This is a genomic window from Burkholderia sp. RF2-non_BP3 (genome assembly GCF_001522185.1).
GTDB classification, from domain to species: Bacteria; Pseudomonadota; Gammaproteobacteria; order Burkholderiales; family Burkholderiaceae; genus Burkholderia; species Burkholderia diffusa.
Genome location: NZ_LOSU01000076.1, coordinates 1 through 56201, shown reverse-complemented (window position 1 = coordinate 56201; position 56201 = coordinate 1). Strand labels below are relative to the sequence as shown.

The 56201-nt window shown below is 64.5% G+C and carries 55 protein-coding genes and 1 tRNA gene; 38 read left to right on the top strand and 18 right to left on the bottom strand.

The window, feature by feature from the left end:
* Positions 1–152: 152 nt before the first annotated feature.
* From WS45_RS32110 to WS45_RS32080, 7 genes are all read right to left on the bottom strand, one after another.
* Positions 153–689: a diacylglycerol kinase gene (locus WS45_RS32110; RefSeq protein WP_059533240.1), complete on the bottom strand. Its 537-nt coding sequence runs from the start codon at positions 687–689 to the stop codon at positions 153–155.
* Positions 686–1720 (bottom strand): glycosyltransferase family 4 protein, encoded by a 1035-nt coding sequence (locus WS45_RS32105; RefSeq protein ID WP_059533238.1) that lies wholly within the window; start codon positions 1718–1720, stop codon positions 686–688. Before WS45_RS32105 ends, WS45_RS32110 begins: the two co-directional genes overlap by 4 nt.
* A 30-nt stretch (positions 1721–1750) precedes the next feature.
* Positions 1751–2689 carry a UDP-2,3-diacylglucosamine diphosphatase gene (locus tag WS45_RS32100; protein ID WP_059533236.1) on the bottom strand — a complete coding sequence of 313 codons (939 nt, stop codon included), beginning with the start codon at positions 2687–2689 and terminating at the stop codon, positions 1751–1753.
* Between the two features lie 294 nt (positions 2690–2983).
* Entirely contained in the window at positions 2984–3424 is a 441-nt protein-coding gene (locus WS45_RS32095) for an RDD family protein (RefSeq protein ID WP_373559454.1), read from the bottom strand.
* A gap of 78 nt (positions 3425–3502) precedes the next feature.
* The gene (locus WS45_RS32090) at positions 3503–4264 is read right to left on the bottom strand and encodes a DUF3106 domain-containing protein (protein WP_059703399.1); all 762 of its coding nucleotides are present in this window, start codon (positions 4262–4264) and stop codon (positions 3503–3505) included.
* A gap of 26 nt (positions 4265–4290) precedes the next feature.
* Positions 4291–4716, bottom strand: a complete 426-nt coding sequence (locus WS45_RS32085; protein WP_059533231.1) for a DUF3619 family protein — start codon at positions 4714–4716, stop codon at positions 4291–4293.
* A complete protein-coding gene (locus WS45_RS32080) occupies positions 4713–5276 on the bottom strand; it encodes an RNA polymerase sigma factor (protein ID WP_059468121.1) in 564 nt (187 codons plus the stop codon). The genes WS45_RS32085 and WS45_RS32080 overlap by 4 nt, the downstream gene beginning before the upstream one ends.
* 352 nt (positions 5277–5628) lie before the next feature.
* Here WS45_RS32080 and WS45_RS32075 point away from each other — a divergent pair, with 352 nt between their 5' ends.
* The 7 genes from WS45_RS32075 to WS45_RS32045 all read left to right on the top strand — a co-directional run bounded on the left by WS45_RS32075 (position 5629) and on the right by WS45_RS32045 (position 15516).
* A complete protein-coding gene (locus WS45_RS32075) occupies positions 5629–7392 on the top strand; it encodes an acetolactate synthase 3 catalytic subunit (RefSeq protein ID WP_059689386.1) in 1764 nt (587 codons plus the stop codon).
* Between the two features lie 111 nt (positions 7393–7503).
* Entirely contained in the window at positions 7504–7995 is a 492-nt protein-coding gene (gene ilvN, locus WS45_RS32070) for an acetolactate synthase small subunit (protein WP_034207977.1), read from the top strand.
* A 95-nt stretch (positions 7996–8090) separates the two neighbouring features.
* Positions 8091–9107 carry a ketol-acid reductoisomerase gene (ilvC, locus tag WS45_RS32065; RefSeq protein ID WP_059533228.1) on the top strand — a complete coding sequence of 339 codons (1017 nt, stop codon included), beginning with the start codon at positions 8091–8093 and terminating at the stop codon, positions 9105–9107.
* 1179 nt (positions 9108–10286) lie between these two features.
* On the top strand, positions 10287–11999 hold the full coding sequence (gene ltrA, locus WS45_RS32060; RefSeq protein WP_059703496.1) for a group II intron reverse transcriptase/maturase: 1713 nt from the start codon (positions 10287–10289) through the stop codon (positions 11997–11999).
* A gap of 116 nt (positions 12000–12115) precedes the next feature.
* Positions 12116–12760: a phosphatidylserine decarboxylase gene (locus WS45_RS32055; protein WP_059468119.1), complete on the top strand. Its 645-nt coding sequence runs from the start codon at positions 12116–12118 to the stop codon at positions 12758–12760.
* A 15-nt stretch (positions 12761–12775) separates the two neighbouring features.
* Positions 12776–13648 carry a CDP-diacylglycerol--serine O-phosphatidyltransferase gene (gene pssA, locus WS45_RS32050; protein ID WP_059533226.1) on the top strand — a complete coding sequence of 291 codons (873 nt, stop codon included), beginning with the start codon at positions 12776–12778 and terminating at the stop codon, positions 13646–13648.
* Positions 13649–13971: 323 nt separating this feature from the next.
* A complete protein-coding gene (locus WS45_RS32045) occupies positions 13972–15516 on the top strand; it encodes a 2-isopropylmalate synthase (RefSeq protein ID WP_059533224.1) in 1545 nt (514 codons plus the stop codon).
* A gap of 80 nt (positions 15517–15596) precedes the next feature.
* Here the strand turns inward: WS45_RS32045 and WS45_RS32040 are convergent, their stop codons facing one another.
* The 3 genes from WS45_RS32040 to WS45_RS32030 all read right to left on the bottom strand — a co-directional run bounded on the left by WS45_RS32040 (position 15597) and on the right by WS45_RS32030 (position 18723).
* Positions 15597–17147, bottom strand: coding sequence for a SulP family inorganic anion transporter (locus WS45_RS32040; protein ID WP_059703397.1), 1551 nt, complete (start codon positions 17145–17147; stop codon positions 15597–15599).
* Positions 17148–17183: 36 nt separating this feature from the next.
* Entirely contained in the window at positions 17184–17825 is a 642-nt protein-coding gene (locus tag WS45_RS32035) for a carbonic anhydrase (RefSeq protein WP_059703395.1), read from the bottom strand.
* 385 nt (positions 17826–18210) lie between these two features.
* Positions 18211–18723, bottom strand: a complete 513-nt coding sequence (locus tag WS45_RS32030; RefSeq protein WP_059533217.1) for a hypothetical protein — start codon at positions 18721–18723, stop codon at positions 18211–18213.
* A gap of 190 nt (positions 18724–18913) precedes the next feature.
* Here WS45_RS32030 and WS45_RS32025 point away from each other — a divergent pair, with 190 nt between their 5' ends.
* The 28 genes from WS45_RS32025 to WS45_RS31890 all read left to right on the top strand — a co-directional run bounded on the left by WS45_RS32025 (position 18914) and on the right by WS45_RS31890 (position 45615).
* The gene (locus tag WS45_RS32025) at positions 18914–20173 is read left to right on the top strand and encodes a branched-chain amino acid ABC transporter substrate-binding protein (protein ID WP_059703494.1); all 1260 of its coding nucleotides are present in this window, start codon (positions 18914–18916) and stop codon (positions 20171–20173) included.
* Between the two features lie 119 nt (positions 20174–20292).
* Complete coding sequence (rpsO, locus tag WS45_RS32020) at positions 20293–20562, top strand: 30S ribosomal protein S15 (RefSeq protein WP_006398792.1); 270 nt, start codon at positions 20293–20295, stop codon at positions 20560–20562.
* Positions 20563–20852: 290 nt separating this feature from the next.
* Complete coding sequence (pnp, locus tag WS45_RS32015) at positions 20853–23000, top strand: polyribonucleotide nucleotidyltransferase (RefSeq protein WP_059533215.1); 2148 nt, start codon at positions 20853–20855, stop codon at positions 22998–23000.
* 140 nt (positions 23001–23140) lie between these two features.
* Entirely contained in the window at positions 23141–24160 is a 1020-nt protein-coding gene (locus WS45_RS32010) for an NAD(P)H-quinone oxidoreductase (RefSeq protein ID WP_059703394.1), read from the top strand.
* 141 nt (positions 24161–24301) lie between these two features.
* Entirely contained in the window at positions 24302–25057 is a 756-nt protein-coding gene (gene tpiA, locus WS45_RS32005; RefSeq protein ID WP_059689382.1) for a triose-phosphate isomerase, read from the top strand.
* A 72-nt stretch (positions 25058–25129) separates the two neighbouring features.
* The gene (gene secG / locus WS45_RS32000) at positions 25130–25507 is read left to right on the top strand and encodes a preprotein translocase subunit SecG (protein ID WP_059533209.1); all 378 of its coding nucleotides are present in this window, start codon (positions 25130–25132) and stop codon (positions 25505–25507) included.
* 111 nt (positions 25508–25618) lie between these two features.
* Positions 25619–25703, top strand: a tRNA-Leu gene (locus tag WS45_RS31995).
* Positions 25704–25857: 154 nt separating this feature from the next.
* Positions 25858–26217: an NADH-quinone oxidoreductase subunit A gene (locus WS45_RS31990; protein ID WP_006398798.1), complete on the top strand. Its 360-nt coding sequence runs from the start codon at positions 25858–25860 to the stop codon at positions 26215–26217.
* A 62-nt stretch (positions 26218–26279) separates the two neighbouring features.
* Complete coding sequence (locus WS45_RS31985; protein WP_006398799.1) at positions 26280–26759, top strand: NuoB/complex I 20 kDa subunit family protein; 480 nt, start codon at positions 26280–26282, stop codon at positions 26757–26759.
* Positions 26760–26780: 21 nt separating this feature from the next.
* The gene (locus WS45_RS31980) at positions 26781–27383 is read left to right on the top strand and encodes an NADH-quinone oxidoreductase subunit C (protein ID WP_059502607.1); all 603 of its coding nucleotides are present in this window, start codon (positions 26781–26783) and stop codon (positions 27381–27383) included.
* Positions 27384–27392: 9 nt separating this feature from the next.
* Positions 27393–28646, top strand: coding sequence for an NADH-quinone oxidoreductase subunit D (locus WS45_RS31975; protein WP_012364320.1), 1254 nt, complete (start codon positions 27393–27395; stop codon positions 28644–28646).
* Between the two features lie 168 nt (positions 28647–28814).
* Entirely contained in the window at positions 28815–29300 is a 486-nt protein-coding gene (nuoE, locus tag WS45_RS31970; RefSeq protein WP_006478266.1) for an NADH-quinone oxidoreductase subunit NuoE, read from the top strand.
* Positions 29297–30607, top strand: a complete 1311-nt coding sequence (gene nuoF, locus WS45_RS31965) for an NADH-quinone oxidoreductase subunit NuoF (RefSeq protein WP_006756904.1) — start codon at positions 29297–29299, stop codon at positions 30605–30607. The genes nuoE and nuoF overlap by 4 nt, the downstream gene beginning before the upstream one ends.
* Positions 30608–30691: 84 nt before the next feature.
* Positions 30692–33022, top strand: coding sequence for an NADH-quinone oxidoreductase subunit NuoG (gene nuoG / locus WS45_RS31960; protein WP_059703391.1), 2331 nt, complete (start codon positions 30692–30694; stop codon positions 33020–33022).
* Complete coding sequence (gene nuoH, locus WS45_RS31955) at positions 33023–34090, top strand: NADH-quinone oxidoreductase subunit NuoH (protein ID WP_059533202.1); 1068 nt, start codon at positions 33023–33025, stop codon at positions 34088–34090. It begins immediately after the preceding gene.
* A gap of 15 nt (positions 34091–34105) precedes the next feature.
* The gene (gene nuoI / locus WS45_RS31950; RefSeq protein ID WP_011885529.1) at positions 34106–34594 is read left to right on the top strand and encodes an NADH-quinone oxidoreductase subunit NuoI; all 489 of its coding nucleotides are present in this window, start codon (positions 34106–34108) and stop codon (positions 34592–34594) included.
* Between the two features lie 114 nt (positions 34595–34708).
* Positions 34709–35359, top strand: coding sequence for an NADH-quinone oxidoreductase subunit J (locus WS45_RS31945; RefSeq protein ID WP_059533200.1), 651 nt, complete (start codon positions 34709–34711; stop codon positions 35357–35359).
* Between the two features lie 18 nt (positions 35360–35377).
* Complete coding sequence (nuoK, locus tag WS45_RS31940) at positions 35378–35683, top strand: NADH-quinone oxidoreductase subunit NuoK (protein WP_004185739.1); 306 nt, start codon at positions 35378–35380, stop codon at positions 35681–35683.
* Between the two features lie 17 nt (positions 35684–35700).
* On the top strand, positions 35701–37755 hold the full coding sequence (nuoL, locus tag WS45_RS31935; protein ID WP_059533198.1) for an NADH-quinone oxidoreductase subunit L: 2055 nt from the start codon (positions 35701–35703) through the stop codon (positions 37753–37755).
* A gap of 18 nt (positions 37756–37773) precedes the next feature.
* Complete coding sequence (locus WS45_RS31930; RefSeq protein WP_059533196.1) at positions 37774–39264, top strand: NADH-quinone oxidoreductase subunit M; 1491 nt, start codon at positions 37774–37776, stop codon at positions 39262–39264.
* A 36-nt stretch (positions 39265–39300) separates the two neighbouring features.
* Positions 39301–40755, top strand: a complete 1455-nt coding sequence (nuoN, locus tag WS45_RS31925; protein WP_175910931.1) for an NADH-quinone oxidoreductase subunit NuoN — start codon at positions 39301–39303, stop codon at positions 40753–40755.
* Positions 40755–41051 carry a DUF2818 family protein gene (locus WS45_RS31920; protein ID WP_059533192.1) on the top strand — a complete coding sequence of 99 codons (297 nt, stop codon included), beginning with the start codon at positions 40755–40757 and terminating at the stop codon, positions 41049–41051. The genes nuoN and WS45_RS31920 overlap by 1 nt, the downstream gene beginning before the upstream one ends.
* Positions 41052–41092: 41 nt before the next feature.
* A complete protein-coding gene (locus WS45_RS31915) occupies positions 41093–41683 on the top strand; it encodes an NUDIX domain-containing protein (RefSeq protein WP_059533190.1) in 591 nt (196 codons plus the stop codon).
* Positions 41684–41819: 136 nt separating this feature from the next.
* Positions 41820–42242, top strand: coding sequence for a DUF1178 family protein (locus WS45_RS31910; protein WP_006750470.1), 423 nt, complete (start codon positions 41820–41822; stop codon positions 42240–42242).
* 54 nt (positions 42243–42296) lie between these two features.
* On the top strand, positions 42297–43493 hold the full coding sequence (locus WS45_RS31905) for an acyl-CoA dehydrogenase family protein (RefSeq protein ID WP_059703389.1): 1197 nt from the start codon (positions 42297–42299) through the stop codon (positions 43491–43493).
* 19 nt (positions 43494–43512) lie between these two features.
* Positions 43513–44646: an acyl-CoA dehydrogenase family protein gene (locus tag WS45_RS31900; protein ID WP_059703387.1), complete on the top strand. Its 1134-nt coding sequence runs from the start codon at positions 43513–43515 to the stop codon at positions 44644–44646.
* 34 nt (positions 44647–44680) lie between these two features.
* Positions 44681–45142, top strand: a complete 462-nt coding sequence (locus WS45_RS31895) for a MaoC family dehydratase (protein WP_059533186.1) — start codon at positions 44681–44683, stop codon at positions 45140–45142.
* Positions 45139–45615: a MaoC family dehydratase gene (locus WS45_RS31890; protein WP_059703385.1), complete on the top strand. Its 477-nt coding sequence runs from the start codon at positions 45139–45141 to the stop codon at positions 45613–45615. The genes WS45_RS31895 and WS45_RS31890 overlap by 4 nt, the downstream gene beginning before the upstream one ends.
* Positions 45616–45666: 51 nt before the next feature.
* Here the strand turns inward: WS45_RS31890 and WS45_RS31885 are convergent, their stop codons facing one another.
* Together WS45_RS31885 and WS45_RS31880 are read right to left on the bottom strand one after the other, a co-directional pair.
* Positions 45667–46359 (bottom strand): glutathione binding-like protein, encoded by a 693-nt coding sequence (locus WS45_RS31885; protein ID WP_059703492.1) that lies wholly within the window; start codon positions 46357–46359, stop codon positions 45667–45669.
* A gap of 150 nt (positions 46360–46509) precedes the next feature.
* A complete protein-coding gene (locus WS45_RS31880; protein ID WP_059703383.1) occupies positions 46510–47301 on the bottom strand; it encodes an oxepin-CoA hydrolase, alternative type in 792 nt (263 codons plus the stop codon).
* 210 nt (positions 47302–47511) lie between these two features.
* Between WS45_RS31880 and WS45_RS31875 the strand changes: the two genes are divergently transcribed.
* Positions 47512–48168, top strand: coding sequence for a glutathione S-transferase family protein (locus WS45_RS31875; protein ID WP_059533180.1), 657 nt, complete (start codon positions 47512–47514; stop codon positions 48166–48168).
* Positions 48169–48215: 47 nt separating this feature from the next.
* Here the strand turns inward: WS45_RS31875 and WS45_RS31870 are convergent, their stop codons facing one another.
* The gene (locus WS45_RS31870; RefSeq protein WP_059533177.1) at positions 48216–49388 is read right to left on the bottom strand and encodes a pyridoxal phosphate-dependent aminotransferase; all 1173 of its coding nucleotides are present in this window, start codon (positions 49386–49388) and stop codon (positions 48216–48218) included.
* Between the two features lie 33 nt (positions 49389–49421).
* Entirely contained in the window at positions 49422–49919 is a 498-nt protein-coding gene (locus WS45_RS31865) for a putative toxin-antitoxin system toxin component, PIN family (protein ID WP_059533175.1), read from the bottom strand.
* 57 nt (positions 49920–49976) lie between these two features.
* On the opposite strand from WS45_RS31865, the gene yaaA reads away from it, so the two are divergent.
* Together yaaA and WS45_RS31855 are read left to right on the top strand one after the other, a co-directional pair.
* Entirely contained in the window at positions 49977–50759 is a 783-nt protein-coding gene (yaaA, locus tag WS45_RS31860; RefSeq protein WP_059703381.1) for a peroxide stress protein YaaA, read from the top strand.
* A gap of 88 nt (positions 50760–50847) precedes the next feature.
* Positions 50848–52002: a M14 family metallopeptidase gene (locus tag WS45_RS31855; RefSeq protein ID WP_059703378.1), complete on the top strand. Its 1155-nt coding sequence runs from the start codon at positions 50848–50850 to the stop codon at positions 52000–52002.
* Between the two features lie 82 nt (positions 52003–52084).
* Here WS45_RS31855 and WS45_RS31850 read toward each other — a convergent pair whose 3' ends face one another.
* The 4 genes from WS45_RS31850 to WS45_RS31835 form a co-directional block, all read right to left on the bottom strand.
* The gene (locus tag WS45_RS31850; protein WP_059533169.1) at positions 52085–52738 is read right to left on the bottom strand and encodes a BspC domain-containing protein; all 654 of its coding nucleotides are present in this window, start codon (positions 52736–52738) and stop codon (positions 52085–52087) included.
* A 135-nt stretch (positions 52739–52873) separates the two neighbouring features.
* Positions 52874–53548 (bottom strand): energy-coupling factor ABC transporter permease, encoded by a 675-nt coding sequence (locus WS45_RS31845; RefSeq protein ID WP_059533167.1) that lies wholly within the window; start codon positions 53546–53548, stop codon positions 52874–52876.
* Positions 53549–53623: 75 nt separating this feature from the next.
* Positions 53624–54460, bottom strand: a complete 837-nt coding sequence (locus tag WS45_RS31840) for a response regulator transcription factor (RefSeq protein ID WP_059689368.1) — start codon at positions 54458–54460, stop codon at positions 53624–53626.
* A 209-nt stretch (positions 54461–54669) separates the two neighbouring features.
* Positions 54670–55887 carry a DUF2863 family protein gene (locus WS45_RS31835; RefSeq protein ID WP_059533163.1) on the bottom strand — a complete coding sequence of 406 codons (1218 nt, stop codon included), beginning with the start codon at positions 55885–55887 and terminating at the stop codon, positions 54670–54672.
* Positions 55888–56201 lie beyond the last annotated feature (314 nt).

The following is a 56201-nucleotide window of genomic DNA, read 5'->3' as shown; positions in this document are numbered from 1 at the left end:
ATCGATGCTGCGAGATTCGTCCGGCGCGGGTTGCTGTTCTAAGTCTGGCGGACGATTATAAACCGCGCTTTCCTTACAACGGGCGCATTTCGTGATCGCGATGCGTTCGGCGCATGGTGCAGCGCCGCACGCAGGCGGTGCCGCAGGTGCCGTCAGAAGCCGAGCCAGCGTGCGATCACCGGGCCGAGCACGAAGCCCCATGTCGTCACGCACGCGAACAGCGCGACCGTGACCGCCGCGCTGCCGAGATCCTTCGCGCGCTTCGACAGTTCGTGCCGCTCGAGCGAGATGCGATCGATCGCGGCCTCGACGCTCGAGTTCAGCAGCTCGACGATCAGCACGAGCAGCACCGACGCGATCAGCAGCGCGCGCGATGCGGCGGGGACCGGCGAGAACGCACCGATCGGCAGCATCAGCGCGGCGAGCGTGAGCTCCTGGCGAAACGCGCTCTCCTCGCGGATCGCGACGCGAAACCCGTTCAGCGAATGCTTGAGCGCGTACCACGCACGCGTGATGCCGCGGTGGCGCTTGTACGGATTCGGCGGCAGCGGCGCGAGCCGATCGTCGGGGCCGAGCGGTTCGTGCGTGTGCACGTCCGCGTCGGCGTGCGGCTCTTCTTCGTCGAACGGACGATGCGGTTGCGCCGTCGCGGCAGGGGGCGGGGTCTTGTCGTTCAGGTCTCGTTTCAAACGGCGGCACCTTCGGCGGGCGAGTACGCAGTCTTCGGCAGCGGTTTCAGATGCGACGCGAACTGCTCGGACGCCGCGCGCCACGAGAAGCGCTCGGCCCATGCGCGGGCAGTCTCGCGTTCGATCTTGAGCGCCTCGAGGCAGGCTTCCTGCAGGTCTTCGTGCATCGCGCCGGCATCGCCCCCGCCGAGCACGTCGATCGGGCCCGTGACCGGGTATGCGGCGACCGGCGTGCCACACGCCAGGGCCTCCAGCAGCACGAGGCCGAACGTGTCGGTGCGACTCGGGAACACGAACACGTCGGCCGCAGCATACACCTTGGCGAGCTCGGCTTGCGACAGGACGCCGAGATAGTTCGCTTCCGGATAGCGCGATTTCAGTTCGGCGAGCGCGGGACCTTCGCCCGCGACCCACTTCGAGCCGGGCAGGTCGAGGCGCAGGAACGCCTCGACGTTCTTCTCGATCGCGACGCGGCCGACGTACAGGAAGATCGGCCGCGCGGTATTGAGCACCTTCGACTCCATCGGCCGGAAGATGTCGAGGTCGACGCCGCGCGTCCACAGCACGACGTTCGTGAAGCCGAACTTCTCGAGGTCCTGCTTCACGACCGGGGTCGGCGCCATCACCGCGAGCGACGGCCCGTGGAACCAGTGCAGGAACTTGTAGGTCGCCGACAGCGGAATGCCGAAGCGCGCCTGCACGTATTCCGGAAAGCGCGTGTGATACGCGGTCGTGTACGGCAGCTTGCGCGCGCGCGCATAGCGTCGCGCGGCGAGGCCGAGCGGGCCTTCGGTCGCGATGTGCAGCGCATCGGGGGCGAACGCATCGATCCGGGCGCGCAGCTTGCGGTACGGCAGGATCGACAGGCGGATCTCGGGGTAGGTCGGGCAGGGCACCGTGCGGAATTCCAGCGGCGTCAGCATTTCGACCCGGTGGCCGAGCGCGGTGAGTTCGCGGGAGGTGCTCTTCAGCGTGCGCACGACGCCGTTGACCTGCGGCTCCCACGCGTCGGTGACGATCATGATCTTCATCGCGGCATGTGTCCTGTAAGTGGAGTTGTGTCAGGCGGTGGCCTTGGCCTTGCGCGACGGGGCTGCGGACGGCGCGGCGCGCATCGCCGTCCAGTAAATGATCTTCAGCTCGCCTTCCATCGTTTCGACGAGTGCGGACAGGCTCTCGACCCAGTCGCCGTCGTTGCAGTACAGCACGCCGTCGATGTCGCGGATCTCCGCCTTGTGGATGTGCCCGCACACGACGCCGTCGCAGCCGCGGCGGCGCGCCTCGTCGGTCATCACGGTCTCGAACTGCGAGATGAAGTTCACGGCGTTCTTCACCTGATGCTTCAGGTACTGCGACAGCGACCAGTACTGGAAGCCCAGCCGGCTGCGAATCCGGTTGAACCAGCGGTTCAGCACGAGGATCAGCGTGTAGAGCGTGTCGCCGAGATACGCGAGCCATTTCGCGTGCTGGATCACGCCGTCGAACAGGTCGCCGTGGACGATCCACAGGCGCTTGCCCGCGAGCGTCGTGTGAAATGCCTCGCCGCGCACCTGGATGTCGCCGAACGCGAGGTCGCAGAACTGCCGCGCGCCTTCGTCGTGGTTGCCAGGGATGTAGACCACCTGCGTGCCCTTGCGCGCCTTGCGCAGGACCTTCTGCACGACGTCGTTGTGCGCCTGCGGCCAGTACCAGCCCTTCTTCAACTGCCAGCCGTCGATGATGTCGCCGACGAGGTACAGGTATTCCGAATCGTTGTGGCGCAGGAAGTCGAGCAGGTACGGCGCCTGGCAGCCGCTCGAGCCGAGATGGATGTCGGACAGCCAGATCGTGCGGTAGCGATGGGTGGACGGCTCGGGGTCGTCGTGCTGCCTGGCGTGCGCGGCCGTCGGCTCATGCGACGAAAGGGCATCGGTTGCGGCCGAGCCGGACAGGAAGGCGGTGACGGCGCGGGCGCCGAGCGGTTGACGGAACAGGGAGGTCGCGGACGTTTTCTGGCCCATGCATGACTCGCGCCGGTTGACATTACCGGCATTGCGCCATGCGGGCGTGACCATGCCGTGACAGTCACGAGACGTTCTTATTACTGTCGTTCCGGCGTGTTTAGCAGTGAATGCGGCGGCGTTGCGTAATCTGCCGAACCGACCGTCCCGCGGCGATTGGGCAAGCCGTGAGCGGTGGCCGTAATTGCGCCTTCGAGGGGTTTCGTCTGATGGATGCGCCGACGCGCGGAACGGGTCGCGGTCCCGCGGACCGCGCGGCGCGTCACCGCGTCACCGCGTCACCGCGTCACCGCGTCAGCGCGGAATCGCGACGACGCGCGTGCGGGCGATGCGGTCGTGCGGGAACTGGCGCTCGGCGTGCAGGCGGGCGGCGGCGGCCCATGCGACGATCCACGCGGCCGCCAGTGCGAGCGTGACGGGCACCGACAGGCCGAGGAGCGGATGCAGCGCGAGCGGGGGCAGGAACCACAGCCACCCGAGCGCGTAGCGGACGAGCGCATGGCCGGCGCTCAGCGGACGGCCGGTCGACGATTCGAGCCGCAGCCGCCAGGTCTTCATCGGCAGCGTCTGGCCACCATGGGTCCAGAACCAGACGAAGTACGCGCCGACGACGAGCGCGATCCACGCGGCGAGGAGATTGTGATGAACGAGGCCGTTGCGCTGCTGCGTCGCGAGGCTGAATGCGAGGCCGGCGAAGAACACGATGCCGAACAGCAGCACGGCTTCGTACAGCATCGCGGCGAGGCGTCGCCGCACGGACGGCGCGGCGACGACGGCCTGGGCCTGGGGTGCGGGGGCGCTCGCCACGTCGGGTCAGGAACCCTTGAACATCGACGGCGCGTCGGCCGGCGAGACGGGCGTGACCGTCGCAGGCGCGGGTGCGGTGCCTGGCATGGATGATGCCGCGACGGGCGGCGTGCCGCCGCCGGACGTCGCGGGCGCCGATGCCGCCGCGGCGTTGCTCGCCGGATGCTCGTGCGAATTGACGAGGCGGCGCACATCGCGGTCGGCGACCGTCGGCGGCGCACTGACGACGCTCGGCCGGCGACGGCGCTCGGTCGCGGCGAGGCGCTCCTTCTGTTCTTCGGGAAGTTGCTGGTAGGCCTTCCACGCACGCTCGCGCGCCTGCGCGGACAGCTCCTTCGCGCTCTGGTAATTCTCGCGCGCGACGCGGCGCTGCTCGGGCGTCATCCGCGCCCACTCGGACATCCTGTCCTGCAGGTGCTTCTGCTCATCGGGCGTCAATTTCGCGAAACGTGACGCGATCTTCAGCCATTTGCGCTTGCGTGCATCGCTGAAGCCGTCCCATTGATCGGCGAACGGCGCGAGCGCCGCGCGTTGCGCCGGTGTCAGGCGCGCCCACGACAGCGGGCCGTTGGCGGCCGGCAGCGGCAGGGGCAGCGGGGCGAGTTCGGTGGTCAGCCCGGCGGCGGCAGAAGTCGGCGCGGGCGCGCTGCTGGCCGCGGCGGAGACCGTCGCGGCGGGCGGGTTGAATCGGGAATAGGTGGCGACGTAGGAAACGGCGATCGCGATCACGCATCCGAAAAATACGGCCAGGCCGCGTTTCTGACTCACCCGTGCGATCCCCTCGTTATTCTCTGTTAGCGTGCGTGCGAAAGATACGCGTTGAACCCGTGATCGAGATACGCGTTGAGCGGCAGGTCGTCGCTGAGCATCGCCGCGTCGATGTCGGCGAGTTCGGCGGTGCGCTGCATGTCTTCCCAGTACGCGATGCCGACGAGCCCCGCGAGCAGCAGCGCGAGCGGCCAGGCGCGCAGCAGGCGGCGCGCGAACGACGTCTGCGGGCGACTCGCGGGCGGCGTGCCGTATGCGGCGGCGGCACCGGCGAAGGCGGGCACGAACACCGGCGCGGTCGCGGCTTCCGGCTTCTTGCGCGCGAGCGCGGCCCGGCGCGCGACGGCCAGACGGTCGGCGGTCGCGGCAGGCAGCGCCGCGGCACGTTCGTCCAGCGCGCGGCGGACCTTCAGCGCGAATTCGTGTTCTCGATTTACGGGAGCGGAGCTCATAGCGTGATTCCTTTGGCCTTGAGCGCTTGCGCCAGGGTGTGGGTGGCTCGCGAGCAGTGCGTCTTGACGCTGCCTTCGGAGCACCCCATTGCGGCGGCAGTCTCGGCGACATCCATATCTTCCCAATAACGCATCAGGAACGCTTCCCGTTGACGCGTTGGAAGTTTCTGGATTTCTTCGTCGATCAGGGCCAGAACCTGCTCCCGCTCGAGGCGGTGCTCGGTGCTCTCGACGCCCGCGTTGTCGTCCGCGGACTCGAGCGTTTCCAACGGATCGAAGTCCTCGTCGTCCGTATTGTTGAGCGACGAGAAGAGCGTCACCCAGGTATTGCGGACCTTCTGCCGGCGGAACCAGTCGTGGATCGCGTTCTGCAGGATCCGCTGGAACAGCAGCGGCAGCTCGGCCGCCGGCCGGTCGCCGTACTTCTCCGCCAGCTTGATCATCGCGTCCTGCACGATGTCGAGCGACGCATCGTCGTCGCGCACGGCGTACGCAGCCTGCTTGAACGCGCGCCTTTCGACGCCCGCCAGAAAGTCGGCGAGTTCCTTGTCTGATGCCATTCCGTAAAGGTATGCGCTGCGGACTGCGGCGTGTGAAAGGTCGAAAAATTTCGTAAAACCCGCGGATGCTAACAAATTTTCGCGCGACTTGGCACCGTCGACGGCTCGGTACGTTGCGCGCGAGCAGCGTCCGCGGGCCGCCGGGCGGGGCGCATGATGCGCTGCGGGATATTTTACTTGACGACCCAATCATGACCCGCTATCGTCAGCGATTCGCAACATGAAGTGATGGTCTCATTTGAGGCTGGCCCAAGAAGCCCGCCCTTCAAACTGGACGCGCCGCTTGAACCCGAGCCACAAGCCCGGCAGAGAGCACCCGATCAATTTTTTGCCGAAAATTCGAAAGGTCAAAATGAACATGCCCAGCGCGGAATTCTCCACGTCGGAACCCCTTTCCCCTCCCGATAGCGACTCCATCGGCGCCACCGTGCTCATGAAGGCACTGGCCGACGAGAACGTCGAATTCATCTGGGGCTATCCCGGCGGCTCGGTACTCTACATCTACGACGAGCTCTACAAGCAGGACAAGATTCAGCACGTGCTGGTACGCCACGAACAGGCGGCCGTGCACGCAGCCGATGCGTATGCGCGTTCCACCGGCAACGTCGGCGTCTGTCTCGTGACGTCCGGCCCCGGTGTCACCAATGCGGTGACCGGCATTGCAACGGCCTACATGGATTCGATCCCGATGGTCGTGATCAGCGGCCAGGTGCCGACTGCCGCGATCGGCCAGGACGCGTTCCAGGAATGCGACACGGTCGGCATCACGCGTCCGTGCGTGAAGCACAACTTCCTCGTGAAGGACGTGCGCGACCTCGCGGAAACCGTCAAGAAGGCGTTCTACATCGCCCGCACCGGCCGTCCGGGCCCGGTGCTGATCGACATCCCGAAGGACATCTCGAAGACGCCGTGCCAGTACGAGCCGGTCAAGAGCGTGTCGCTGCGCTCGTACAACCCCGTCACGAAGGGCCATTCGGGCCAGATCCGCAAGGCCGTGTCGCTGCTGCTGTCGGCGAAGCGTCCCTATATCTATACGGGCGGCGGCATCATCCTCGCCGACGCCGCGCGCGAACTGAACCAGTTCGCCGACCTGCTCGGCTACCCGGTCACGAACACGCTGATGGGCCTCGGCGGCTATCGCGCGTCGGACAAGAAATTCCTCGGCATGCTCGGCATGCACGGCACGTACGAAGCGAACATGGCGATGCAGCACTGCGACGTGCTGATCGCGATCGGTGCCCGCTTCGACGACCGCGTGATCGGCGACCCGGCGCACTTCGCGTCGCGTCCGCGCAAGATCATCCACATCGACATCGACCCGTCGTCGATCTCGAAGCGCGTGAAGGTCGACATCCCGATCGTCGGCGACGTGAAGGAAGTGCTGAAGGAGCTGATCGAGCAACTGCAGACGGCCGAGCACGGCCCCGACACCGAGGCGCTCGCGCAATGGTGGAAGGACATCGAGGGCTGGCGTTCGAAGGACTGCCTGAAGTTCGACCGCGACAGCGAGATCATCAAGCCGCAGTACGTGGTCGAGAAAGCCTGGGAGCTGACGGACGGCAACGCGTTCGTGTGCTCGGACGTCGGCCAGCACCAGATGTGGGCCGCGCAGTTCTACCGTTTCAACAAGCCGCGTCGCTGGATCAATTCCGGCGGCCTCGGCACGATGGGCTTCGGCCTGCCGGCAGCGATGGGCGTCAAGATGGCGCACCCGGACGACGACGTGCTGTGCATCACGGGCGAAGGCTCGATCCAGATGTGCATCCAGGAACTGTCGACCTGCCTGCAGTACGACACGCCCGTGAAGATCATTTCGCTGAACAACCGCTATCTCGGCATGGTCCGCCAGTGGCAGCAGATCGAATACAGCAAGCGCTATTCGCATTCGTACATGGATGCGCTGCCCGATTTCGTGAAGCTCGCCGAAGCGTACGGCCATGTCGGCATGCGGATCGAAAAGACCTCGGATGTGGAGCCGGCGCTGAAGGAAGCGCTGCGCCTGAAGGACCGCACCGTGTTTCTCGACTTCCAGACCGATCCGACCGAAAACGTCTGGCCGATGGTACAGGCCGGCAAGGGCATCACCGAGATGCTGCTCGGATCGGAAGATCTGTAACGGCGCGACGCGCGCCGGGGCCGGAGCGGCCGCCTTCACGAAGGGCGGTGCGGCACCGGGCGGCGCGCGGCGCGAGTGAATCGACACGGACACATTCTGGAAGAAGCGAACATGAGACACATCATTTCCGTCCTGCTGGAAAACGAACCGGGCGCGCTGTCGCGCGTGGTCGGTCTGTTTTCCGCACGCGGCTACAACATCGAAACCTTGACGGTGGCGCCGACCGAAGACCAATCGCTGTCGCGGCTGACCATCGTTTCCATTGGCTCGGACGACGTGATCGAACAGATCACGAAGCATCTGAACCGCCTGATCGAGGTGGTGAAAGTGGTGGACCTGACCGACGGTGCACACATCGAACGCGAGCTGATGCTGATCAAGGTACGTGCAGTGGGCAAGGAGCGCGAAGAAATGAAGCGGATGTCGGATATTTTCCGCGGCCGCATCATCGACGTGACCGAAAAGACCTACACGATCGAATTGACGGGCGCGAGCGACAAGCTCGACGCATTCATCCAGGGGCTGGACGCGACCGCGATCCTAGAGACCGTGCGTACCGGCAGCTCCGGCATCGGACGCGGCGAGCGCATCCTGAAGGTGTGATGCCGGACAGGCACGCCGGGTGCGCCGTCATGTCCCGGCCCGCAGTACTCCATCTGAACGAATTGTTGAATTTTTGAATTGGCGAAGGAACCATCATGAACGTTTTCTACGATAAAGACGCTGACCTCTCCCTCATCAAGGGCAAGCAAGTCACGATCATCGGCTACGGCTCGCAAGGCCATGCGCACGCACTGAACCTGAAGGACAGCGGCGTGAACGTGACGGTCGGCCTTCGCAAGGGCGGCGCGTCGTGGAGCAAGGCCGAAAACGCAGGCCTGTCGGTCAAGGAAGTCGCGGAAGCGGTGAAGGGCGCGGACGTCGTCATGATGCTGCTGCCGGACGAGCAGATCGCCGACGTGTACGCGAAGGAAGTGCACGCGAACATCAAGCAGGGCGCCGCACTGGCATTCGCACACGGCTTCAACGTCCACTACGGCCAGGTGATCCCGCGCGCCGACCTCGACGTGATCATGATCGCGCCGAAGGCTCCGGGCCACACCGTGCGCGGCACGTACTCGCAAGGTGGCGGCGTGCCGCACCTGATCGCGGTTGCGCAGAACAAGTCGGGCGCGGCACGCGACATCGCGCTGTCGTACGCGGCAGCGAACGGCGGCGGCCGTGCCGGCATCATCGAGACGAACTTCCGTGAAGAAACCGAAACCGACCTGTTCGGCGAGCAGGCCGTGCTGTGCGGCGGTACCGTCGAGCTGATCAAGGCAGGTTTCGAGACGCTGGTCGAAGCCGGCTACGCGCCGGAAATGGCGTACTTCGAGTGCCTGCACGAGCTGAAGCTGATCGTCGACCTGATCTACGAAGGCGGCATCGCGAACATGAACTACTCGATCTCGAACAACGCCGAATACGGCGAGTACGTGACGGGCCCGCGCGTCGTCACGGAAGAGACGAAGAAGGCGATGAAGCAGTGCCTGACCGACATCCAGACGGGCGAGTACGCGAAGAGCTTCATTCTCGAGAACAAGGCAGGTGCGCCGACGCTGCAGTCGCGCCGCCGCCTGACGGCCGAGCACCAGATCGAGCAGGTCGGCTCGAAGCTGCGCGCGATGATGCCGTGGATTGCGAAGAACAAGCTCGTCGACCAGACGAAGAACTAAGCACCGCGTGCTGTTCCGGCCCTTCGAGTGGAGGGTCGGTATCAAAAAGCCGTCCGAAGGCAGCAGTGCCCCGGGCGGCTTTTGCTATCCTACGGGCTTTGGTGCGACACGCACGCTCGTGTCCGGGCAGTCCCAACGTAAGGGACATCGACTAGCGGTGTTAAGGAGGCGTCAGTACGAGCCTTACCAGCCGCGAAAAGTGCAATGTGGGCCTCACGAAGCCCGGCAGTCTTTGCACTTTTGGTAACGAGACGAACCCGGTATGGGTATGCCGGGTATCGCCATAGGCGATGTCCGGTGTGCTGAACTACGCCGGACTTCGCATTGCATTGACCTGATTACCGTCAGGTTCCGCCCAGTCAGCGGCTTCATCTCCGCTGACCAAGCGGATTGGAGTATGCAAATCCCGCGCCTTCGGGCTACGGATTCGTTGCGCGATACGAGCGATAGCTCGGTGTGTCATTGTTCGGCCTCACCAGCAGTAAGGGTGAGTGAAGGGAACCTGCTGTACGACCAGCAGTAGCCTAGGAAGACATGCGTCACTGGTAACGGTGGGGTGTGAAGCTCTTCTGACAATGTAGCCTCCGGAAGTTTCGGGCATGCATGAGTCGCGAGACACGTGCGTGGAGACTCCCAGCAGCGATGGGGTCAAGGAGCTAGGCTGACCGACATGGTTAACGTAAGTGAACTGCTGATAAACCTCGTAAGTAGTGGAAGTGCCTAAGCTGCTGTCAGGCATGAACCAAAAGGTGTGCGGTCGGATAACCCGTTCAAAGCTCGGGTTACGTCGTCGCTGGACCGCCGGGGGAGAGGCAGAACCTAAATCGGTCGTGTGACATGCCGGGAACGTGGTAAGCCCGTATTGCTGCCAACGCGTGAGCGCTGGCAGGCGAACCGTGAGGAACGCTGTTGGCAGTGCGGGTATGGGAGGACGGAGAAAGCGAACGCCGGGCTGTAATGGTCCGGACAGAGGTTGAAACATCACCTCACGCGAAAGCGGGCAGACTTCCGTCTGGTCTACCGTCGCAAGACGGCTGACTAACCCTCAAGCTGAAATTGTGATTGCTGGTGGCTTCTTAGCCATCAGTGTTGTTCTTTTCCCTTGTGGGAGCAAAACGCTCCCGCAAGGGGCGTGTTGCTTTCCGCGAAGGGATTCACTTCTTTGAGCAGGAGAGCAGCATGAAAGTATCTGCCCGTGAGGGTGGGTCTGCGCTCTCCCACGCGCCGGACCACTGGCACGACGTCGATTGGCGTCGCGTGGAACGGAACGTGAGAGGGATGCAGATTCGAATTGCGAAGGCAACGCGGGAAGGTGACTGGCGCAGGGTGAAAGCCCTGCAACGGATGCTGACCCGCACGTTGTCCGCAAAGTTGTACGCGGTACGACGTGTTACGCAAAACCAAGGTGCGCGAACGGCTGGAGTCGACCGCGAACTATGGGACACGCCTGAGAGCCGATGGGAAGCTGTCGGCAAGCTGAAGCGGCGCGGATACAAGCCTCTGCCATTACGGAGAGTCTTTATCCCCAAGGCCAATGGGAAGTTACGCCCTCTGGGCATACCGACCATGCGGGACAGGGCGATGCAAGCCCTGTACTTGCTGGCTTTGGAGCCGGTGTCGGAATCGACGAGCGACCCGAACTCATATGGGTTTCGGGCCAACCGCTCAACGACCGACGCTATGTCGCAGTTGTTTGTCTCGCTGTCTCAGAAGGCTTCGGCCCAATGGGTCTTGGAGGCGGACATCAAGGGCTGCTTCGACTACATCAACCATGACTGGCTGGTGAACCATGCCCCGATGGACAAGGAGATCCTCCGCAAGTGGTTGAAGGCTGGCCTGATTTACAAGGGGCAGCTACAGGCAACCGAGGCCGGTACGCCACAGGGAGGCATCATTTCCCCGACGCTGGCCAACGTGACGCTGAACGGGCTGGAGCGTGAACTGATTGAGCACTTGCGTGCGAGATTCGGGATCGCGAAAGCCAAGAAGTTGAAAGTAAATGCGGTGCGATACGCAGACGACTTCGTGATCACCGGTGACTCGCAAGAGATACTGGCGAGCGAGGTCAAGCCTTGGGTTGAAGCATTCCTTGCGCAGCGAGGTCTGCAACTTTCCGAGGAAAAGACGCGCATCGTGCACATTGACGAAGGCTTCGATTTCCTTGGGTGGAATTTCCGGAAGTACTCGGGAACGCTACTCATCAAACCGAGCAAGAAGAACGTGCAGACGTTCTATCGCAAGGTTGCGGAAACGATCGGCGGCAACAAAGCGGCAAAGCAGTCGGACTTGATTCGATTGCTGAGTCCGATGCTACGAGGGTGGGCGCAGTATCACCGCCCCGTGGTGGCAAAGCAGGCGTACAGCCGCATGGAGTCTTTGGTCTTTCAGAGGCTCTGGCGGTGGGCGAGGAGGCGGCACCCGAAGAAGAGGGCTGACTGGGTGAGAAAGAAATATTTCCACACGGTTGGAACTCGACACTGGGTATTCGCTGTCCGAGCGGTTCGCGAAGACGGTAGTCAGGGGCTGAATGAGCTGTACCACCTCAGTGGTACGGAAATCAAACGGCACAAGAAGATCAAGGGCGGCTACAACCCCTTTGATCCGGAGTGGGAGCAGTACGGCGAGCTATTGCGGCAGGGGCGGATGGGAGACACCATGCGCTACCGAAAACAATGGGCGAGCCTGTACATGTCGCAGGGCGGGTTGTGTGCTCACTGTGGCTGTGCCCTGTCGGACGAGACGGGATGGCATGACCATCATCTGGAATACCGGATGAATGGCGGCACCGATGCTCTGTCCAACCGGGTTTTGCTTCACCCCGACTGTCACCGGCAGGTGCACGCCGGTAAAATTGCGGTAACTAAGCCGGTCCGACCCCAGGTCGGACTTTGATCTACATGTAGGCTCGAGCCGTATGCGGGGAAACTCGCACGTACGGTTCCTAGGGGGCCCCTTCTCCGCAAGGAGAGGGGGCTACCCTACCAATTCACCGAACACCGAACGAACCCATGAACTATCCTCATCCGATCATCGCGCGCGAAGGCTGGCCGTTCATCGCGATTGCAGCCGTCATCGCGTTGTTGATCCACGCCGTCGGGGGCTTCGGCTTCGCATGGCCGTTCTGGCTGCTGCTCGTCTTCGTCGTCCAGTTCTTCCGCGATCCGCAGCGCCCGATCCCGGCGCAGCCGAACGCGGTGCTGTGCCCGGCGGACGGCCGCATCGTCGCGGTCGAGACCACCCAGGATCCGTACGCGAATCGCGAAGCGCTGAAGATCAGCGTGTTCATGAATGTCTTCAACGTTCATTCGCAGCGTTCGCCGGTCGACGGCGCGGTCACCAAGGTCGAATACTTCCCCGGCGCGTTCCTGAACGCGGCGATCGACAAGGCGTCGACCGAGAACGAGCGCAATGCGGTCGTGATCCAGACGGCGAGCGGCAAGACCGTCACCGCCGTGCAGATCGCCGGCCTCGTCGCCCGCCGGATCCTCTGCTACGTGCGTGCCGGCGAGCCGCTGTCGCGCGGTCAGCGCTACGGGTTCATCCGCTTCGGTTCGCGCGTCGACGTGTACCTGCCGCTCGGCAGCCGCGCGAAGGTGTCGATCGGCGAGAAGGTCTACGCGTCGTCGACGATCCTCGCCGAGCTCGAACAGTAAGCGGCGGGACGCACGATGGCCGCATTCAAACCGCGTCGTCCGCGCAACGGCTCCGGCCAGGCGCCACGCCCGTTCCGCCGCAACAAGGTGATGGCGCAGGACCCGGCGCCCATCGAGAGCCGCCGCGCCGCGCGCCAGCGGTTCCTGAAGACGCGCGGCATCTACCTGCTGCCGAACGCGTTCACGACCGCCGCGCTGTTCTGCGGCTTCTTCGCGGTCGTGCAGGCGATGAACGTGCGCTTCGAGATCGCCGCGATCGCGATCTTCGTCGCGATGGTGCTCGACGGGATGGACGGGCGCGTCGCGCGGATGACGCATACGCAAAGCGCGTTCGGCGAACAGTTCGACAGCCTGTCGGACATGGTGTCATTCGGCGTCGCGCCGGCGCTCGTGATGTACGAGTGGGTGCTGAAGGATCTCGGCCGCTGGGGCTGGCTTGCGGCGTTCGTCTACTGTTCGGGCGCCGCGCTGCGTCTCGCGCGCTTCAACACGAACATCGGCGTCGTCGACAAGCGCTTCTTCCAGGGACTGCCGAGCCCGGCCGCGGCCGCGCTGATCGCCGGTTTCGTCTGGCTCGCGACCGACAACCGCGTGCCGATGAAGCTCGGCTGGCTGCCGTGGGTCGCGTTCGCACTGACGATCTACGCAGGCGTGACCATGGTGTCGAACGCGCCGTTCTACAGCGGCAAGGCGCTGGACGTGCGGCACCGCGTGCCGTTTGCGGCGATCCTGCTGGTCGTCGTCGCGTTCGTGCTCGTGTCGTCCGATCCGCCGTTGATGCTGTTCTGCCTGTTCGTGCTGTACGGGCTGTCCGGCTACGTGTTTTGGGCCTACATGGCCGTGCGCGGACGGGCGAACCCCGCGCGCTCGTCGCAGCGCGATCACTGACGCGCAACCTGCCCGGCAACGGCGGCCTTGGATGTGATTCCGGGCCCCCGTTTTCATTTGCCCCTTTTTCGCACGGCGCGGCCCGGCATCCCGGGTGCAGTCCGATTGCGCACCCAGCGGAATGCCGCTATAGTCTTCGGCATGACTGCATTTTCCCGCCTCTCCCTCCTTCTAGCCGGTGCGCCGCTACGCGCGCTAGCTTTGGCGCGCCTGCCGCGCTGACCGTTCTCGCCCTCCGTCAAGCCTCGTCTGTTGTTGAGCGTCGCCAGCGGTGGCGCGATCTCATTACGTTTGATTCCCGTATAAAGAGCCCTGGAGCCCCCATGACAGACAAGCTGATCATTTTTGATACGACGTTGCGTGACGGTGAACAATCGCCCGGCGCGTCGATGACGAAGGAAGAGAAAGTCCGCATCGCGAAGCATCTCGAGCGGATGAAGGTCGACGTGATCGAGGCCGGCTTCGCGGCCAGCTCGAACGGCGACTTCGACGCGATCCACACGATCGCCGGCCTGGTGAAGGACAGCACGATCTGCTCGCTGGCGCGTGCCAACGACAAGGACATCCAGCGTGCGGCCGACGCACTGAAGCCGGCCAACAGCTCGCGGATCCACACGTTCATCGCGACGTCCCCGCTGCACATGGAGAAGAAGCTGCGGATGACGCCGGACCAGGTGTTCGAGCAGGCGCGCCTCGCGGTGCGCTTCGCGCGCAAATTCACCGACAACGTCGAATTCTCGCCGGAAGACGGCAGCCGTTCGGATCTCGACTTCCTGTGCCGCGTGCTGGAGGCCGTGATCGCCGAGGGGGCGACGACGATCAACATCGCCGACACGGTCGGCTACGGCGTGCCGGAGCTCTACGGCAACCTCGTGAAGACGCTGCGCGAACGCATTCCGAACTCGGACAAGGCGATTTTCTCCGTGCACTGCCACAACGACCTCGGGATGGCGGTGGCGAACTCGCTCGCCGGCGTGAAGATCGGTGGTGCGCGGCAGGTCGAGTGCACGATCAACGGTCTCGGCGAGCGCGCGGGCAACACGTCGCTCGAGGAAATCGTGATGGCCGTGAAGACCCGCAAGGACTACTTCGGCCTCGACGTCGGCATCGACACGACGCAGATCGTGCCGACGTCGAAGCTCGTGTCGCAGATCACCGGTTTCGTCGTGCAGCCGAACAAGGCCGTGGTCGGCGCGAACGCATTCGCGCACGCGTCGGGCATCCACCAGGACGGCGTGCTGAAGGCGCGCGACACCTACGAGATCATGCGCGCGGAAGACGTGGGCTGGACCGCGAACAAGATCGTGCTCGGCAAGCTGTCGGGCCGCAACGCGTTCAAGCAGCGCCTGCAGGAACTTGGCGTGTCGCTCGACAGCGAAGCCGAACTGAACGCCGCGTTCATGCGCTTCAAGGACCTCGCCGATCGCAAGGCCGAGATCTTCGACGAAGACATCATCGCGATCGTCTCCGAAGAATCGGCGCTCGCGCAGGAGCAGGAGCACTTCAAGTTCGTGTCGCTGTCGCAGCGTTCGGAGACGGGCGAGCAGCCGCAGGCGAAGATCGTGTTCGCGGTCGAAGGCAAGGAAGTGACCGGCGAGGCGCGCGGCAACGGGCCGGTCGACGCGACGTTCAACGCGATCGAGGGCGAAGTCGGCAGCGGCTCCGAACTGCTGCTGTATTCGGTGAACGCGATCACGACCGGCACGCAGGCGCAGGGCGAAGTGACCGTCCGGCTGTCGAAGAGCGGGCGGATCGTCAACGGCGTCGGCACCGATCCGGACATCGTCGCGGCGTCCGCGAAGGCGTACATTTCGGCGCTGAACAAGCTGCATTCGAAGGACGACAAGGTCAACCCGCAGCGCTCGTAAGCGCTGCGCGTCGAGCGCTCGACGCATACGAAACGCCCCGTGCGGCCTTGCGCCGCCCGGGGCGTTTTTTCATGCGTCGCTTATTCGGCCGCCGGCGCGCGGAACAGCCAGCGGCGCGCGGCCGCGCGAGGCGCCGGGCTGCGGCGGCGGAATTCGACCGCGATCCCGCGCCGCGGCGCATCGGCGACGAACGTGTCGAGCAGTTCGAGCACGTCGTGATCGATGTAGTCGGCGCGTGTCGCGTCGATGATCACGGCCGCGCGGTCGGGAATGTGCCGCAGATGATGCTTGACCTGCACCTTGCCGAGGAACGACACGTCCTTGCGGAACGACAGCAGGAAGTGGTCGTCGTGCTGCGCGAGCGTCACGGGGCTTTTCAGGTTCGCGACCGCGACCGCCAGCACGCTGCACGCGAGGCCGACGGCAATGCCGAACAGCAGGTCGACCGCCAGCACGCCCGCGATCGTCGCGGCGAACGGCACGAACGCGGCCGGGCCCTGCTTCAGCACCGAGCGGAACAGCGCCGGTTTCGCGAGCTTGAAGCCGGTGTGGATCAGGATCGCCGCGAGGCTCGCGAGCGGGATCAGGTTGATCAGCCCGGTGAGCGCGAACACGCTGGCAAGCAGCAGGATACCGTGCACGATCGCCGACATCCGGCTTTGCGCACCCGCGTTCACGTTCACCGAACTGCGCACGATCACCGACGTGATCGGCAGCCCGCCGAACGCACCGGCGACGAGATTGCCGACGCCCTGGGCCTTCAATTCGCGGTCCGGCTGCGTCGGGCGGCGCTTCGGGTCGATCTGTTCGACCGCCTCGAGGCTCAGCAGCGTCTCGAGGCTCGCGACGACCGCGAGCGTGATCGCGACGCGCCACACGTCCGGATTGACGAGCTGCGCGAAGTTCGGGCCGAGCTCGGCGTGCTTCAGCGATGCCGCGAGCGCCGCGAACGATTCGAGCTCCGGCAGCGTGACGCGATGCGCGGCGCCCGGCGCGACCGACGGCGCAACGACGCCGAGCACCAGCGTCGCGCCGATGCCGAACACGACGACCGCGAGCGGCGCGGGCACCGAGCGCACCCGGCCGAAGCGCTTGAACGCCGGTGTGTCCCAGGCGATCAGCAGCGCGAGCGAGACAAGTGCGATGACCGTCGCGGCCCAGGCGGTCGGCAGGCTCGCCCATGACGCAAACGATTGCGCGGCCGGCCCGCCGATGCCGAATGCGAACGGAATCTGCTTCACGATCAGCAGCAGGCCGATCGCCGCGAGCATGCCCTTGATGACGGGCGACGGCACGTACGCGGCGAAGCGGCCGGCGCGGAGCATGCCGAAGCCGAACTGCAGCACGCCGGACAACAGCACCGCGAGCAGGAACGCGGAAAAGCTGCCGAGTTGCGCGATCCCTTCGACGACGATCACGACGAGGCCGGCGGCCGGTCCGCTGACCGACAGCGACGAGCCGCTCAACAGCGCGACGATGATGCCGCCGACGATGCCGGACACGAGCCCGGCGAACGGCTCGACGCCGGACGCATTGGCGATGCCGAGACACAACGGCAGCGCGACGAGGAAAACGACGATGCCGGCGACGATGTCGCGCGGCAGGGTGGACAGGCGCTCGTTCAGTTTCATGGTTGGGGTGATTTCATTGGCGTAGGGGGAGGCGGATCAGCCGAGCGCGGCGGCCATGGCGGCATGCTCCGGGTCGGCTTCGGCCGGTGGTGCCGTGTAGCCGGAGTCGAGTTCCTTCAGGCGGCCGTCCGCGAGTGAAAAGATCCAGCCGTGAACGAGGGGCGGCCGCTGCCGGCCATGCACGATCGGCGACGCGCGCAGCAGCCGCACTTGTTCGAGCACGTTGAGCTCGGCCAGGCGGTCGGCCGCCGCCGTGTCGTCGAGTCCGTCGAGCGTGTCGCGATGGCGCCGTGCGAGCGCGCACAGCGGCGCGATTCGGCGCGCGACGTGCGGCAGGTCGGCGGGCGGCGGCAGCAGCGACGCGCGCACGCCGCCGCATCCGTAGTGGCCGCACACGATCACGTGGTCGACTTCGAGCACGCGCACGGCGTACTCGAGCACGCTCGCCGAATTGTCGTCGTCGGGATGGAACAGGTTCGCGATGTTGCGATGGACGAACAGCTCGCCGGGCACGCAGTGCGTGATGGTTTCGGCGGGCACCCGGCTGTCGGCGCAGCCGATCCACAGCACCCGAGGGTTCTGGCCGCGCGCGAGCGCATCGAAGAAGCCGGGCGTGTGTTCGTGCGTTTCGCGGGCCCAGGCGATGTTGGCAACCAGCATGCTCTTGGGGCGATTCATGAGGACTCCTTTGTGATAAGGGCAAGCAGATACCGGACGAAGTGGAGCAATATGATGCTTTCTAGATTGAAAGGTTCAATTTCGTCCGATATTAGGGGTATGCCCTAACGTCCGGTGCCAATGATACAAATTGTTTCAACTGGATCTGGGGAGGTGCATCGAATGCACCAATCCAACGCATGACATGTATCGTGCATGCCTGTTTCCCGCTGGCGCCCATGGCACGGGGCTTCGCATAATGCGGTCAGCACAGCTTCGGTCGGAAAGGATTGCCGCGTCGAATTGGAAATTAATCGAATATGACGGAAAAAATGAAATGGCCACTCACGCAATAATTCGTGAATGGCCATTGTGAAAATTGCGCGTAAATGCGCAATCGATCCGATCAGAACAGGTTGCGACGGTCGGGGTCGTGCAGCGGGTCCGGCGTTTTTTGCGTGGTGCGCAGAATGCCTTGCGGGTCGAAGTAGAAGCTGTACATCATGTACCAGACGTTGTCTTCGAGATAGCGGTAGGTCCACACCTCGCGCTTCATCAGTGGGAAGTAGGACGTTTCGACCGGGCGGCCGAAATTGACGAGCACGTCGGTCTTGGTCCACTTGCCGATTTCCGCGCGATAGAATTCGCTCGGCTGCAGCACCTGACGGACGTTGACGATCCGGTGGGCCGCGTCGACGTCGGCCGCGACGGTGATTTCGCCCATCGGCTGGGTCGGCCACATCAGACGCTTGCCGCCGCCGGGCAGATCGTAGATCTCGCGCGGCGGGCCCATGCGCGCGACGATCGCCGACTCGTCCTGGCCGGCCTGATATTGCTGCCACGGCTGTGCACAACCGGCAAGCAGCGCCGCCGCGCAGGCGACCAGCGCCGGCAGGCGCACGGGAAGGCGAATGGGCATGGGATTCTCCAGGGCTTTCTAACTGTTCAGTTGTATCACGGACGGCGCGCGCCGGCGCATCATGCCGAAAAAATCGGTGCGGATCGCGGCAGGCGCGTCGTCGGGGCGTCGCCTCGCGCCGCGCTTGCGGCCGGCAGTGCCCGCGGCCTATGATCCGCGCTTCTCGGACAGATTGAAGGGCAGGGAGCCGATGCAGCTGTGGAAACGATGCGCGCTCGCGTTGAGCGCGGGGTGGACGCTGGCGTCGTGCGCGTTCGCGGCAGGCGAGCCGGTGCGGATCGCGCTGATAGAAGGAATGTCGGGCCCGTTTGCGAACGCGGGCACGGCGGTCGAGCGCAACCTCCGCTTCGGCATCGAACAGGTCAATGCGGCGGGCGGCGTGAAACTGCGCGATGGCGCGCACCCGCTCGAACTCGTCGTGCTCGACAGCAAGGGCAGCCCGGAGGAGGCGCTCGTGCAGTTGCGCGCGGCGGCGGACCGGCACATCGGCTTCGTTGCGCAGGGCAACAGCTCGGCAGTCGCTGCCGCGCTCGTCGCGGCGCTCGACAAGCTGAACACGCGCAATCCGGACAGCCGGATGCTGTTCCTCAACTATTCGGCCGACGATCCGGCGCTGACCGGTGCGCGCTGCAGCTTCTGGCATTTCCGCTTCGACGCGCACGCGGGGATGCGGATGGCCGCGCTGGCCGACGTGATGGCGCGCGACCGCGCGCTGCGCAAGGTCTACCTGCTGAACCAGGACTACAGCTTCGGTCACGACGTCAGCGGTCTGGCCCGGCAGGCGCTGGCCGAGCGGCGTCCCGACGTGACGATTGCCGGCGACGAATTCCATCCGATCGGCCGCATCAAGGATTTCTCGCCTTATATCGCGAAGATCCGGGCGAGCGGTGCGGACGCGGTCGTGACCGGCAACTGGGGCAACGACCTCACGCTGCTCGTGAAGGCGGCACGCGAGCAGGGGCTGAACGCGAAGTTCTATACGTTCTACGGCAATAGCCTGGGCGCGCCCGCCGCGCTGGGCGATGCGGGCGTCGGGCGGGTAGTGGCCGTTGCAGACTGGCATCCGAACGCAGGCGGCGCGAAGTCGGACGCGTTTTACCGCGCGTTCCGGACCCGTTTTCCCGCCGCTCAGGATGACTACCCGGTGCGACGCATGAGCCTGATGATCGAGATGCTCGCGGCGGCGATGACTCGGGCCGGCTCGACCGACCCCGTGGCGGTGGCGCGTGCGCTGGAGGGGCTGTCGTTCGACGACGGCTTCCACGCGTCCACGATGCGCGCGCAGGATCATCAGTTGATCCAGCCCCTTTACGTGATGGAAATGGACAAGGCCGGCGCGCCCGGCGTGCGCTTCGACAACGAGGGCTCGGGGTATGGCTTCCGGACGATCCTCGCGGTGCCTGCGCAGCGCACCCAGGCGCCGTCGACCTGCTCGATGACGCGCCCGTGACAGGGGGCGGTAGGAACGGCGTGCAGTTGTGCTACAATGCCCGCCGGTTGTAAGTCACGGCACGGCCATTCTTCCGTGTCCGCCTGTTCAGTTGGCAAGTAGGAAACAAAGGAAATCACATGTCTGTTGCAGATATCAAGAAGTCGGAAGTCGTTGCTCAGTTCGCCCGCGGTACCAACGACACGGGCTCGCCCGAAGTCCAGGTCGCACTGCTGACCGCACGTATCGTCGAACTGACGGGTCACTTCAAGACCCACGCGAAGGATCACCACAGCCGCCGCGGCCTGCTGCGCATGGTGAGCCGCCGCCGCAAGCTGCTCGACTACCTCAAGGGCAAGGATGCCGACCGTTACCGCGCACTGATCGAGAAGCTGGGTCTGCGTAAGTAATCGAGGCGATTGCCGCCAGCAAGATGCCTGTGTCAGTCCGCTGATACAGGCATTTTGTTTTTGCGCGGTGCGTAGCGTCACGCGCACCGCGGGTTGTCCGGCACGTGAGTGCCGGCTGCCGGAACGGCTGATACCGGGGTCGGGATTTGTGTCATTCCAGCGCGCCGCTCGACGAGCGCCGCGCTGGAATGGCATAAAAAACACACCTTGCTCCGGGTGATTCGGTCGGGACGCCGCCGCACGGGATGGCCCGGGCGGCGAATGAAATGAATGAATTCAAAGGAGCAACCATGTCCATGTTCAACAAGGTCGTGAAGGAATTCCAGTGGGGCCAGCACAAGGTGCGCCTCGAAACCGGTGAAGTCGCTCGCCAGGCGAGCGGTGCCGTGATCGTCGACGTGGAAGACACCGTCGTGCTGGCAACCGTCGTCGGCGCGAAGTCGGCGAAGCCGGGCCAGGATTTCTTCCCGCTGACCGTCGACTACCTCGAAAAGACCTACTCGGCCGGCAAGATCCCGGGCGGCTTCTTCCGTCGCGAAGGCCGTCCGTCGGAACACGAGACGCTGACGTCGCGCCTGATCGACCGTCCGCTGCGCCCGCTGTTCCCGGAAGGCTTCTACAACGAAGTGCAGGTCGTGATCCACGTACTGTCCGTGAACCCGGAAATCCCGGCGGACATTCCCGCGCTGATCGGTGCATCGGCTGCGCTCGCCGTGTCGGGCCTGCCGTTCAACGGTCCGGTCGGTGCCGCGCGCGTCGCGTACATCGACAACGCATACGTGCTGAACCCGACGCGTGACCAGATCAAGGCATCGAGCCTCGACCTCGTCGTCGCCGGTACGGAGCGTGCGGTGCTGATGGTCGAATCGGAAGCCGACCAGCTGCCGGAAGACGTGATGCTGGGCGCGGTCGTGTTCGGCCACGAGCAGATGCAGACGGCGATCGATGCGATCCACGAACTCGTGCGCGAAGGTGGCAAGCCCGAGTGGGACTGGCAGCCGGCACCGAAGAACGAGGCTCTGATCGCGCGCGTGACGGAACTGGCGCACGGCGACCTGCTCGCCGCTTACCAGCTGCGCGACAAGCAAGCGCGTTCGACGAAGCTGAAGGAAGTCTACGCGGCGACCTCGGCGAAGCTCGAGGAAGACGCGCTGGCGGCCGGCACGGTCGCGGCCGACAAGGCTACCGTCGGCAACATCCTGTTCGACATCGAAGCGAAGATCGTCCGTTCGCAGATCCTGAACGGCGAGCCGCGCATCGACGGTCGCGACACGCGCACCGTGCGTCCGATCGAGATCCGTACCGGCGTGCTGCCGCGCACCCACGGTTCGGCGCTGTTCACGCGTGGCGAAACGCAGGCGCTCGTCGTCGCGACGCTCGGCACGAAGGGTGACGAGCAGATCATCGACGCGCTCGAAGGCGAATACCGCGAGCGCTTCATGCTCCACTACAACATGCCCCCGTTCGCGACCGGCGAAACGGGTCGCGTCGGCTCGCCGAAGCGTCGTGAAATCGGCCACGGCCGTCTCGCGAAGCGCGCGCTGGTCAAGTGCCTGCCGAGCGCCGACGAATTCGGCTACTCGATTCGCGTCGTGTCGGAAATCACCGAATCGAACGGTTCGTCGTCGATGGCGTCGGTGTGCGGCGGCTGCCTCGCGCTGATGGACGCCGGCGTGCCGATGAAGGCGCACGTCGCGGGTATCGCGATGGGCCTGATCCTCGAAGGCAACAAGTTCGCGGTGCTGACCGACATCCTCGGCGACGAGGATCACCTCGGCGACATGGACTTCAAGGTAGCCGGCACGGAGCAAGGCGTGACGGCGCTGCAGATGGACATCAAGATCCAGGGCATCACGAAGGAAATCATGCAGGTCGCGCTCGCGCAGGCGAAGGAAGGCCGCATGCACATCCTCGGCAAGATGACGTCGGCGGTCTCGGGTGCGAACACGCAACTGTCGGAATTCGCGCCGCGCATGATCACGATCAAGATCAACCCGGAAAAGATCCGCGACGTGATCGGCAAGGGCGGTTCGGTGATCCGTGCGCTGACGGAAGAAACCGGCACGACCATCGACATCTCGGATGACGGCGTCGTGACGATCGCGAGCACGAACAGCGAAGGCATGGCCGAAGCGAAGAAGCGCATCGAGCAAATCACGGCCGAGATCGAAGTCGGCCAGGTGTACGAAGGCACGGTGCTCAAGCTGCTCGATTTCGGCGCGATCGTGAACCTGCTGCCGGGCAAGGACGGCCTGCTGCACATCTCGGAAATCGTCAACGAGCGCGTGAAGGACATCAACGACTACCTGAAGGAAGGTCAGCAGGTGAAGGTCAAGGTGATCCAGACGGACGAGAAGGGTCGCGTGCGTCTGTCGGCGAAGGCGCTGCTGAACGAAGCAGCGGCAGCGTCGCAGTCGGATACGCCGCCGCAGCAGTAAGCGGACAGGCGTGAGAACGGCCGGCAGTGCGAAAGCGTGCCGGCCGTTTTTTCTGTAGCATCGTTGTGCGGCGCAGCAGCGCCGGCGAGGCGCCCGTGCCGCGCACGGGTGCGCCCCCGATTGATCCTGGAGCGACCACCATGAAAGCCATCGAAATCACCGAATTCGGCGCCCCCGACGTGCTGAAGCTGGCGGAGCGTGCGCGCCCCGAACCGAAGCGCGGCGAAGTGTTGATCAAGGTGACGGCTTCCGGCGTGAACCGGCCGGACGTATTCCAGCGCAAGGGCGCGTATGCGCCGCCGCCGGGGGCGTCGGATCTGCCGGGCCTCGAGGTCGCGGGCGAGATCGTCGGCGGCGACCTGTCGGATGCGGCGCTGAACCCGTTCGGCCTGAAGCTGGGCGATCGCGTCTGCGCGCTGCTTGCGGGCGGCGGCTACGCCGAATATGCGGTTGCGCCGCTGCCGCAATGCCTGCCGGTGCCCGACGGGCTGACCGACATCGAGGCCGCATCGCTGCCCGAAACCTTCTTCACGGTGTGGAGCAACGTGTTCGACCGTGCGCTGCTCGGCGCGGGCGAGGGCGGCGAGCAGGAAACGCTGCTCGTGCAGGGCGGTTCGAGCGGGATCGGCGTGACGGCGATCCAGATCGCGCACGCGCTCGGCTTTCGCGTGTTCGCGACGGCCGGGAATGCCGACAAATGCCGCGCATGCGAGGCGCTCGGCGCCGAGCGTGCGATCAACTACAAGACCGAGGACTTCGTCGAGGTCGTCAAGTCGCTGACGCACGATCGCGGCGTCGACGTGATCCTCGACATGGTCGCGGGCTCGTACGTGCCGCGCGAACTGTCCGCGCTTGCGGATGGCGGCCGCCTCGTGCTGATCGCGTTGCTCGGCGGCGCGAAAGCCGAGGTCAACCTGAATGAAATCCTGCGCCGCCGGCTGACGGTGACGGGCTCGACGCTGCGTCCGCGTCCGGTCGAATTCAAGGCGCGCATCGCCGCGCAGCTGAAGGCGCGCGTCTGGCCGATGCTTGCGGACGGTCGCATCAAGCCCGTCATCTACCGCGTGCTGCCGGCTGGGGAGGCCGCGCAGGCGCATGCGCTGATGGAAAGCGGCGAGCACATCGGCAAGATCGTGCTTGATTGGGGCGCGAACGCATGACGGCCCATGCGGCGGGCTTGACATGCGCGGTTTGACCGGTTCAAGCCGCGCGCAGTAAAATCGTGGGTTTGCTTCGCCAGATCCAACCTGACGGGCCGGTTTCCGGTGCGTTAATGACAAGATAGTGACGAGACAGACACGATGTCGAAACAACGAACGAAGCGAGTGATCGGCAACTGGAAGATGCACGGCCGGCTGGCCGGCAACCAGGCATTGCTGAACGAAGTGGTGCAGGGCGCGGGCGCGGTGGCGGCCGAGACGTCGATCGGCGTGTGCGTGCCGTTCCCGTATCTCGCGCAGGTTCAGGCGCAGCTCGCCGGCGGCCGTGTCGCGTTCGGCGCGCAGGACGTGTCCGCGCACGAGCAGGGCGCGTTCACCGGTGAAGTGGCGGCCGCGATGGTGGCGGAGTTCGGCGCGCAGTATGCGATCGTCGGTCATTCGGAACGTCGCGCGTACCACGGCGAGCGCAACGAAACCGTCGCCGCCAAGACGCAGCGCGCGCTTGCGGCGGGCCTCACGCCCGTCGTGTGCGTCGGCGAAACGCTCGACGAGCGCGAGGCGGGTGCGACCGAGCAGGTGGTCGGTGCGCAGCTCGACGCCGTGCTGGCCGTGCTGACGGCTGACGAGGCCGCACGCATCGTCGTCGCGTACGAGCCGGTCTGGGCGATCGGCACGGGCAAGAGCGCGACGTCGGCGCAGGCGCAGGACGTGCACGCATTCCTGCGAGCGCGTCTCGCGGCGAAGGGAGCGGCGGACGTATCGGTGCTGTACGGCGGCAGCGTGAAGCCGGACAACGCGGAAGAGCTGTTCGCGCAGCCTGATATCGATGGCGGCCTGATCGGCGGCGCGTCGCTGAAGGCGGAAGATTTCCTGGCGATCTGCCGGGCCGCACGTTGAGCGGTCCGGGATCGAATTGAACCATGATGGTGGCCGGTTGGTCCGGTTGCCTGATCCAATCGGGTGGATGTGATGCTGTTATTCAAGACGCTGATTATTGTCGTGCAGGTGCTGTCTGCACTCGGTGTGATCGGACTCGTGCTGCTGCAGCACGGCAAGGGCGCCGACATGGGCGCTGCATTCGGCAGCGGCGCGTCGGGCAGCCTGTTCGGTGCAACGGGCTCCGCCAACTTTCTGTCGCGCACGACGGGCATTCTCGCGACGATCTTCTTCGTCGCGACGCTCGCGCTGACGTACCTCGGTTCGTACAAGTCGACGCCGTCGGCCGGCGTGCTCGGCACCGCCGCGACCGCGCCGGCATCGGCGCCCGCAGCGTCGGCGCCGGCCGTCGCCGCGTCCGCTGCTGCGGGTTCGGCGGCGAGCGCGCCGGGTCAGGATGTCCCGAAATAAAAAGTCGAATTTTTTGCGTTTGTGCGTTGAACAAATCTGGAACTCGGGTTAGAATTTAATTCTTGAAGCGATTCGCGGGAAACAAGCAGCACAACCCGAGTTGCATGCAGTGCCGACGTGGTGAAATTGGTAGACACGCTATCTTGAGGGGGTAGTGGCGAAAGCTGTGCGAGTTCGAGTCTCGCCGTCGGCACCAAAGTTACTCAATGCCAGCCGCTTCTAGTGGCTGGCATTTTTCATTTCTGGGGTGTGCCTTGCGATTGTCTTGTGATCGCACGCACTCCGAAATGATTCCTTCCGCCGGAAGTGGTATTCTCCGGACGCTCAGAACCAACCGATAGAGGATTGCCTTGAACCTCGCAGCCTATTACCCCGTCTTGTTGTTCCTCCTCGTGGGCACTGGTTTAGGTATAGCGCTGGTCAGCATCGGCAAGCTCCTTGGTCCCAATAAGCCGGACGTCGAGAAGAACGCACCGTATGAGTGCGGCTTCGAAGCCTTTGAAGACGCCCGGATGAAATTCGACGTCCGGTACTACCTCGTCGCCATCCTGTTCATCATCTTCGATCTCGAAACCGCATTCCTGTTTCCGTGGGGCGTCGCGCTCCGGGACATCGGCTGGCCGGGTTTCATCGCAATGATGATTTTTCTGCTCGAATTCCTGCTGGGCTTTGCCTATATCTGGAAGAAAGGCGGCCTCGACTGGGAGTGATGGGTTAATCGCCGGTTTGCATGGGCGGCCACGCTGGGCCGCTCGTCTGGAGTGGAAAGCAAATGAGTATCGAAGGGGTCTTGAAGGAAGGGTTTGTCACCACGACGGCTGACAAGCTGATCAACTGGACGCGTACCGGCTCGCTGTGGCCGATGACGTTCGGGCTCGCGTGTTGCGCCGTCGAGATGATGCATGCGGGCGCGGCCCGCTATGACCTGGACCGGTTCGGGGTCGTGTTCCGTCCGAGCCCGCGTCAGTCGGACGTGATGATCGTCGCCGGCACGCTGTGCAACAAGATGGCGCCCGCGCTGCGCCGTGTGTACGACCAGATGGCCGAGCCGCGCTGGGTGATCTCGATGGGGTCGTGCGCGAACGGTGGCGGTTATTACCACTACTCGTACTCGGTGGTCCGCGGTTGCGACCGGATCGTGCCGGTCGACGTCTACGTGCCGGGCTGTCCGCCCACGGCCGAGGCGCTGGTCTACGGCGTGATCCAGCTTCAGGCGAAGATCCGCCGCACCAATACCATCGCCCGTCAATAAAGCCCCGAGCGTCCCCTCAATATGGCAAGCAAAATCGAGACCCTCAAGGCAAACCTCGAAGCCGCGCTCGGCGCGCGCGTGGTGAGCCTCACCGAAGCGATCGGTGAACTGACGCTCGTCGTGAAGGCGAGTGATTACCTCGAAGTCGCAAAGATGCTGCGCGACGATCCGAAGCTCCGTTTCGAGCAACTGATCGACCTCTGCGGCGTCGACTACCAGACCTACGGCGACGGCGCCTACGACGGCCCGCGTTTCGCGGCCGTGTCGCAGCTGCTGTCGGTCACGAACAATTGGCGCCTGCGCCTGCGCGTATTCGCGCCGGACGACGATCTGCCGATCGTCGCATCGCTCGTCGACATCTGGACCTCCGCAAACTGGTACGAGCGCGAAGCGTTCGACCTGTACGGCCTCGTGTTCGAGGGGCACCCCGATCTGCGCCGCATCCTCACCGACTACGGCTTCATCGGCCATCCGTTCCGCAAGGACTTCCCGGTGTCGGGCTATGTCGAAATGCGTTACGACCCGGAAGAGAAGCGGGTCGTCTACCAGCCGGTGACGATCGAGCCGCGCGAAATCACGCCGCGCGTGATCCGCGAGGATCGCTATGGCGGTCTGAAACATTAAGGGGGCGTCATGGCAGAAATCAAGAACTACACCCTCAACTTCGGTCCGCAGCACCCGGCAGCGCACGGCGTGCTGCGCCTCGTGCTCGAACTCGACGGCGAAGTCATTCAGCGTGCCGATCCGCACATCGGCCTGCTGCATCGCGCGACTGAAAAGCTCGCGGAAAACAAGACCTTCATCCAGTCCGTGCCGTACATGGACCGTCTCGACTACGTGTCGATGATGGTCAACGAGCACGGCTACGTGCTCGCGATCGAGCGTCTGCTCGGCATCGACGTGCCGGAGCGCGCGCAGTACATCCGCGTGCTGTTCGACGAGATCACGCGCGTGCTGAACCACCTGATGTGGATCGGCGCGCACGCACTCGACGTCGGCGCGATGGCGGTGTTCCTGTACGCATTCCGCGAGCGCGAAGACCTGATGGACGTGTACGAAGCGGTGTCCGGTGCCCGGATGCACGCGGCGTACTACCGTCCGGGCGGCGTCTACCGCGACCTGCCTGACGCAATGCCGCAATACAAGGCGTCGAAGATTCGCAACGAGAAGGCGCTCGCGAAGATGAACGAAGCGCGCAGCGGCTCGGTGCTCGACTTCATCGACGACTTCTTCACGCGCTTCCCGAAGTGCGTCGACGAATACGAAACGCTGCTGACCGACAACCGGATCTGGAAACAGCGTCTGGTCGGGATCGGCGTCGTCAGCCCGGAGCGTGCGCTGCAGATGGGCCTGACGGGCCCGATGCTGCGCGGCTCGGGTATCGCGTGGGACCTGCGCAAGAAGCAGCCGTACGAAGTGTACGACCGCATGGATTTCGACGTGCCGGTCGGCGTGAACGGCGATTGCTACGACCGCTATCTGGTGCGCGTCGAGGAAATGCGCCAGTCGATCCGCATCGCGAAACAGTGTATTGAGTGGCTCCGCAAGAATCCGGGCCCGGTGATGACCGACAATCACAAGGTTGCGCCGCCGTCGCGCGTCGGCATGAAGACCAACATGGAAGACTTGATTCACCACTTCAAGCTCTTCACCGAAGGTTTTCACGTGCCGGAAGGCGAGGCGTACGCGGCTGTCGAGCATCCGAAGGGCGAATTCGGCATCTACCTCGTGTCGGATGGTGCCAACAAGCCGTATCGCCTCAAGATCCGCGCACCGGGCTTCGCGCACCTCGCGTCGCTCGACGAAATGGCGCGCGGTCACATGATTGCCGACGCCGTCACGATCATCGGTACGCAGGACATCGTGTTCGGCGAAATCGATCGCTAATGGTCGCGCCGCCCGCGCGAGCGGGCGGCGAGCAGTAAGTCACACGCGATGCGCGCTGAACCGGCGCGGCTTCGCAAGCTGTCAACAGTGAGCGCCAGGTCTGCCGTCCTTGCACAGCAGTGCGGCAGGTTGTTCGTTCGGTAGGAATTGAAAGAGTCGTGTCTGAAAATGATCTCAGCTGAAGGCCTGAAGGAAATCGATCGAGCGTTGACGAAGTATCCCGCCGATCAGAAACAGTCCGCCGTGATGTCGGCGTTGGCCGTCGCTCAGGAAGAGCACGGCTGGCTGTCGCCCGAACTGATGCAGTTCGTCGCGGACTATCTCGGCATGCCGGCCGTCGCCGTGCAGGAAGTCGCGACGTTCTACACGATGTACGAGCTCAAACCGGTCGGCAAGCACAAGATCACGCTCTGCACGAACCTGCCGTGCCAGCTTGGCCCGCACGGCGGCGCGGAAGCGACTGCCGACTACCTGAAACAGAAGCTGGGCATCGGCTTCGGCGAGACCACGCCCGACGGCAAGTTCACGCTGAAGGAAGGCGAATGCATGGGCTCGTGCGGCGATGCGCCGGTGCTGCTGGTGAACAATCACAGAATGTGCAGCTTCATGAGCCGCGAGAAGATCGACCAGCTGCTTGAGGAGCTCTCGAAATGACGTCCCTCCACGACCGTCACATCAAACCGCTGATCCTCGCTGGTCTGAACGGCGAGAACTGGCATCTCGAAGACTACGTTGCGCGCGGCGGCTACAAGCAGCTGCGCCGCATCCTCGAAGAAAAGATTCCGCCGGAGCAGGTGATCGCCGACGTGAAGGCGTCGGGCCTGCGTGGCCGTGGCGGTGCGGGCTTCCCGACCGGCCTGAAGTGGAGCTTCATGCCGCGCCAGTTCCCGGGGCAGAAGTACCTCGTCTGCAACTCGGACGAAGGCGAACCGGGCACGTTCAAGGATCGCGACATCCTGCGCTGGAACCCGCACGCACTGATCGAAGGCATGGCCATCGGCGCGTACGCGATGGGCATCACCGTCGGCTACAACTACATCCACGGCGAAATCTTCGAAGTGTATCGACGCTTCGAGGCCGCGCTCGATGAAGCGCGTGCCGCGGGTTTCCTCGGCGACAACATCATGGGCTCGGAATTCTCGTTCCAGCTGCACGCGCACCACGGTTACGGCGCGTACATCTGCGGCGAGGAAACGGCGCTGCTCGAGTCGCTCGAAGGCAAGAAGGGTCAGCCGCGCTTCAAGCCGCCGTTCCCGGCGAGCTTCGGCGTGTACGGCAAGCCGACCACGATCAACAACACCGAGACGTTTGCCGCGGTGCCGTTCCTGCTGTCCATCGGGCCGCAGAATTACCTCGAGATCGGCAAGCCGAACAACGGCGGCACGAAGATCTTCTCGGTGTCGGGCGACGTCGAGCGTCCGGGCAACTATGAAGTGCCGCTCGGCACGCCGTTCGCGACGCTGATGGAGCTCGCCGGCGGGATGCGCGGCGGTCGCAAGATCAAGGCCGTGATTCCGGGCGGTTCGTCGGCACCGGTGATCCCGGGCGACATCATGATGCAGACCGATCTCGATTACGACTCGATCGCGAAGGCGGGCTCGATGCTCGGCTCCGGCGCGGTGATCGTGATGGACGAGACGCGCTGCATGGTGCGTTCGCTGCTGCGCCTGTCGTACTTCTACTACGAGGAATCGTGCGGTCAGTGCACGCCGTGCCGTGAAGGCACCGGCTGGCTGTATCGCGTCGTGAATCGTATCGAGCACGGCGAAGGTCGCCAGGAAGATCTGGACCTGCTGAACTCGGTTGCCGAGAACATCATGGGCCGCACGATCTGCGCGCTCGGCGATGCGGCGGCGATGCCGGTACGCGGGATGCTCAAGCATTACTGGGACGAATTCGCGTACCACGTCGAGCACAAGCACTGCATGGTCGGCGGCCACGCGCACGCGGCGGCAGCCTGAAGTGAAGCACCGGTTGCGGAATTTGAGCGCACGGTCGGGCGAAGGCGCGAACGGGCGGAAATAGGTTAAGGACCATTCACCATCATGGTTGAACTTGAAATAGACGGCAAGAAGGTCGAGGTGCCCGAAGGCAGCATGGTGATCCAGGCTGCGCACAAGGCGGATACGTACATTCCTCACTTCTGCTATCACAAGAAACTGTCGGTCGCGGCCAACTGCCGGATGTGTCTCGTCGAAGTCGAGAAGATGCCGAAGGCCGTGCCTGCCTGCGCGACGCCCGTGTCGGCCGGCATGATCGTGCGCACGCAGTCCGACAAGGCCGTGAAGGCGCAGCAGTCGGTGATGGAATTCCTCCTCATCAACCACCCGCTCGACTGCCCGATCTGCGATCAGGGCGGCGAATGCCAGCTGCAGGATCTGGCGGTCGGCTACGGCAAGTCGTCGTCGCGCTACTCGGAAGAAAAGCGCGTGGTGTTCCACAAGAACGTGGGCCCGCTGATCTCGATGGAAGAAATGTCGCGCTGCATCCACTGCACGCGCTGCGTCCGCTTCGGCCAGGAAATCGCCGGCGTGATGGAGCTCGGCATGCTGGGTCGCGGCGAGCACTCGGAAATCACGACGTTCGTCGGCAAGACGGTCGACTCCGAACTGTCGGGCAACATGATCGACCTGTGCCCGGTCGGCGCGCTGACCAGCAAGCCGTTCCGCTACAGCGCCCGTACGTGGGAACTGTCGCGCCGCAAGTCGGTGAGCCCGCACGATTCGGTCGGCGCGAACCTCGTCGTGCAGGTGAAGAACAACCGCGTGATGCGCGTGCTGCCGTTCGAGAACGAAGCGATCAACGAATGCTGGATCTCGGACAAGGATCGTTTCTCGTACGAAGGCCTGAACAGTGAAGAGCGCCTGACGAAGCCGATGCTGAAGCAGGGCGGCCAGTGGATCGAGACCGACTGGCAGACCGCGCTCGAATATGTCGCGAAGGGTCTGAAGGGCATCGCCGCGGATCACGGCGCGAACGCGCTGGCGATGCTCGCGAGCGCGCACAGCACCGCTGAAGAGCTGTTCCTCGTGAAGCAGCTCGCCAGCGAACTGAAAACGCCGAACGTCGACTTCCGTCTGCGTCAGCAAGATTTCTCGGCGCCGGTCCAGGGCGCACCGTGGCTCGGCATGCCGATCGCCGATCTGTCGAGCGTGGATGCCGCGTTCGTCGTCGGTTCGTTCCTGCGCCGCGACCACCCGCTGTTCGCCGCGCGCCTGCGCCAGGCCGCGAAGAACGGCGCGAAGCTGCACTTCCTGCACGCGACCGCCGACGACTCGCTGATCCCGACCGCGAAGCGCATCGTCGCCGCGCCGTCGGCATGGCTCGACGAGCTGGCCGGCATCGCCGCCACCGTCGCGCAACTGCGCGGCGTCGCGCTGCCGGACGCGCTGGCGGGCGTCACCGCATCGCCGGCAGCACAAGCAGTCGCCCAGTCGCTCGCGAACGGCGAGCGCCGCGCGGTGCTGCTCGGCAATGCGGCCGTCCGTCACCCGCAATTCGCGAAGCTGCACGCCGTTGCACAGTGGATCGCCGACAACACCGGCGCCACGTTCGGTTTCCTGACGGAAGCGGCGAACACGGTCGGCGCGCACGTCGTCGGCGCACTGCCGGGCGAGGGCGGCCTGAACGCACGCGAAGCGTTCGCGCAGCCGCGCAAGGGCTACGTGCTGCTGAACGTCGAACCGGAATTCGACACGGCCGATCCGGCGCAGGCACTTGCCGCGCTGAACCAGGCCGAAATGGTCGTCGTGATGTCGCCGTTCAAGCACGGCCTCGATTACGCCGACGTGCTGCTGCCGATCGCGCCATTCACGGAAACGGCAGGCACGTACGTGAACGCGGAAGGCTCGGTGCAGAGCTTCAACGGCGTCGTGCGTCCGCTCGGCGATACGCGTCCGGCGTGGAAGGTGCTGCGCGTGCTCGGCAGCCTGCTCGGTCTGCCGAACTTCGAATACGAAACGGCGGAAGAAGTGCGTCTCGCGGCGCTCGGCGACGCAGGCGTCGCGAAGCGTCTGTCGAACCAGGCGTCGGTCGCGCCGGCACGCGTCGCGGCAGCTGCCGCGAACGGCGGCTTCGAGCGCCTCGCCGACGTGCCGATCTATCATGCCGACGCACTCGTGCGCCGCGCCGGCGCGCTGCACCTGACGGCCGCCGCGAAGATGGCGAACGCCGCAGCCCTGCCGGCCGCGCTGTTCGACAAGCTGGGCTTGAAGGAAGGCGACGCGGTGCGCGTGCGCCAGGGCGAGCGCGCGGTGCAGTTGCCGGCCGTGCGCGACGCGAATCTTGCGGAGACGGTCGTTCGCGTGTCGGCGGCGACGCCTGCCGGCGCAGCGCTCGGCAGCCTGTCCGGTGAACTGGTGGTGGAGAAGGCGTAAATGAGCTTGTTCGATACGATCAACGCGGGCGGAGCCCAGCTTCTCGGCGTCGCGTGGCCGACGGTGTGGGCCGTCGTGCGCATCCTCGTCGTCGCCGTCGTGATCCTGCTGTGCGTCGCGTACCTGATTCTGTGGGAACGCAAGCTGATCGGCTGGATGCACGTGCGTCTCGGCCCGAACCGCGTCGGCCCCGGCGGCCTGCTGCAGCCGATCGCCGACGTGCTGAAGCTGCTGCTGAAGGAAGTGATTCAGCCGAGCGCCGCCAGCCGTTGGCTGTACCTGATCGCGCCGGTCATGACCGTCGTGCCGGCGTTTGCCGTGTGGGCGGTGATCCCGTTCCAGGCCGAGGCCGTGCTCGCGAACGTGAACGCGGGCCTGCTGTATGCGATGGCGATCTCGTCGATCGGCGTGTACGCGGTGATTCTCGCCGGCTGGGCGTCGAACTCGAAGTATGCATTCCTCGGTGCGATGCGCGCCGCGGCGCAGATGGTGTCGTACGAAATCTCGATGGGCTTCGCGCTGGTGCTCGTGCTGATGACGGCCGGCAGCCTGAACCTGTCGGAAATCGTCGGCTCGCAACAGCACGGCTTCTTCGCCGGCCACGGCGTGAACTTCCTGTCGTGGAACTGGCTGCCGCTGCTGCCGGCGTTCGTCGTCTACTTCGTGTCCGGCATCGCCGAAACGAACCGTCACCCGTTCGACGTGGTGGAAGGGGAGTCGGAGATCGTCGCGGGTCACATGATCGATTACTCGGGCATGGCGTTCGCGCTGTTCTTCCTCGCCGAGTACATCAACATGATCGTGATCTCGGCGCTGGCCGCGACGCTGTTCCTCGGCGGCTGGGACGCACCATTCGAATTCCTGTCGTTCATTCCGGGCATCTTCTGGCTGGTGCTGAAGGTATTCGCGCTGCTGTCGGTGTTCATCTGGGTGCGCGCGACGTTCCCGCGCTACCGTTACGACCAGATCATGCGTCTGGGCTGGAAGGTGTTCCTGCCCGTCACGGTGATCTGGGTGGTCGTGGTCGGCTTCTGGATGATGTCGCCGCTCAACATCTGGGTGAAGTAAAGATCGGACGAAATCATGACGGCAATCCAACACTTCTTTAAGACCTTCTTCCTGACGGAGCTGCTGAAGGGGCTCGCGCTGACCGGTCGTTACACGTTCCGGCGCAAGTTCACCGTGCAGTTCCCGGAAGAGAAGACCCCGATTTCGCCGCGTTTCCGCGGGCTGCATGCGCTGCGCCGCTATGAAAACGGCGAAGAGCGCTGCATCGCGTGCAAGCTCTGCGAGGCCGTGTGCCCCGCGATGGCGATCACGATCGAGTCGGAAACGCGCGCGGACAACACGCGCCGCACGACGCGCTACGACATCGACCTGACGAAGTGCATCTTCTGTGGTTTCTGCGAGGAAAGCTGCCCGGTCGATTCGATCGTCGAGACGCAGATCCTCGAGTATCACGGCGAAAAGCGCGGCGACCTGTATTTCACGAAGGAAATGCTGCTCGCGGTGGGCGATCGCTACGAGAAGGACATCGCTGCGGCGAAGGCCGCCGACGCGCCGTATCGTTGATTGTGTTTGCAGTGCCGGCCCGGCATGAACGGGCCGAGCCGCCGCGACGGGTGCGGCACGCGAGAGTGTCCCGCAAGCCGCGCCTGACTATGGCCTAACGATGAACCGGTAATCATGGAATTCACGACCGTACTGTTCTACATCTTCGCGCTGCTCCTGGTGGTATCAGGGCTGAAGGTGATCACTTCGCGCAACCCGGTGGCGTCTGCGCTTTTCCTTGTGCTGGCGTTCTTCAACGCCGCCGCGATCTGGATGCTGCTGGAAGCGGAGTTCCTCGCGATCCTGCTGGTGCTGGTGTACGTGGGCGCCGTGATGGTGCTGTTCCTGTTCGTCGTGATGATGCTGGACATCAACATCGATTACCTGCGCCGCGACTTCAAGCGCTTCGTACCGATGGCGACCGTCGTCGGCGCGATCATCGTGGTCGAGACCGCGCTGATCCTGTGGCGCGGCTACGGCGACACGCACACGGTGCACGCAATGGCGACGGGCGCGATGGCCGACTGGTCGAACACGCGCCTGATCGGCAAGGTGATCTACACCGACTACATCTTCGCGTTTGAAATCGCCGGCCTGGTGCTGCTGGTCGCGATCATCGCCGCGATCGGGCTGACCGAGCGCAAGGGCAAGGACAGCAAGCGCCAGCGCGTGTCGGATCAGGTCAAGGTGCGCCGCAATGACCGCGTGCGCCTCGTGAAGATGGAAGCGGACAAGCCGCAGCCGGAAACGGCGCAGAGCGAAGCCGGTACGAGCACCAACGGCTAAGCGGAGGAAAAGAAAACCATGCTGACTCTTGCTCATTACCTCGTGCTCGGCGCGATCCTCTTTGCGATCGCGATCGTCGGGATCTTCCTGAACCGCCGCAACATCATCATCATCCTGATGGCGATCGAACTGATGCTGCTGGCGGTGAACACCAACTTCGTCGCGTTTTCGCACTACCTCGGCGACGTGCACGGCCAGATCTTCGTGTTCTTCGTGCTGACCGTCGCCGCAGCGGAAGCCGCGATCGGTCTCGCGATTCTGGTGACCCTGTTCCGTAAGCTCGACACGATCAATGTCGAGGATCTCGATCAGCTCAAAGGTTAATTTCAGGCAACGCTGTTATGTCAACGACACTCAATGAAAACCTGCTGCTGGCGATTCCGCTCGCTCCGCTGGCCGGCTCGCTGATTGCGGGGCTGTTCGGGAACGCAGTGGGGCGCAAGGGCGCACACCGGATCACGATCCTCGGCGTATTGATCGCGTTCCTCCTGTCGGCGAAAGTCTTCCTCGACGTGATGGGCGGCGCGAGCTTCAACGCGACCGTCTACGAATGGATGAACGTCGGCTCGCTGAAACTCGAAGTCGGCTTCCTCGTCGATTCGCTGACCGCGATGATGATGGTCGTCGTGACCTTCGTCTCGCTGATGGTGCACGTGTACACGATCGGCTACATGTCGGAAGAAGACGGCTACCAGCGCTTCTTCTCGTACATCTCTCTGTTCACGTTCTCGATGCTGATGCTCGTGATGAGCAACAACTTCCTGCAGCTGTTCTTCGGCTGGGAAGCGGTGGGTCTGGTGTCGTACCTGCTGATCGGCTTCTACTTCACGCGTGAGAGTGCGATCTACGCGAACATGAAGGCGTTCCTCGTGAACCGCGTGGGCGACTTCGGCTTCCTGCTGGGCATCGGCCTGCTGCTGGCGTTCGCGGGTTCGATGAACTACGGCGAAGTGTTCGCGAAGCGCGCCGAGCTCGCAAGCCTGCACTTCCCGGGCACCGACTGGGGCCTGCTGACCGTCGCCTGTATCTGCCTGTTCATCGGCGCGATGGGTAAATCGGCGCAGTTCCCGCTGCACGTGTGGCTGCCCGACTCGATGGAAGGCCCGACCCCGATCTCCGCGCTGATTCACGCGGCGACGATGGTGACGGCCGGCATCTTCATGGTGTCGCGCATGTCGCCGCTGTTCGAACTGTCGGATACCGCGCTGTCGTTCATCACGGTGATCGGTGCGATCACGGCACTGTTCATGGGCTTCCTCGGGATCGTCCAGAACGACATCAAGCGTGTCGTCGCGTACTCGACGCTGTCGCAGCTCGGCTACATGACCGTCGCGCTCGGCGTGTCCGCTTACCCGGTCGCCGTGTTCCACCTGATGACGCACGCGTTCTTCAAGGCGCTGCTGTTCCTCGGCGCCGGTTCGGTGATCATGGGCATGCACCACGACCAGGACATGCGCAACATGGGCGGCCTGCGCAAGTACATGCCGATCACGTGGATCACGTCGCTCGTCGGTTCGCTGGCGCTGATCGGTACGCCGTTCTTCTCGGGCTTCTACTCGAAGGACTCGATCATCGACGCGGTGAAGCTGTCGCATCTGCCGGGTTCTGGCTTCGCGTACTTCGCGGTCGTCGCGAGCGTGTTCGTCACGGCGCTGTACTCGTTCCGCATGTACTTCCTGGTGTTCCACGGCGAAGAGCGCTTCCGCAAGCCGAAGCATCCGGAATCGCCGATGGGCATGGCGGCCGCGCACGGCCATGACGATCACGGCCATGGCCACGGTCATGACGACCACGCGCACGAGCCGCACGAGACCCCGTGGGTCGTGTGGGTGCCGCTGGTCCTGCTGGCAATTCCGTCGGTGATCATCGGTGCGATCGCGATCGGCCCGATGCTGTTCGGCGACTTCTTCCAGCACGGCGTCGCGTTCGACAAGGTGATCTTCATCGGCGAAAACCATCCGGCACTGGCCGAGATGGCCGAAGAGTTCCACGGCTGGGTGGGCATGGGTCTGCACTCGGTGTCGGGCCTGCCGGTGTGGCTGGCGCTCGCCGGTGTCGTCGTCGCGTGGTTCCTGTACCTGAAGCGTCCGGAGCTGCCGGCGTCGATCCGCCGCGCGTTCGGTCCGATCTACACGCTGCTGGACAACAAGTACTACATGGACAAGATCAACGAAGTGGTGTTCGCCCGTGGTTCGGTGGCGATCGGCCGCGGCCTGTGGAAGGAAGGCGACGTCGTCGTGATCGACGGTCTCGTCAACGGCAGCGCGCGGTTCATCGGCTGGTTCGCTGGCGTGATCCGCTTCCTCCAATCCGGTTACATCTATCACTACGCGTTCGCCATGATCATCGGCATGCTGGGGCTCCTGACCCTGTTTGTAACGCTCGGCGGCAAATAAGGCGGGGGGACAACACTAATGCACGCTTTTCCGATTCTCAGTACCGCGATCTGGCTGCCGATCGTTTTCGGCCTCCTCGTGCTCGCGGTGGGTAACGACAAAAATCCGGGGACGGCCCGCTGGGTCGCGCTGATCGGTTCGCTGCTCGGTCTCGCGGTCACGATTCCGTTGATCACGGGCTTCGACTCGAGCACGGCTGCGCTGCAGTTCGTCGAGCAGTCGACCTGGATCGAACGCTTCGACATCTCGTACCACCTCGGCGTCGACGGCATCTCGATGTGGTTCGTCGTGCTGACCGCGCTGATCACGGTGATCGTCGTGATCGCCGCGTGGGAAGTGATCACCGAGAACGTCGCGCAGTATCTCGCGGCCTTCCTGATCCTGTCCGGGATCATGATCGGCGTGTTCTCGGCGGCCGACGGCCTGCTGTTCTACGTGTTCTTCGAGGCGACCCTGATCCCGATGTACATCATCATCGGTGTGTGGGGCGGCCCGAACCGCGTGTACGCGGCGTTCAAGTTCTTCCTGTACACGCTGGCCGGCTCGCTGCTGATGCTGGTCGCGCTGATCTACCTGTACACGCAGACGCATTCGTTCGACCTCGCGACGTGGCAGAACGCCAAGATCGCAATGACGCCGCAGATCCTGCTGTTCATTGCATTCTTCCTCGCGTTCGCGGTGAAGGTGCCGATGTGGCCGGTGCACACTTGGCTGCCGGACGCGCACGTGGAAGCGCCGACGGGCGGCTCGGTCGTGCTGGCGGCGATCATGCTGAAGCTCGGTGCGTACGGTTTCCTGCGTTTCTCGCTGCCGATCACGCCTGACGCAAGCCACTTCCTGGCACCTGTCGTGATCACGCTGTCGCTGATCGCGGTGATCTACATCGGCCTCGTCGCGATGGTGCAGGCCGACATGAAGAAGCTGGTCGCGTATTCGTCGATCGCGCACATGGGCTTCGTCACGCTCGGCTTCTTCATCTTCAACCAGCTCGGTGTCGAAGGCGCGATCGTCCAGATGATCTCGCACGGCTTCGTGTCGGGCGCGATGTTCCTGTGCATCGGCGTGCTGTACGACCGCGTGCACTCGCGTCAGATCGCCGATTACGGCGGCGTCGTGAACGTGATGCCGAAGTTCGCGGCATTCGCGATGCTGTTCTCGATGGCCAACTGCGGTCTGCCGGGCACCTCGGGTTTCGTCGGCGAGTTCATGGTGATTCTCGCTGCTGTCCAGTACAACTTCTGGATCGCATTCGGCGCGGCATTCACGCTGATCCTCGGCGCCGCCTACACGCTGTGGATGTACAAGCGCGTGTACTTCGGCGCGGTCGCGAACGATCACGTTGCCAAGCTGAAGGACATCGGCCGTCGCGAATTCGTGATGCTGGCCGTGCTCGCCGCGTTCACGCTGCTGATGGGTCTGTATCCGAAGCCTTTCACCGACGTGATGCACGTTTCCGTGGAAAACCTCCTCTCCCACGTCGCGCAGTCGAAGCTGCCGCTGGCCCAGTAATCGCGAGCGGAGGAAATCAAGATCATGAACGCACCTATGAATGTCCTGTTGCCTGACGCGCTGGTGATGGTCGCCATCGTCGTCGCATGGCTGAACGACACCTTTACCGGTGCCGCTGGCCGCCGCCTGACCTATCTGATCGCGGTGGTTTCGTCGGTCGTCGCCGGCGTGTGGTTCGCGGTGCAGGCGCTGGACCCGCAGCAGTATTACTTCTTCTCGCGGATGGTCGTCGTCGACTCGTTCGCGAGCATGATGAAGGCCGTCGTGTCGCTCGGCTTCGCGGTCTCGCTCGTCTATTCGCGCAAGTACCTCGAAGACCGTGACATGTTCCGCGGCGACGTGTTCCTGCTGGGCATGTTCTCGCTGCTCGGTCAGCTGGTGATGGTGTCGGGCAACAACTTCCTGACGCTGTACCTCGGCCTCGAACTGATGTCGCTGTCGCTGTACGCCGTCATCGCGCTGCGCCGCGATGCCGCGCAGTCGAGCGAAGCCGCGATGAAGTACTACGTGCTGGGCGCGCTCGCGTCGGGCTTCGTGCTGTACGGCATTTCGATGCTCTACGGCGCGACCGGCTCGCTCGAGCTGGGCGAGGTGTACAAGGCGGTCGGCGGCAACACCGACGCGGCCGTGCTGATGTTCGGCGTGGTCTTCATCGTCGCCGGTATCGCGTTCAAGCTCGGCGCCGTGCCGTTCCACATGTGGGTGCCGGACGTCTACCAGGGCGCACCGACCGCGATGACGCTGTTCGTCGGCGGCGGCCCGAAGGTTGCCGCGTTCGCGTGGGGCCTGCGTTTCCTGGTGATGGGCCTGCTGCCGCTCGCACAGAACTGGCAGACCGCGCTCGTGATCCTCGCGGCGCTGTCGCTGATCGTCGGTAACATCACCGGTATCGTCCAGCGCAACATCAAGCGGATGCTCGCGTACTCGGCGATCTCGAACATGGGCTTCGTGCTGCTCGGCCTGCTCGCCGGCATCGTGAAGGGCGACGCGACCGCACCGGCGAACGCGTACAGCTCGGCGATGTTCTATGCGATCGTCTACCTGATCACGACGCTCGGCTCGTTCGGCGTGGTGATGCTGCTCGCACGCCGCGATTTCGAAGCGGAAACGATCGACGACTTCAAGGGCCTCAACAAGCGCAGCCCGGTGTTCGCGTTCGTGATGATGGTCATGATGTTCTCGCTGGCCGGTATCCCGCCGACCGTCGGCTTCTACGCGAAGCTCGCGGTGCTCGAGGCGACCGTCAACGCGGGTCTCACGTGGCTGGCCGTGCTGGCTGTGATCACGTCGCTGTTCGGTGCGTTCTACTACCTGCGCATCGTCAAGCTGATGTACTTCGATGCACCGCAGGACGCGACCCCGGTCACCGGCGATTTCTGCAAGCGCACGATCCTCGTGCTGAACGGTATTGCGGTCGTGGTGCTCGGCTTGATCCCGAGCCCGCTGCTGACGGCCTGCCTGCAGGCGATCCGTCACACGCTGCCGCTGTAATGTCGGCAGCTGGCTGGTTCATCGTGCTGTTGGCGCTCGTATGCGCCAACGTGCCGTTCCTGAACCAACGCCTCTTCGCCGTCGTCCCGATCGGTGCGACGAAGAAGAACGCGTGGGTTCGGATCGGCGAGCTGATCGTGCTGTATTTCGTCGTCGGTGCGCTCGGCTTCTGGCTCGAGTCGCGCGCCGGCAACCGCTTCGAACAGGGCTGGCAGTTCTACGCGATCACGTTCAGTCTCTTCGTTGTGTTCGCGTTTCCCGGCTTCACGTTCCAGTATCTCGTCAAACGACGCTGACGGCTTCGGCCGTCGCGTGCTCATTCCTCCGGAGCCCGCCGATGGCCGAACTACCCAATCACGACGCCGCACTGACCGAAACCTGCCTCGAGAGCGAGGCGATTTTCGACGGCTCGTTCCTCAAGCTGAAGCGCGATACCGTTCGTTTGCCCGACGGCAAGCAGGCCACGCGCGAATACGTCCAGCACCCCGGCGCGGTGATGGTGATCCCGCTGTTCGACGACGGCCGCGTGCTGATGGAAAGCCAGTATCGCTATCCGATCGGCAAGGTCATGGCCGAATTCCCCGCCGGCAAACTTGATCCGAACGAGGGCGCGCTTGCTTGCGCGGTACGCGAACTGCGCGAGGAAACCGGCTACACGGCACGCGAATATGTGTTCCTGGCCCGGATTCATCCGATCATTTCCTATTCGACCGAATTCATCGACCTGTATCTCGCGCGCGGCCTGACGGCCGGCGAGCGCAAGCTCGACGAAGGCGAATTCCTCGAAACCTTCACGGCGACGCTGCCCGACCTGCAGGAGTGGGTGCGCACCGGCCAGATCACCGACGTGAAGACAATCATCGGCACGATGTGGCTCGACAAGGTCCTGTCCGGCGCGTGGCCGCTCGGCCCGGTCGAGAAGCCCTGACGGCGCGTCAGCGGCGGGTGGGGCGCCGCGTTACAATCCTGTGACGCGGCCGCTGTCCGGCCGCGCGATCCTGGTTTAGCACGATCGTTCACAAAAGCGCGTTTTGCGCTACACTCGCCACACGCCCTGATTCAGCATGAAGGTCCTCGATTTACAGTGCCCGCACGGTCATCGGTTCGAAGGCTGGTTCGCTTCCGCCGATGAGTTCGAAGCGCAGTTGTCCCGCAAGCTGGTCGAATGTCCGGTGTGCGGGACGACCGAGATCAACCGGATGCCGTCGGCGCCGCGCCTGAACTTGTCGGGCGCGACGCAGGCACAGCCGGCCGATCCGCGCGCGCTGCAGGCGCAGGTGATGCGCGCGCTGCGCGAGGTGCTGGAGAAGACCGAGAACGTGGGCGAGCGCTTCGCCGAGGAAGCGCGGCGCATTCATTACAACGAGGCGCCGGCGCGCAGCATTCGTGGCGTCACGACGCCGGAGGATGCGCAATCCTTGGTCGAAGAAGGCATCGACGTGATGCCGCTGCCGATTCCTGCCGCGCTGAAAGAACCGCTGCAATGACGTACGCAGTGTGTCCTTGCCGGGCCGGACGGCCGCGGTCAGGAGACACTGCGCATGGATCTGGATTATTCCCCCGCCGACGACGCGTTCCGCGTCGACGTCCGCGCCTGGCTCGAGGCCAACCTGCCTCATGCACTGCGCGCCAAGGTACTCGATCACAAACGACTCGACCGCGAGGATTTCGCGAGCTGGCACCGGATTCTCGGCCAGCGCGGCTGGTCCGCGCCCGCATGGCCGGCCGAATACGGCGGTCCGGACTGGAACGCGACGCAGCGCCACATCTGGGATGAGGAGTGCGCACGCATCGGCGCGCCGACCGTGCTGCCGTTCGGCGTATCGATGGTCGCGCCGGTGCTGATGAAATACGGCAGCGAAGCGCAGAAGCGCCGCTATCTGCCGCGTATTCTGGACGGCACCGACTGGTGGTGCCAGGGCTATTCGGAGCCGGGCTCCGGGTCGGATCTCGCATCGCTGCGCACGCGCGCCGAACGTCACGGCGACCACTACGTCGTCAACGGCCAGAAGACATGGACGACGCTGGGCCAGTACGCGGACATGATGTTTTGTCTCGTGCGCACCGATCCGGCGGCGAAGAAGCAGGAGGGCATCTCGTTCCTGCTGATCGACATGAAGACGCCCGGCATCACGGTGCGCCCGATCATCACGCTCGATGAGGATCACGAAGTCAACGAGGTGTTCTTCGAGGACGTGAAGGTGCCCGTCGAGAATCTCGTCGGCGATGAAAACCGCGGCTGGACTTACGCGAAATACCTGTTGGGTCACGAGCGCACCGGCATCGCACGCGTCGGCGCGTCGAAGCGCGAGCTCGCATTCCTGAAACGCGTGGCGTCGAACCAGCGCAAGAACGGCAAGCCGCTGCTCGCCGATCCGGTGTTTGCCGCGAAGGTCGCGGCGCTCGAAGTCGAACTGATGGCGCTCGAGGTGACGGTGCTGCGGGTCGTGAGCCGCGAGACGAGCGGCAAGGGGCCGGGCCCCGAGGCATCGATGTTGAAGATCAAGGGCACCGAGGTGCAGCAGGCGCTTACCGAGCTGATGTTCGAGGCGATCGGCCCGCTCGCCGCGCCGTTCGACGTCCCGTTCCTCGAGGGCGAACGCGAACACAGCAGCGCGGGCGATGACGATGCCGCGCCGCTCGCCGCCTACTACTTCAATTACCGGAAGACGTCGATCTACGGCGGTTCGAACGAGATTCAGAAGAACATCATCGCGCAGATGATCCTGGGGCTGTGATCAGGGAACGGAGACAACCATGGATTTCAGCTTTACCGATGAGCAGCAACAGTTTGCCGACGCGCTGCGCCGTTATCTCGGCGAGCAATACGGTTTCGACGCGCGCCAGGCCATCGTGCGAAGCGATGCCGGCGTGTCGGACGCGCAATGGAGCGCATTCGCGGAGCTGGGCCTGACCGCGCTGCCCGTGCCGGATGCACAGGGCGGCTTCGGCGGCGGGCCGGTCGACATGCTGGTCGCGATGCGGGAACTCGGCCGTGCACTCGTGGTCGAGCCGTACTGGGCGACGGCGGTCGGCATCGAGGCGCTGCGCGTCGCCGGGTCCGGCACGGGCGACGATGCCGCGCTGCTGGAAGCGGTCGCGCAAGGGCAGAAGCGCCTGGCCGTTGCATTCCACGAACCACGGGCACGCTACGACCTGTACGAACTCGATACGCACGCGCGCGATCACGGCGGCACGTATCGGCTGACCGGCACCAAGTCGGTCGTTCAGCACGGCGCCCAGGCGCATGCGTGGATCGTGCCCGCGCGCGTCGATGGCGGCAGCATCGGCCTGTTCGTCGTCGAGCGCGATGCCGCGGGGGCGAAGCTCGTCGACTACCGGACGATCGACGGCCAGCGCGCCGCGACGATCGAGCTGCATGACACCCCCGCGCGGCAGCTGACGGGCGGCGCACGCGATGCGGCCGCACTCGAGCAGGTTGCCGACTACGCGACCTTCCTGCTCTGCGCGGAAGCGGTCGGCGCACTCGACGAGCTGAACCGCGCGACGGTCGAATACACGAAGACGCGCGAACAGTTCGGCGTACCGATTGCACGTTTCCAGGCACTGCAGCACCGCATGGTCGACATGCTGATTCACGCGGAGCAGGCGCGCTCGCTGACTTACCTGGCCGCGGTGCGTTACGCGGGCGGCGATGCCGATGCGCGTCGCAAGGCGGTGTCGGCCGCGAAGGCGCGGGTCGGCGCGGCCGCACGCTTCGTCGGCCAGCAGGCGGTGCAACTGCACGGCGGCATGGGCGTGACCAATGAGGTTGCCGCCGCGCACCTGTTCAAGCGGCTGTCGATCATCGAGACGACACTCGGCGACACCGACCATCATCTTGCGCGCATCGCGGCCCTGCCGGATTTCGCGCAGACCGACGCGGCATGACGGCGACGCGCGAGCGCGCCATGGGAGATAGACAGTGGGTATCAGCTACGAAGATCTGGAAGTCGGCAGTACGACCGAAATCGGCCGCTATACGTTCGAATCGGATGACATCAAGGCGTTCGCGCAACGCTACGATCCGCAACCGTTCCACCTCGACGAGGAGGCTGGCAAGGCATCGCCGTTCGGCGGACTCGTTGCGAGCGGCTGGCATACGTGTTCGGTGTTCATGAGCCTGCTCATCAAGAAGCTGGGACCGGATTCGACCAGCATGGGCTCGCCCGGCATCGACTCGATCCGCTGGCTCAAGCCCGTGCGCGCCGGCGACACGATCACGATGTACCAGAAGGTCCACGACAAGCGCGTGTCGGAGAGCAAGCCCGATCGCGGCATCGTGTCGACGGAGTGGATCGGCGTCAACGGCGCCGGCGACACGGTGATCACCGTGCATACCAAGGTGATCTTCGGACTGCGTCATCCGCAAGGAGCGGGCGCATGACGGACGTGACATTGCCGCTGATCGCGTCTGCGCAAGCGCTGCACGAGCGCGTCGGCGCGGAGCCGCTCGCGAGCGGCTGGGTCGAGATCGATCAGCGTCGCGTCGATGGTTTTGCCGACGCCACCGGCGATCACCAGTGGATTCACGTCGATCCCGAGCGGGCGAGGCGCGAGTCGCCGTTCGGCGGCCCGATCGCGCACGGATTCCTGACGCTGTCGCTGATTCCCGCGCTGATGACCGATGCGATGCGCTTCGAGCAGAAGATGGGCGTGAACTACGGACTGAACCGCGTGCGGTTCCTGAAGCCGGTGCCGGTCGGCGCACGCGTGCGCGCGCTGTTCGCGGTGAAGGAAGCCGCGGAGGCCGCGCGGGGCGGTGTGCAGGTGACGTGGTCGGTGTCGATGCAGGTCGAGCGTACGGACGTGCCGTTGCTCGTTTGCGCGGCGGAATTCATTACGCTGCACTACTTCTGATGCGCGCGGCGGCATCGACGGATGCCGCCGCGTCGCACGGCGCGTGGTTCGTCAGTGCTTTGCGTATTGCGTCGCGCCGAACAGCATTTCGCGTGCCTTGTCGTCCTGCAGCGGCTTGCGCAGCGATGCGAGGACTTCGACGCCGCGCTGCACGGCCGGACGCGCGGCAATCGTTTCGTGCCAGCGCTTCACGTTCGGCAGTTCGTCGAGCACGATGCCCTGGTTCTGCCATGAGCGCGTCCACGGGAACGTCGCGATGTCCGCGATCGTGTACGTGTCGCCGGCGAGATATTCGGATTCGCCGAGACGCTTTTCCATCACGTTGTACAGGCGCTTCGCTTCGTTCGTATAGCGATTGATCGCATAGTCGATCTTCTCCGGCGCGTACAGCCGGAAGTGGTGCGCCTGCCCGAGCATCGGGCCGACGCCGCCCATCTGGAACATCAGCCATTCGAGCGTCGCGTAGCGCTCGGCCGGCTCGGTCGGCAGAAACTTGCCGGTCTTTTCCGCCAGGTACACGAGGATCGCGCCCGATTCGAACAGCGAGATCGGCTTGCCGCCGGGGCCGTCCGCGTCGACGATCGCGGGGATCTTGTTGTTCGGGCTGATCTTCAGGAATTCGGGCTTGAACTGGTCGCCCGCGCCGATATCGACCGGATGCGCACGATACGCGAGGCCCGTTTCCTCGAGCATGATGTGTATTTTGTGGCCGTTCGGGGTCGCCCAGCTGTAGACGTCGATCATCGTCAACTCCTTTATGGCATGCGCGAAAACGGCGCCGGCGGGGCGCCGCAACAGGCGGTCATTAGAGCATGGATCGATGCGGGCTGCAGGCGACGGAAACGTGCGGCCGCGCGCCTGCGCGTGCGTGTCGTCGCAGCGACGGCGTGCGGATCAGCGCTTGTAGCGCGGCTGGCGTTTCTCGAGGAACGCGGTAATGCCTTCGAATGCATCCGCATGATGCAACGATGCGACGAAGTGATCGCGCTCGGTGCCCAGATGCGCATCGAGCGGCTGTGCGGTCGCATCGTCGAGCAGCGACTTGATGCGCGTGAGCGCGTTCGGCGAGATGCCGGCAAGCGAGTCGGCCCACGCGAGCGCGTCGGACAGCGCGGCACCGGGCACGGCGAGCCGATTGACGACGCCGAGCGCATGCAGGCGGTCGGCCACGACGGGCTTGCCCTCGAACAGGATTTCGGCGGCGAGCGCACGCGGCAGTGCGCGCGCGAGGAACCACGAGCCGCCGCCGTCGGGCGTGAGGCCGACGCGTGCGTACGACATCACGAACTTCGCGTCGTGCGCGGCAACGATCAGGTCGCATGCGAGCGCGAGCGAAAAGCCCGCGCCGGCCGCCGCGCCTTCGACTGCCGCGATCACGGGCTTGCTCGTTGCGCGGATCGCCGTGATCCACGCGGCGAGCTGATCGATGCTGTCGGCCTGATAGGACGGATCCTTCGAGCGGTTGTCGAGCAGGCGGTTCAGGTTGCCGCCCGCGCAAAAGAAACGATCGGCACCGGTGAGCACGACCGCGCGAATGGCGGGGTCGCGCTCGGCGGTGGCGAGCGCCTCGACGCCGGCCGCATACATGTCGGGATGCAGCGCGTTGCGTGCGCCGGGATTGGACAGCGTGAGGACGAGCGTCGATTCGCTCTCGGGTGGACGCGAGGCCAGCAGTTCAGCACTCATGCGAAGGTGTCTCCATCGGATGGCGAAGCTGCGGCGCCGCATGTTGCGCGGGCGCATGCGCATACCCGTGAGGGTGATGCCGCAGCGGATGTATTGTTGTCTTGACGGACGCGAAACTGCTTTAGACTAGCACGAACGTGCTTTTCAGCGCGACGTATCCCGATGCCGCCGGCATCGCCGCGGCGCGCTTCAGCAACGAAGGAGACTCCGATGCTACAGCTGTGCGGTATTCCGTTGTCCAACTATTACAACAAGGTGAAGTTCGTCCTGCTCGAACATGACATCCCGTTCGAGGAATCGGCATGCAGTCTGCCGATCAGCGATCCGGCACTGCTCGCCGATTCGCCGCTCGGCAAGATTCCGTTCTTGAAGACGGAAGAGGGCGCGCTGTTCGAATCGCAGGTGATCATCGAGTATCTGGCGGCGCGTTATCCCGACAAGGCCATTTTCCCGGCCGGACCGTTCGCGGCCGCGAAGGTGCGCGAACTCGTCGAGACGCTCGAGTTGTATCTCGAATGGACCGCGCGCGAGGTTTATACGGAAGCCTTTTTCGGCGGCAAGGTCAGCGACGGGATGAAGGCGCACGTCGAGAAGCGCCTGCCGCGCGCGATCGATGCATTCAAGCGGATGACGCAGTTTTCGCCCTACGTGCTCGGCGACACGTTCACGCTGGCGGACATTGCCGCGGCGATCCATCTGCCGGTGATCGGAATGGCGACGAAGGCCATCTTCGGCCGCGATTTCCTGCTCGATGCCGGCATCGACTGGAAGGCGCACGCGAAGCTGGTCGGTGAGCGGCCGGTCGCGCAGCGCGTGGCGGCCGATCGCAAGGCCTATGTCGAGGCGACGAGCGCCGCGCGTTCGTAAGCGCGGCGGGCGCGGCGTCGTACCGTGCCCGGCCGCCCATGCAGGACTTACAGGCGTGCGAGCCGTTCGAGTGCGGATGCGAGCGTGCTCTCCTGTTTTGCGAAGCAGAAGCGCACGACGCCCGATTCGTGCGGCTCGTGATAGAACGCCGACACGGGAATCGCCGCCACGCCGATCTCCGACGTGAGCCACTTCGAGAATTCCGCTTCGGACAGGTCGCTGATCGCCGAATAGTCGACGCACTGGAAGTACGTGCCGGGGCACGGCAGCAGCTTGAAGCGCGTGCGCTCGAGGCCGGCGCGGAAGAAGTCGCGCTTCTTCTGGTAAAAGTCGGGCAGCGTCAGGTACGGTGCCGGATCGCGCAGGTAGTCGGCAAGCCCGATCTGCATCGGCGTGTTCACCGTGAACACGTTGAATTGATGGACCTTGCGGAACTCCGCGGTCAGCGCGGCAGGCGCCGCGACATAGCCGACCTTCCAGCCCGTCACATGGTAGGTCTTCCCGAAGCTCGACACGATGAAGCTGCGCGCGGCCAGTTCCGGGTAGCGCGCGACGCTTTCATGCCGCGCACCGTCGTAGACCATGTGTTCGTACACTTCATCCGACAGGATCAGCACGTTGGTGCCGCGCACGATCTCCTCGAGCTTGCGCATGTCGGCCTCGCGCCACACGGTGCCGGTCGGGTTGTGCGGCGTGTTGATCATGATCATCCGCGTTTTCGGCGTGATCGCGGCGGCCAGGCGATCGAACGGGATCGCATAGTCGGGCGCTTCCAGCGTGACGAACACGGGCTTGCCGCCGGCAAGCTCGATCGACGGCAGATAGCTGTCGTAGGTCGGTTCGACGACGATCACCTCGTCACCCGGATGGACCGCGCACAGGATCGCCGTCAGCAGGGCCTGCGTCGCGCCGGCCGTGACCGTGATCTCGGTGGCCGGATCGTAGCGCCGGCCGTAGACCTGCGCGATCTTGTCGGCGATCGCGTCGCGCAACGGCGCGACGCCGGCCATCGGCGGATACTGGTTGTGACCGTTGCGCATCGCGGCCGCGACCGCGTCGACGATGCGCGGGTCGCAGTCGAAATCCGGGAAGCCCTGGCCGAGGTTCACGGCGCCTTTCTCGGCGGCGAGCGCGCTCATGACCGTGAAGATCGTCGTGCCGACGTTCGGCAGGCGCGAGGGGAAAACGGGAGTCGTAGGCATGTCGGAAGGAGCGTTCATCGATACGGTCGCAAGCGGGTGGCGCCGGGCCCGTCAGGCCGGCGTGGGAGTGGTGGCCAATGCGGCATCGAGCGCGCAGGCTTCGGTGAACGGCGCGGGCTGCGCGATCCGGAAGCCGAAGTCGCGCGCGGTGCGCTTCGCGAGCTTGAGCAGCGCACGGTCCTTCGACACGAGCCAGTCGGCCTGCGCGGCGCGCGCGAGCTCGAGAAATTTCTGGTCGTCGCGGTCCTTGCACTTCGGCAGGGGCGGCGCGTCGGCGTCGACGGGCGGCGGCTCGACGAGGCTCGCCAAGCGGGCGACCGTCGCGAGCGCTTCGGCCTTGTTGATCGCGCGCGCCTGAAACTGCGGGTAGTCGAGCACGAGCTCGAGTTCGTTCAGGCAGCGGCCGTCGATTACGGCGGCCAGCGTGCCGCGTTCGAGCGCCGCCCGGATCGGGCGTGTGGCAGGGTCGTCGAATACGAGTATGTCGATCCAGACGTTCGAGTCGAGCACGACGCGATGTGCGGCATGCGGGGCGAGAGAGCGGGTCATTCGTTACAATCGGTGGTTTTCGTCTGACCGCAAGGCACGGCGTGCCAGCGAGCCTCTATGATAATCGTTCTCTCCCCAGCCAAATCCCTCGACTACGATACGCCCGCCCACGTCCCGTCTTACACGAAGCCTGCATTCGTCGACGATGCGTCGGAACTGATCGACGGCCTGCGCAAGTTGTCGCCGCAGGACATCTCGACGCTGATGGACATCTCCGACCCGCTCGCGCGGCTGAACTTCCAGCGCTATGCGGACTGGTCGCCGACCTTCACGACGGCCAACGCGAAGCAGGCGGTGCTCGCGTTCAACGGCGACGTGTACGAAGGGTTCGATGCCAAATCGCTGTCGGCCGCCGATCTGGACTATGCGCAGCAGCACGTGCGCGTGCTGTCGGGCCTGTACGGGCTGCTGCGACCGCTCGACCTGCTGCAGCCGTACCGGCTCGAGATGGGTACCCGTTTCGCGAACGCGCGCGGCAAGGATCTGTATGCGTTCTGGGGCGACCGGATCACGCGGGCGCTGAACGAGCAGCTCGAGACGCGCAGCGGCGCGGCGCGGGTGCTGGTCAACTGCGCGTCGACCGAGTACTTCAAGTCGGTCAAGCCGAAACTGCTGGCCGCGCCGATCGTCACGCCGGTGTTCGAGGACTGGAAGGGTGGCCGCTACAAGATTATCAGCTTCCATGCGAAGCGCGCCCGTGGCCTGATGGCGCGCTACATCGTCGAGAACCGCATCTCCGAACCGGCGGCGCTGAAGGATTTCGCGGTGGAAGACTACGCGTTCGACGCCGCTGCGTCGAACGATTCGACTTACGTATATCGCCGGCGAATCGGCGAGTGACCAAGCCGGCCGTTCACGAGACGGCCGGCGCATGCATGAGGCCGGACGCGCGGCAAACCGCCGGTTCCGGTCGACACTGGAGAGATAGATGACCCTTTCGATCACCAGCAATTTCGACGCGGGCGCCATCGACGTCGTGTCGTGCGACAGCCCCGGCGCGATCCGGCTGCGCGTACGCGGCGACAACCGCTCGGAATTCGCCCAATGGTTCTACTTCCGTTTGACGGGCGCACGCGGTGAGCGGTGCGTGATGTCGTTCGAGAATGCGGCCGAATGCGCGTATCCGTCAGGATGGCGTAACTACAGCGCGGTCGCGAGCTACGACCGGGTCGACTGGTTCCGCGTGCCGACGACGTTCGACGGCAAGACGATGACCATCGACCACACGCCCGAGTTCGACAGCATCTACTACGCGTATTTCGAGCCGTACTCGGAAGAGCGGCATGCCGCGTTCCTTGGCGCGGTCCAGCAATTGCCGCAGGCGAGCGTCGTCGAGCTCGGCCGAACGGTTGAAGGCCGTCCGATGTCGCTGCTGACGCTCGGTACGCCGGAGGTCGACGGCGCACCGAAGAAGAAGGTGTGGATCATCGCGCGCCAGCATCCGGGCGAGACGATGGCCGAGTGGTTCGTCGAAGGGCTCGTCAAGCGGCTGGCCGGGTGGGGCGACTGGGCGGGCGATCCGGTGGCGCGCAAGCTGTACGACCGCGCGACGTTCTACATCGTCCCGAACATGAATCCGGACGGCAGCGTGCACGGCAACCTGCGCACCAACGCGGCGGGCGCGAACCTGAACCGCGAGTGGATGGCGCCCGATGCCGAGCGCAGCCCCGAAGTGCTGGCCGTGCGCGATGCGATCCATTCGATCGGCTGCGACATGTTCTTCGACATTCACGGTGACGAGGATCTGCCGTACGTGTTCGTCGCGGGTTCGGAAATGCTGCCGAGCTTCACGGAGCAGCAGGGCAAGGAGCAAACCGCATTCATCGATGCGTTCAAGATCGCGAGCCCGGATTTCCAGACCGAGCACGGTTATGCGGCGAGCAAGTACAAGGAAGACGCGCTCAAGCTTGCGTCGAAGTACATCGGCCATCAGTTCGGCTGCTTGTCACTGACGCTCGAGATGCCGTTCAAGGACAATGCGAACCTTCCGGACGAGCGGGTCGGCTGGAACGGCGAGCGGAGCGCCGCGCTTGGCGCGGCGATGCTGGCGGCAATCCTGGTGCACGTCGAGACGTTCGCGTAAACGTACCGTCGTCGATATGAAAAAGCCGGCGCATCGTGCGATGCGCCGGCTTTTTTGCTTCTGTCGTTGCCGCTCCGTCGGATCAGGACTTCTTCGCGGTTTTCTTCTTCACGGCTTTCTTCTGGCCGCTTGATTTCTGCGTTGCGACGGCTTTCTTACCGGTGCGGCCGGATGCCTTGGCTTTGACCTTGCCGCGGTGCGACTTGCCCTTGAACTTCTTCGTCGACGACGACGGGCGTTCGACACGCGGCTTCAGTGGCGGCACCGGATCGTTCCAGCTGAACGCCAGCATTTGCTGGCCGACATAGCCGCAGCGGAATTTCAGCGGTGTCGGGTCGCTGCCGTCGCTGTGGACACCGAGGCCGTCCACGGTGACGATGTTGTCGACCTTCACGCGCTGCTTGCCCTGATCGAACGAATCGTTCCACGGCGTGATCGTCGCGTTGCCGCTTTCGAACGCGTTCGGCGCGAAGTCGACGCGGTCGAAGGCCGTCGATGTGCTGGCGATGAAGCTGCCGTGCGCCGCACAATCGGCGACGATCGGATCGGCATGCATCTCGTTGACGAATTTGTTGATCAGTTCGGAGCGCTGGTCGAGGAGGTCGGCGAATACCGGTGCCGGAAGCGCAAGCGACAGGCCCGCGACACAGGCTGCCAGCTTGCCGAACGCCCGGAAGATCCGGAGCGAGGCAGGTGAGCTGTCCATCTGGTTATTGGTGAGGAGCGAATGAGACATCGGGCACGTATAGATGTCCGATGAAGATCAGGAGTTCAATCTTAGCGTAAAAAAGTTGTGCGGCAGTAGATGTCGCACTCTCCCGCGCTGCGGAAGCGGATCGTCACGCGCGCCGATCGCACCGGACCGGCACGTTCAGGCGCGCGGACCGCCGAGGCGATAGCGCCGAACGTCGAACGTCGTGACCCACGCCGGACGATAGACGGCGATGAGCGCGGTGGCCATGCCGGTGAACCACGCTTCGCCGAGCGCGAGGAGCGCAGTGTTCAGCAGATAGCCTGCGGGAATGACGACGGGCACGCCGTCCGCGAGAGCGAGCTGGACGCCGGCTGCGGCCGCTGCGACTGCGACGATCGCGATGGCCGGTGACAGGAATCCCTGACCGGTGATGAACGACGCGAGATTGTGCGGGAGCCACGCGATCGCGGCGCGTTGCAGCAACGCGGACACGGCGACCGGTAGCGCACCGTAGATCAGATAGGTCACGCCGATGCCTTGCCACGGCGCATCGAACACGATAGCGGCGACGGCTGTGACGGCACCCATCGCGATCAGCGCAAGCGTCCAGTCGAACAGCGTGACGAGCAGCGTCGCGCCGAGCAGGTGCATGACGATGCCGTCCTCGAGCCACGCATTCGAGGCCCAGAGCACCGTGATCGCGGTGACGAGCGCGAGCCACACGTGCTGGAGCGTTGCGTCCTGGAGACGGACGAAGGGACGATTCCAGAGCGCGAGCGCGAGCAATGCCACGGCGGCGATCCAGCCACCGATGCCAACCCAGAGCGGAAGCGGTGTGAAAAGAAAACCCATGCGTCCATATTACTCGTTGAGCATCGAAGGTGGGAATCCGCACATGTCGACCGTCGCAATATCGATACTGTCCGATCAGCGCTCCCGCCGAAACCGAGCTGGCGGTTCGGCCGCGAGCGGCAGGTCCCGGGTATCGGTGTTCGCGGCGGGCAGCGGGTATGGACGGTCGTTCCGTTGCATGCGCAGCGGAACCCGGCCGCGTTCGCCGATGACGGGCTTGCTTGCACGATCGCGGTTCGCCAGCAACACCTCGAGATGCGGCGACAGCCACCCGTTGTAGATCGCGACTGCGGCGGCGCGGTTTGCCGCGCCCAACTGCTGGAAGATGCTGGCGAGGTGGATCTTTACGGTGCCTTCACTGATGCCGAGCGTGCGAGCGATCATCTTGTTGGTGCTGCCCATATGGACGAACCGCATGATCTGCGCCTGTCTGGGCGACAGGAGGCCACTTGGCGGGCGGCGCGGCAGCGATCCGGCGAGCGTCTGGAAATGGGCGTCGTGGCGTACCGCGGCAGTGGAGGGCAGCAGGCTGAGTGCGATGGGCGGGATGTAATGGCCGCCCAGCAGAACCATTTCGAGCGCCCGCACGATCAGGTGCGGCCGTGTGGAGTGCGGGATCACACCCGCGACGCCATAGTTGTAGAAGCGCTGGATGGCTTCCGGCGTGGATTCGTCGATCAGCACCGCGACGGGCGTCGGCGAGCAGGCGCTGCAGAGCGCCTGGAGTTCGCAGAGGCGGCCGACGTCCAGCCAGTCGATAACAACGAGGTCGAAGCGCTGAGTGCGCAGCAGCCGGCGCGCCTGGAAGCCATCGGGCGCATCGTTGATGCTGGCGTGACGGTCGATCTGTCGCAGCAGGGCCTTCAGTCCGTCACGCCTTTCGGCGTCTGAGTTCAGCACCAGGAACCGCATATTCAACCTCCGTAAGGTGAGTCATTGAGCTGCCGTTGGCATGCGTTGGGTCCGATGATGACAAAAACCTTACACGAAGTCTGCTTGGCTGAAAGGCTTAGGAGAAATCTGAAATTTCGAATGACGGAAATGCGGACGAGAAAAAAGCCGCTCCGGCTGGAACCGGGAGCGGCTTCGTCGGGCAGGCACTGCGGGCCTGCGATGTACGATCAGTGAAAGTGCGGTTGGGCGGGCGATGCGTCTTCTGGCATTTCCGCGTGGACGATTTCGCCGAGCGGATCCGCATAGAGCGGCACGCCGCAGTCGTCGCAATATTCCGGCTCGAAGCGGCCCGCGTGCCGGCGGACGTCGGTTACGCCGCATTCCTTCAGCAGACTCACTATCTCCTCGAGCGGCCCTTCGATCGGTGCTTCGCCTTCGAGCGTCGCGCTGTCGATCGACACGTCGCCGTTTTCGCGGCCGTAGAGCGGCCACACGACGCCATAGATCACGTCGTTGCTGGCGCGTCGCGTGAAGCCGACGCGATACTCGTCGATCCGTCGCTCGCCGAAGCCTGCGACCACGGCGCGCAGCTCTTGCGGTGCCGTACCAAGTGTGTCGAAAAGATAACGGATTGCCGTTCGGACCGTGTGCGGACGGATGCGCTCGTCCGCATCACGGCAGGCCGAATAGTATGCGTCCGGGAGCAGGCATTCGAACTCGCAGCCGGGGAGGGCAATCGACAGGTTCGGACCGCCTTGCGCGGTCCATTGCTCGAGACACTGGCCGCGTTCGATCCGATTGCCGTGCTCTTCTTCCTGCCAGCGGAACAGCGGTGCGCCGGCTGGCGCGGCGACGACGGCGAGGAGGAAGCGTGGGTCTGCCAGGATCGGCGAGGTTTCGGGCAAGTCGCCGAAGCTGAGCTTGGCGGCGTGCTGGCCGAGCGCCGCGTGCGCGAGCTGCTGGGCGAGCCGATAGGTCTCGACGTGGTGGCGCGGCAGTTGGTCGATGCTGTACAGGAACGGGGCCAGGCCGACCAGCGTGCCGGTGGCGAGCACGTGCGCTTGCAGGTGCGTGCGCAGTGCGTCGGCGACGTCGCCTTTCAGCGGGCCCGACGGAATCATGTAGCGCGTCCAGGCAAGAACGGGAACGGCGACCAGCAGCGCATCGTACGGTTGGCCGTCGTGCTCGATCACCATCGATTCACTATGCGTCTCGGCCATGTCGGCGAGCGCGCCATAGGCATCAGGGTGGTTCTGCTGCAGATGGTCGAGTGCCGCGTCGAGCGTGGTCTGGTTGCCGTTGCGAACGATCTTGGCGAGTAGCGCATCGAGCTTCGCTTCCCAGAAGCGATCCTCGATGCGGCTGCCCGAGGCGAAGAGCGCAAGCGACAGGCCGACCAGTTTGTCGGCGTCGGGGGGGAGGCGTTTGGCGATTCGCTGGCGCATATTAAATACGTATAGAAAGGGGCGAAGAACCTCACATTCTAGTCCGTTCTTTGCACCATAAGCGGTCTCGTGCTCCGGCATGGCCGGAAGGCAGAATCGGCGAGGATGAAGAAAAATCCACCAAACCCTTGCGCGATCGCTGGGGGCTGCTTAGAATCACGCCTCTTTCGCGCTAACGGAAACGCAGCGCGGAGGAAGAAGGGAAGCGGTGCGGTCGAGGGCGGTGGTAGAACCCCAGCGCACACGAAGTTGAACCCCGGTCGTCGCAACGAAGCAGTTCAGAAAGTTGTTGACGGGCTGAAAAAGACGGTTCA

Coding starts and splice junctions, on each gene's coding strand:
- WS45_RS32045 (WP_059533224.1), top strand. CDS start 13,972: ATGACAGACAAGCTGATCATTTTTGATACGACGTTGCGTGACGGTGAA.
- nuoG (WP_059703391.1), top strand. CDS start 30,692: ATGGTTGAACTTGAAATAGACGGCAAGAAGGTCGAGGTGCCCGAAGGC.
- WS45_RS31905 (WP_059703389.1), top strand. CDS start 42,297: ATGGATCTGGATTATTCCCCCGCCGACGACGCGTTCCGCGTCGACGTC.
- WS45_RS31865 (WP_059533175.1), bottom strand. CDS start 49,919: ATGACCCGCTCTCTCGCCCCGCATGCCGCACATCGCGTCGTGCTCGAC.
- nuoI (WP_011885529.1), top strand. CDS start 34,106: ATGACGGCAATCCAACACTTCTTTAAGACCTTCTTCCTGACGGAGCTG.
- yaaA (WP_059703381.1), top strand. CDS start 49,977: ATGATAATCGTTCTCTCCCCAGCCAAATCCCTCGACTACGATACGCCC.
- rpsO (WP_006398792.1), top strand. CDS start 20,293: ATGTCTGTTGCAGATATCAAGAAGTCGGAAGTCGTTGCTCAGTTCGCC.
- WS45_RS32100 (WP_059533236.1), bottom strand. CDS start 2,689: ATGGGCCAGAAAACGTCCGCGACCTCCCTGTTCCGTCAACCGCTCGGC.
- WS45_RS31890 (WP_059703385.1), top strand. CDS start 45,139: ATGACGGACGTGACATTGCCGCTGATCGCGTCTGCGCAAGCGCTGCAC.
- WS45_RS32035 (WP_059703395.1), bottom strand. CDS start 17,825: ATGAATCGCCCCAAGAGCATGCTGGTTGCCAACATCGCCTGGGCCCGC.
- WS45_RS32030 (WP_059533217.1), bottom strand. CDS start 18,723: ATGCCCATTCGCCTTCCCGTGCGCCTGCCGGCGCTGGTCGCCTGCGCG.
- nuoN (WP_175910931.1), top strand. CDS start 39,301: ATGAATGTCCTGTTGCCTGACGCGCTGGTGATGGTCGCCATCGTCGTC.
- nuoL (WP_059533198.1), top strand. CDS start 35,701: ATGTCAACGACACTCAATGAAAACCTGCTGCTGGCGATTCCGCTCGCT.
- WS45_RS31915 (WP_059533190.1), top strand. CDS start 41,093: ATGGCCGAACTACCCAATCACGACGCCGCACTGACCGAAACCTGCCTC.
- secG (WP_059533209.1), top strand. CDS start 25,130: ATGCTGTTATTCAAGACGCTGATTATTGTCGTGCAGGTGCTGTCTGCA.
- nuoF (WP_006756904.1), top strand. CDS start 29,297: ATGACGTCCCTCCACGACCGTCACATCAAACCGCTGATCCTCGCTGGT.
- WS45_RS32055 (WP_059468119.1), top strand. CDS start 12,116: ATGAACTATCCTCATCCGATCATCGCGCGCGAAGGCTGGCCGTTCATC.
- WS45_RS31835 (WP_059533163.1), bottom strand. CDS start 55,887: ATGCGCCAGCGAATCGCCAAACGCCTCCCCCCCGACGCCGACAAACTG.
- nuoK (WP_004185739.1), top strand. CDS start 35,378: ATGCTGACTCTTGCTCATTACCTCGTGCTCGGCGCGATCCTCTTTGCG.
- WS45_RS31845 (WP_059533167.1), bottom strand. CDS start 53,548: ATGGGTTTTCTTTTCACACCGCTTCCGCTCTGGGTTGGCATCGGTGGC.
- WS45_RS31885 (WP_059703492.1), bottom strand. CDS start 46,359: ATGATCGACGTCTACAGCTGGGCGACCCCGAACGGCCACAAAATACAC.
- WS45_RS31840 (WP_059689368.1), bottom strand. CDS start 54,460: ATGCGGTTCCTGGTGCTGAACTCAGACGCCGAAAGGCGTGACGGACTG.
- WS45_RS31980 (WP_059502607.1), top strand. CDS start 26,781: ATGGCAAGCAAAATCGAGACCCTCAAGGCAAACCTCGAAGCCGCGCTC.
- WS45_RS32095 (WP_373559454.1), bottom strand. CDS start 3,424: ATGCTGTACGAAGCCGTGCTGCTGTTCGGCATCGTGTTCTTCGCCGGC.
- ilvC (WP_059533228.1), top strand. CDS start 8,091: ATGAACGTTTTCTACGATAAAGACGCTGACCTCTCCCTCATCAAGGGC.
- WS45_RS31875 (WP_059533180.1), top strand. CDS start 47,512: ATGCTACAGCTGTGCGGTATTCCGTTGTCCAACTATTACAACAAGGTG.
- WS45_RS31850 (WP_059533169.1), bottom strand. CDS start 52,738: ATGTCTCATTCGCTCCTCACCAATAACCAGATGGACAGCTCACCTGCC.
- WS45_RS32010 (WP_059703394.1), top strand. CDS start 23,141: ATGAAAGCCATCGAAATCACCGAATTCGGCGCCCCCGACGTGCTGAAG.
- nuoE (WP_006478266.1), top strand. CDS start 28,815: ATGATCTCAGCTGAAGGCCTGAAGGAAATCGATCGAGCGTTGACGAAG.
- ilvN (WP_034207977.1), top strand. CDS start 7,504: ATGAGACACATCATTTCCGTCCTGCTGGAAAACGAACCGGGCGCGCTG.
- tpiA (WP_059689382.1), top strand. CDS start 24,302: ATGTCGAAACAACGAACGAAGCGAGTGATCGGCAACTGGAAGATGCAC.
- WS45_RS32105 (WP_059533238.1), bottom strand. CDS start 1,720: ATGAAGATCATGATCGTCACCGACGCGTGGGAGCCGCAGGTCAACGGC.
- WS45_RS31920 (WP_059533192.1), top strand. CDS start 40,755: ATGTCGGCAGCTGGCTGGTTCATCGTGCTGTTGGCGCTCGTATGCGCC.
- WS45_RS32085 (WP_059533231.1), bottom strand. CDS start 4,716: ATGAGCTCCGCTCCCGTAAATCGAGAACACGAATTCGCGCTGAAGGTC.
- WS45_RS31975 (WP_012364320.1), top strand. CDS start 27,393: ATGGCAGAAATCAAGAACTACACCCTCAACTTCGGTCCGCAGCACCCG.
- pnp (WP_059533215.1), top strand. CDS start 20,853: ATGTCCATGTTCAACAAGGTCGTGAAGGAATTCCAGTGGGGCCAGCAC.
- WS45_RS31855 (WP_059703378.1), top strand. CDS start 50,848: ATGACCCTTTCGATCACCAGCAATTTCGACGCGGGCGCCATCGACGTC.
- WS45_RS31880 (WP_059703383.1), bottom strand. CDS start 47,301: ATGAGTGCTGAACTGCTGGCCTCGCGTCCACCCGAGAGCGAATCGACG.
- WS45_RS32025 (WP_059703494.1), top strand. CDS start 18,914: ATGCAGCTGTGGAAACGATGCGCGCTCGCGTTGAGCGCGGGGTGGACG.
- WS45_RS31900 (WP_059703387.1), top strand. CDS start 43,513: ATGGATTTCAGCTTTACCGATGAGCAGCAACAGTTTGCCGACGCGCTG.
- WS45_RS31930 (WP_059533196.1), top strand. CDS start 37,774: ATGCACGCTTTTCCGATTCTCAGTACCGCGATCTGGCTGCCGATCGTT.
- nuoH (WP_059533202.1), top strand. CDS start 33,023: ATGAGCTTGTTCGATACGATCAACGCGGGCGGAGCCCAGCTTCTCGGC.
- WS45_RS32080 (WP_059468121.1), bottom strand. CDS start 5,276: ATGGCATCAGACAAGGAACTCGCCGACTTTCTGGCGGGCGTCGAAAGG.
- ltrA (WP_059703496.1), top strand. CDS start 10,287: ATGAAAGTATCTGCCCGTGAGGGTGGGTCTGCGCTCTCCCACGCGCCG.
- WS45_RS31945 (WP_059533200.1), top strand. CDS start 34,709: ATGGAATTCACGACCGTACTGTTCTACATCTTCGCGCTGCTCCTGGTG.
- WS45_RS31910 (WP_006750470.1), top strand. CDS start 41,820: ATGAAGGTCCTCGATTTACAGTGCCCGCACGGTCATCGGTTCGAAGGC.
- WS45_RS31870 (WP_059533177.1), bottom strand. CDS start 49,388: ATGAACGCTCCTTCCGACATGCCTACGACTCCCGTTTTCCCCTCGCGC.
- WS45_RS31985 (WP_006398799.1), top strand. CDS start 26,280: ATGAGTATCGAAGGGGTCTTGAAGGAAGGGTTTGTCACCACGACGGCT.
- pssA (WP_059533226.1), top strand. CDS start 12,776: ATGGCCGCATTCAAACCGCGTCGTCCGCGCAACGGCTCCGGCCAGGCG.
- WS45_RS32075 (WP_059689386.1), top strand. CDS start 5,629: ATGAACATGCCCAGCGCGGAATTCTCCACGTCGGAACCCCTTTCCCCT.
- WS45_RS32040 (WP_059703397.1), bottom strand. CDS start 17,147: ATGAAACTGAACGAGCGCCTGTCCACCCTGCCGCGCGACATCGTCGCC.